The 49,641-nt window shown below is 68.3% G+C and carries 48 protein-coding genes and 7 pseudogenes (1 of these 55 only partly in view); 28 read left to right on the top strand and 27 right to left on the bottom strand.

The window, feature by feature from the left end:
• Positions 1–132 precede the first annotated feature (132 nt).
• A complete protein-coding gene (locus ACIPWY_RS32065; protein WP_393705986.1) occupies positions 133–465 on the bottom strand; it encodes a hypothetical protein in 333 nt (110 codons plus the stop codon).
• Positions 466–936: 471 nt separating this feature from the next.
• Between ACIPWY_RS32065 and ACIPWY_RS32060 the strand changes: the two genes are divergently transcribed.
• Positions 937–1,767: a transporter substrate-binding domain-containing protein gene (locus tag ACIPWY_RS32060; protein WP_401536135.1), complete on the top strand. Its 831-nt coding sequence runs from the start codon at positions 937–939 to the stop codon at positions 1,765–1,767.
• 90 nt (positions 1,768–1,857) lie between these two features.
• Here ACIPWY_RS32060 and ACIPWY_RS32055 read toward each other — a convergent pair whose 3' ends face one another.
• A complete protein-coding gene (locus ACIPWY_RS32055) occupies positions 1,858–2,328 on the bottom strand; it encodes a hypothetical protein (protein WP_401536133.1) in 471 nt (156 codons plus the stop codon).
• Between the two features lie 70 nt (positions 2,329–2,398).
• On the opposite strand from ACIPWY_RS32055, the gene ACIPWY_RS32050 reads away from it, so the two are divergent.
• Positions 2,399–2,662 (top strand): hypothetical protein, encoded by a 264-nt coding sequence (locus ACIPWY_RS32050; RefSeq protein WP_401536131.1) that lies wholly within the window; start codon positions 2,399–2,401, stop codon positions 2,660–2,662.
• Between the two features lie 295 nt (positions 2,663–2,957).
• Here the strand turns inward: ACIPWY_RS32050 and ACIPWY_RS32045 are convergent, their stop codons facing one another.
• Positions 2,958–3,476 carry a hypothetical protein gene (locus tag ACIPWY_RS32045; protein WP_401536129.1) on the bottom strand — a complete coding sequence of 173 codons (519 nt, stop codon included), beginning with the start codon at positions 3,474–3,476 and terminating at the stop codon, positions 2,958–2,960.
• 124 nt (positions 3,477–3,600) lie between these two features.
• On the opposite strand from ACIPWY_RS32045, the gene ACIPWY_RS32040 reads away from it, so the two are divergent.
• Entirely contained in the window at positions 3,601–3,777 is a 177-nt protein-coding gene (locus ACIPWY_RS32040) for a replication initiator (protein WP_401536127.1), read from the top strand.
• Between the two features lie 158 nt (positions 3,778–3,935).
• Here the strand turns inward: ACIPWY_RS32040 and ACIPWY_RS32035 are convergent, their stop codons facing one another.
• The gene (locus ACIPWY_RS32035; RefSeq protein WP_362909145.1) at positions 3,936–4,121 is read right to left on the bottom strand and encodes a hypothetical protein; all 186 of its coding nucleotides are present in this window, start codon (positions 4,119–4,121) and stop codon (positions 3,936–3,938) included.
• A gap of 421 nt (positions 4,122–4,542) precedes the next feature.
• Here ACIPWY_RS32035 and ACIPWY_RS32030 point away from each other — a divergent pair.
• A pseudogene (locus ACIPWY_RS32030) lies at positions 4,543–4,923 on the top strand (IS200/IS605 family accessory protein TnpB-related protein); the annotation flags it as partial.
• A 343-nt stretch (positions 4,924–5,266) separates the two neighbouring features.
• Here the strand turns inward: ACIPWY_RS32030 and ACIPWY_RS32025 are convergent.
• A complete protein-coding gene (locus tag ACIPWY_RS32025; RefSeq protein ID WP_401536125.1) occupies positions 5,267–5,641 on the bottom strand; it encodes a hypothetical protein in 375 nt (124 codons plus the stop codon).
• Positions 5,642–6,045: 404 nt separating this feature from the next.
• Between ACIPWY_RS32025 and ACIPWY_RS32020 the strand changes: the two are divergent.
• The 3 genes and pseudogenes from ACIPWY_RS32020 to ACIPWY_RS32010 all read left to right on the top strand — a co-directional run.
• Positions 6,046–6,625, top strand: a pseudogene (locus ACIPWY_RS32020) (transposase); the annotation flags it as partial.
• A gap of 75 nt (positions 6,626–6,700) precedes the next feature.
• Complete coding sequence (locus ACIPWY_RS32015; RefSeq protein WP_393705990.1) at positions 6,701–9,499, top strand: amino acid permease; 2,799 nt, start codon at positions 6,701–6,703, stop codon at positions 9,497–9,499.
• A gap of 63 nt (positions 9,500–9,562) precedes the next feature.
• Positions 9,563–10,174: pseudogene (locus ACIPWY_RS32010) on the top strand (integrase core domain-containing protein); the annotation flags it as partial.
• 594 nt (positions 10,175–10,768) lie between these two features.
• On the opposite strand, the gene ACIPWY_RS32005 reads toward ACIPWY_RS32010, so the two are convergent.
• The 3 genes from ACIPWY_RS32005 to ACIPWY_RS31995 all read right to left on the bottom strand — a co-directional run bounded on the left by ACIPWY_RS32005 (position 10,769) and on the right by ACIPWY_RS31995 (position 12,653).
• Positions 10,769–10,972, bottom strand: coding sequence for a cold-shock protein (locus ACIPWY_RS32005; RefSeq protein WP_393705979.1), 204 nt, complete (start codon positions 10,970–10,972; stop codon positions 10,769–10,771).
• Positions 10,973–11,427: 455 nt separating this feature from the next.
• Complete coding sequence (locus ACIPWY_RS32000; protein WP_362909141.1) at positions 11,428–11,763, bottom strand: MerR family transcriptional regulator; 336 nt, start codon at positions 11,761–11,763, stop codon at positions 11,428–11,430.
• A gap of 701 nt (positions 11,764–12,464) precedes the next feature.
• A complete protein-coding gene (locus ACIPWY_RS31995; RefSeq protein ID WP_401536122.1) occupies positions 12,465–12,653 on the bottom strand; it encodes a hypothetical protein in 189 nt (62 codons plus the stop codon).
• A gap of 868 nt (positions 12,654–13,521) precedes the next feature.
• On the opposite strand from ACIPWY_RS31995, the gene ACIPWY_RS31990 reads away from it, so the two are divergent.
• The 3 genes from ACIPWY_RS31990 (at position 13,522) to ACIPWY_RS31980 (ending at position 15,697) form a co-directional block, all read left to right on the top strand.
• Positions 13,522–13,722 carry a hypothetical protein gene (locus ACIPWY_RS31990; protein ID WP_362909139.1) on the top strand — a complete coding sequence of 67 codons (201 nt, stop codon included), beginning with the start codon at positions 13,522–13,524 and terminating at the stop codon, positions 13,720–13,722.
• A gap of 23 nt (positions 13,723–13,745) precedes the next feature.
• Entirely contained in the window at positions 13,746–15,248 is a 1,503-nt protein-coding gene (locus ACIPWY_RS31985) for a glycosyltransferase (RefSeq protein ID WP_401536120.1), read from the top strand.
• A gap of 212 nt (positions 15,249–15,460) precedes the next feature.
• Positions 15,461–15,697: a hypothetical protein gene (locus tag ACIPWY_RS31980; protein ID WP_401536118.1), complete on the top strand. Its 237-nt coding sequence runs from the start codon at positions 15,461–15,463 to the stop codon at positions 15,695–15,697.
• Positions 15,698–16,097: 400 nt separating this feature from the next.
• Here the strand turns inward: ACIPWY_RS31980 and ACIPWY_RS31975 are convergent, their stop codons facing one another.
• Entirely contained in the window at positions 16,098–16,382 is a 285-nt protein-coding gene (locus ACIPWY_RS31975) for a hypothetical protein (RefSeq protein ID WP_393705976.1), read from the bottom strand.
• 454 nt (positions 16,383–16,836) lie between these two features.
• On the opposite strand from ACIPWY_RS31975, the gene ACIPWY_RS31970 reads away from it, so the two are divergent.
• From ACIPWY_RS31970 to ACIPWY_RS31960, 3 genes are all read left to right on the top strand, one after another.
• Positions 16,837–17,112 carry a hypothetical protein gene (locus ACIPWY_RS31970; RefSeq protein WP_393705975.1) on the top strand — a complete coding sequence of 92 codons (276 nt, stop codon included), beginning with the start codon at positions 16,837–16,839 and terminating at the stop codon, positions 17,110–17,112.
• A 138-nt stretch (positions 17,113–17,250) separates the two neighbouring features.
• A complete protein-coding gene (locus tag ACIPWY_RS31965) occupies positions 17,251–17,478 on the top strand; it encodes a hypothetical protein (RefSeq protein ID WP_393705974.1) in 228 nt (75 codons plus the stop codon).
• Between the two features lie 262 nt (positions 17,479–17,740).
• Positions 17,741–18,277, top strand: a complete 537-nt coding sequence (locus tag ACIPWY_RS31960; protein ID WP_401536115.1) for a DUF3558 family protein — start codon at positions 17,741–17,743, stop codon at positions 18,275–18,277.
• A gap of 406 nt (positions 18,278–18,683) precedes the next feature.
• Here the strand turns inward: ACIPWY_RS31960 and ACIPWY_RS31955 are convergent, their stop codons facing one another.
• Entirely contained in the window at positions 18,684–19,004 is a 321-nt protein-coding gene (locus ACIPWY_RS31955) for a hypothetical protein (RefSeq protein WP_362909127.1), read from the bottom strand.
• 723 nt (positions 19,005–19,727) lie between these two features.
• On the opposite strand from ACIPWY_RS31955, the gene ACIPWY_RS31950 reads away from it, so the two are divergent.
• Both ACIPWY_RS31950 and ACIPWY_RS31945 read left to right on the top strand, forming a co-directional pair.
• The gene (locus ACIPWY_RS31950) at positions 19,728–20,765 is read left to right on the top strand and encodes an acetate/propionate family kinase (protein ID WP_393705972.1); all 1,038 of its coding nucleotides are present in this window, start codon (positions 19,728–19,730) and stop codon (positions 20,763–20,765) included.
• A 109-nt stretch (positions 20,766–20,874) separates the two neighbouring features.
• Entirely contained in the window at positions 20,875–21,357 is a 483-nt protein-coding gene (locus tag ACIPWY_RS31945) for a phosphate-starvation-inducible PsiE family protein (RefSeq protein WP_393705971.1), read from the top strand.
• A gap of 9 nt (positions 21,358–21,366) precedes the next feature.
• On the opposite strand, the gene ACIPWY_RS31940 is transcribed toward ACIPWY_RS31945, so the two are convergent.
• The 10 genes from ACIPWY_RS31940 to ACIPWY_RS31895 all read right to left on the bottom strand — a co-directional run bounded on the left by ACIPWY_RS31940 (position 21,367) and on the right by ACIPWY_RS31895 (position 33,437).
• Entirely contained in the window at positions 21,367–23,538 is a 2,172-nt protein-coding gene (locus ACIPWY_RS31940; RefSeq protein WP_401536112.1) for an FUSC family protein, read from the bottom strand.
• Between the two features lie 498 nt (positions 23,539–24,036).
• A complete protein-coding gene (locus tag ACIPWY_RS31935) occupies positions 24,037–25,791 on the bottom strand; it encodes an FAD-dependent oxidoreductase (protein WP_362909121.1) in 1,755 nt (584 codons plus the stop codon).
• On the bottom strand, positions 25,791–26,054 hold the full coding sequence (locus tag ACIPWY_RS31930; RefSeq protein WP_362909119.1) for a UBP-type zinc finger domain-containing protein: 264 nt from the start codon (positions 26,052–26,054) through the stop codon (positions 25,791–25,793). Before ACIPWY_RS31930 ends, ACIPWY_RS31935 begins: the two co-directional genes overlap by 1 nt.
• A gap of 29 nt (positions 26,055–26,083) precedes the next feature.
• A complete protein-coding gene (trxA, locus tag ACIPWY_RS31925; protein WP_362909117.1) occupies positions 26,084–26,545 on the bottom strand; it encodes a thioredoxin in 462 nt (153 codons plus the stop codon).
• A complete protein-coding gene (gene clpB / locus ACIPWY_RS31920; RefSeq protein ID WP_362909115.1) occupies positions 26,542–29,181 on the bottom strand; it encodes an ATP-dependent chaperone ClpB in 2,640 nt (879 codons plus the stop codon). Before clpB ends, trxA begins: the two co-directional genes overlap by 4 nt.
• Positions 29,172–29,579, bottom strand: a complete 408-nt coding sequence (locus ACIPWY_RS31915; RefSeq protein WP_393705968.1) for a chaperone modulator CbpM — start codon at positions 29,577–29,579, stop codon at positions 29,172–29,174. Before ACIPWY_RS31915 ends, clpB begins: the two co-directional genes overlap by 10 nt.
• The gene (locus ACIPWY_RS31910; RefSeq protein ID WP_362909111.1) at positions 29,576–30,529 is read right to left on the bottom strand and encodes a J domain-containing protein; all 954 of its coding nucleotides are present in this window, start codon (positions 30,527–30,529) and stop codon (positions 29,576–29,578) included. Before ACIPWY_RS31910 ends, ACIPWY_RS31915 begins: the two co-directional genes overlap by 4 nt.
• A gap of 6 nt (positions 30,530–30,535) precedes the next feature.
• The gene (locus ACIPWY_RS31905; RefSeq protein WP_401536108.1) at positions 30,536–31,147 is read right to left on the bottom strand and encodes a nucleotide exchange factor GrpE; all 612 of its coding nucleotides are present in this window, start codon (positions 31,145–31,147) and stop codon (positions 30,536–30,538) included.
• 8 nt (positions 31,148–31,155) lie between these two features.
• A complete protein-coding gene (gene dnaK, locus ACIPWY_RS31900; RefSeq protein WP_362909107.1) occupies positions 31,156–33,054 on the bottom strand; it encodes a molecular chaperone DnaK in 1,899 nt (632 codons plus the stop codon).
• 155 nt (positions 33,055–33,209) lie between these two features.
• Positions 33,210–33,437 (bottom strand): hypothetical protein, encoded by a 228-nt coding sequence (locus ACIPWY_RS31895; protein WP_401536105.1) that lies wholly within the window; start codon positions 33,435–33,437, stop codon positions 33,210–33,212.
• Between the two features lie 526 nt (positions 33,438–33,963).
• On the opposite strand from ACIPWY_RS31895, the gene ACIPWY_RS31890 reads away from it, so the two are divergent.
• Positions 33,964–35,592: a PucR family transcriptional regulator gene (locus tag ACIPWY_RS31890; protein ID WP_393705989.1), complete on the top strand. Its 1,629-nt coding sequence runs from the start codon at positions 33,964–33,966 to the stop codon at positions 35,590–35,592.
• A gap of 144 nt (positions 35,593–35,736) precedes the next feature.
• On the opposite strand, the gene ACIPWY_RS31885 is transcribed toward ACIPWY_RS31890, so the two are convergent.
• Complete coding sequence (locus tag ACIPWY_RS31885; protein ID WP_393705967.1) at positions 35,737–36,627, bottom strand: LysR family transcriptional regulator; 891 nt, start codon at positions 36,625–36,627, stop codon at positions 35,737–35,739.
• 260 nt (positions 36,628–36,887) lie between these two features.
• On the opposite strand from ACIPWY_RS31885, the gene ACIPWY_RS31880 reads away from it, so the two are divergent.
• From ACIPWY_RS31880 to ACIPWY_RS31860, 5 genes and pseudogenes are all read left to right on the top strand, one after another.
• Positions 36,888–38,081 (top strand): MFS transporter, encoded by a 1,194-nt coding sequence (locus ACIPWY_RS31880; RefSeq protein ID WP_401536103.1) that lies wholly within the window; start codon positions 36,888–36,890, stop codon positions 38,079–38,081.
• Positions 38,082–38,112: 31 nt separating this feature from the next.
• Positions 38,113–38,355 carry a hypothetical protein gene (locus ACIPWY_RS31875; RefSeq protein WP_393705965.1) on the top strand — a complete coding sequence of 81 codons (243 nt, stop codon included), beginning with the start codon at positions 38,113–38,115 and terminating at the stop codon, positions 38,353–38,355.
• A gap of 471 nt (positions 38,356–38,826) precedes the next feature.
• Positions 38,827–39,654 carry an LLM class F420-dependent oxidoreductase gene (locus tag ACIPWY_RS31870; protein WP_326715573.1) on the top strand — a complete coding sequence of 276 codons (828 nt, stop codon included), beginning with the start codon at positions 38,827–38,829 and terminating at the stop codon, positions 39,652–39,654.
• Positions 39,655–39,687: 33 nt separating this feature from the next.
• Positions 39,688–40,122 carry a TIGR03668 family PPOX class F420-dependent oxidoreductase gene (locus ACIPWY_RS31865; RefSeq protein ID WP_362909093.1) on the top strand — a complete coding sequence of 145 codons (435 nt, stop codon included), beginning with the start codon at positions 39,688–39,690 and terminating at the stop codon, positions 40,120–40,122.
• A gap of 818 nt (positions 40,123–40,940) precedes the next feature.
• Positions 40,941–41,264, top strand: a pseudogene (locus ACIPWY_RS31860) (polysaccharide deacetylase family protein); the annotation flags it as partial.
• A 78-nt stretch (positions 41,265–41,342) separates the two neighbouring features.
• Here the strand turns inward: ACIPWY_RS31860 and ACIPWY_RS31855 are convergent.
• On the bottom strand, positions 41,343–41,531 hold the full coding sequence (locus ACIPWY_RS31855) for a DUF6381 family protein (RefSeq protein WP_393705964.1): 189 nt from the start codon (positions 41,529–41,531) through the stop codon (positions 41,343–41,345).
• Positions 41,532–41,871: 340 nt separating this feature from the next.
• Between ACIPWY_RS31855 and ACIPWY_RS31850 the strand changes: the two genes are divergently transcribed.
• The 4 genes from ACIPWY_RS31850 to ACIPWY_RS31835 all read left to right on the top strand — a co-directional run bounded on the left by ACIPWY_RS31850 (position 41,872) and on the right by ACIPWY_RS31835 (position 43,350).
• Complete coding sequence (locus tag ACIPWY_RS31850; RefSeq protein ID WP_362909090.1) at positions 41,872–42,042, top strand: hypothetical protein; 171 nt, start codon at positions 41,872–41,874, stop codon at positions 42,040–42,042.
• 146 nt (positions 42,043–42,188) lie between these two features.
• Entirely contained in the window at positions 42,189–42,686 is a 498-nt protein-coding gene (locus ACIPWY_RS31845; RefSeq protein ID WP_393705988.1) for a DinB family protein, read from the top strand.
• The gene (locus ACIPWY_RS31840) at positions 42,683–43,024 is read left to right on the top strand and encodes a hypothetical protein (RefSeq protein WP_401536100.1); all 342 of its coding nucleotides are present in this window, start codon (positions 42,683–42,685) and stop codon (positions 43,022–43,024) included. Before ACIPWY_RS31845 ends, ACIPWY_RS31840 begins: the two co-directional genes overlap by 4 nt.
• 110 nt (positions 43,025–43,134) lie before the next feature.
• The gene (locus ACIPWY_RS31835) at positions 43,135–43,350 is read left to right on the top strand and encodes a winged helix-turn-helix transcriptional regulator (protein ID WP_393705962.1); all 216 of its coding nucleotides are present in this window, start codon (positions 43,135–43,137) and stop codon (positions 43,348–43,350) included.
• A 132-nt stretch (positions 43,351–43,482) separates the two neighbouring features.
• Here ACIPWY_RS31835 and ACIPWY_RS31830 read toward each other — a convergent pair.
• A pseudogene (locus ACIPWY_RS31830) lies at positions 43,483–43,662 on the bottom strand (YrhB domain-containing protein); the annotation flags it as partial.
• Here ACIPWY_RS31830 and ACIPWY_RS31825 point away from each other — a divergent pair.
• Positions 43,653–43,997 (top strand): Imm53 family immunity protein, encoded by a 345-nt coding sequence (locus ACIPWY_RS31825; protein WP_393705987.1) that lies wholly within the window; start codon positions 43,653–43,655, stop codon positions 43,995–43,997. The pseudogene ACIPWY_RS31830 and the gene ACIPWY_RS31825 sit on opposite strands and share 10 nt — an antisense overlap.
• On the opposite strand, the pseudogene ACIPWY_RS31820 reads toward ACIPWY_RS31825, so the two are convergent.
• A pseudogene (locus tag ACIPWY_RS31820) lies at positions 43,884–44,447 on the bottom strand (transposase); the annotation flags it as partial. The gene ACIPWY_RS31825 and the pseudogene ACIPWY_RS31820 sit on opposite strands and share 114 nt — an antisense overlap.
• A 409-nt stretch (positions 44,448–44,856) precedes the next feature.
• Between ACIPWY_RS31820 and ACIPWY_RS31815 the strand changes: the two are divergent.
• A complete protein-coding gene (locus ACIPWY_RS31815; protein WP_393705961.1) occupies positions 44,857–46,365 on the top strand; it encodes a DUF4246 domain-containing protein in 1,509 nt (502 codons plus the stop codon).
• 10 nt (positions 46,366–46,375) lie between these two features.
• Here ACIPWY_RS31815 and ACIPWY_RS31810 read toward each other — a convergent pair.
• From ACIPWY_RS31810 to ACIPWY_RS31800, 3 genes and pseudogenes are all read right to left on the bottom strand, one after another.
• Positions 46,376–46,543 (bottom strand): annotated as a pseudogene (locus tag ACIPWY_RS31810) (IS5/IS1182 family transposase); the annotation flags it as partial.
• A complete protein-coding gene (locus ACIPWY_RS31805) occupies positions 46,512–46,718 on the bottom strand; it encodes a hypothetical protein (RefSeq protein WP_393705991.1) in 207 nt (68 codons plus the stop codon). The gene ACIPWY_RS31805 and the pseudogene ACIPWY_RS31810, both read right to left, overlap by 32 nt.
• Before the next feature lie 461 nt (positions 46,719–47,179).
• Entirely contained in the window at positions 47,180–48,376 is a 1,197-nt protein-coding gene (locus ACIPWY_RS31800) for a serine hydrolase domain-containing protein (RefSeq protein ID WP_393705960.1), read from the bottom strand.
• 1,260 nt (positions 48,377–49,636) lie between these two features.
• On the opposite strand from ACIPWY_RS31800, the gene ACIPWY_RS31795 reads away from it, so the two are divergent.
• Positions 49,637–49,641: the start of an FAD-dependent oxidoreductase gene (locus ACIPWY_RS31795; RefSeq protein ID WP_393705959.1), read on the top strand. 547 nt of this gene lie beyond the right edge of the window; 5 of the gene's 552 nt are visible here — the first part of the coding sequence; the start codon lies at positions 49,637–49,639; its stop codon lies beyond the right edge, outside the window.

Here is a 49,641-nt window from a genome sequence, read left to right as displayed (position 1 = left end):
CGGCATGCCCACCGACGAGGCATCGGTCAATGTCACCCGCGCCCGCCTCGGACGTCTCCTCCGCCAAGGCTTCCTCACCCAGCCCGGACGAGGCCACTACCAGAAACGGACTTAACGCCCTCTGAGAACGCATCAGCCCTGGCCTTCCCCGCCGTGCATGTCGATCTCCCCGCCGCAAGCGCACCGTTGGGCCAGCGTGCGCGTCTGTGCGGCGATGCCGAGGGCCCGCTCCACGCGCCCGGCCGCGCCCTCGGCTGTCGTCCCGACGTGCGCTGCCTCCTGTCCCGTCAGGGCACGGAACGGCCCCGGCCGTGCCTCGACACGGGCGAGGAGCCACAGCGCGGTGTACGGGGCCGGGCGGCGGCCGGTCCACCGCCAGCGGCGCGGGTCTGCGGCGTCGGCACGTGCCAGCTGGTTGCGGCGTTCCCGGGCTGCGGCTGGCCAGTTGCTCGGGGCGAACGCCATGGGAGTGCGTTGGAGCGGTGTCGTAGAGGGCGGCTTCGATGGCGCGCAGGTGTCGAGGATGTGGAGGCTCACGGGGATGGGCTGGTCCCCGAGCTGGATCGGGTCACGCTCCAGGCTGCGGAGGTGTGCGGCCTGTCGACGGTCGCACTCGGCCTGCTCGGCGGCGAGTTGGTCGAGCCGAGCGAGGTAGCTGCGGAGCCCGAGGTCGAACGCGCCGACGGTGACGGATTGGCTGGCGGCGTCGTGGAGGTCGATCCAGTGGCGGTAGGGCGGTTGGGGGTCAGCGGCGAACTCTGCACTGGGTGTGCCTCACGTACCGGGCGCCTCCATGCGCGTCATGCTTCACCGTCCCAGGCAGAACGCGTCCCGCACGGCTCAGCCTTCCCGCCCCGTGGACACCATCTTCACCTACGTGAACTCTTCTGCCAGGGTGATCACTTCATCCTGCAACTATTGTGCCGAGGAGTCGCGATGAGCCGCCGCGCATCCAGACAACGTGCTGCCACCCTGTCCGCCATGGTCTGCCTGCTGGCCCTGACCGCCGCCGCGCCCGCCGCACCTTCGGCGGCGGACCGCCCCGCGAAGAAGCAGCAGGAGAGCCTGCTGGACGCCGTGCCGAAGTCCAAGGTGCTGCGCGTGTGCACCACGGGCGACTACCGCCCGTTCACGTACAAGGACCCGAAGGACGGTACGTACAGCGGCATCGACATCGACATGGCCCAGGACCTCGCGAGGAGTCTGGACGCCAAGGCCCGTTTCGTGGACACCACATGGGCGAATCTCACGAAGGACCTGGTGGGCGGGAAATGCGAAATCGGCGTGGGGGGCGTCTCGATCACGCTTCCCCGCGCCCGCCAGGTGTACTTCAGCGAGCCAACCCGCGAGGACGGCAAGACGCCGATCGTGCGCTGCGTGGACAAGGACAAGTACCAGACGCTCGAGGACATCGACCAGGCCGGGACGACCGTGGTCGTCAACCCGGGAGGCACGAACGAGCAGTTCGCCCGCGCGAACATCAAGCAGGCCACCATCAAGGTCCACCCGGACAACACCACGATTTTCGACGAGATCGTGGCGGGCCGGGCGGACGTGATGATGACCGACGCGAGCGAGGCGCTCTACCAGGCGAAGCTCCACCCCGAACTGTGCTCGGTCCACCCCGACAAGCCGTTCACGTTCGCCGAGAAGGCGTACGCGACGCCGCGCGGCGACCGCGACTTCCAGGAGTACGTGACCCAGTTCGTGCATCTGGCGACGCACGACGGGACGTACGCCAAGTACGAGGCAGCATGGATGAGTTGAGCCGAGCCGCGCTGTGTATGGCACCATCACGGTCACCCGGCTCGACCGGCTCTTCTAGTGCGCCAGAACCTCGTTGTCGTGGGCATCGAACTACGAGGACGCGGTATCCGCATCCAGGCCGTCGAGCAGAGGGAACCTAGTGAGGGCCGGCCGGGACCTCGTAAACGATCTCGCTCCACCCCTCCTCTGGATGGCACGCGGCCATCCCCCTTCTGCCCCGGAGAGACCGTGACGACGGACGGTGGACGGGAGTGTTGGGAGTTGCTGCCAGCGGTCGGCGTGGGGCCGTTGCGGTTCGGGATGAGTCCGACCGACGTCGCGCTCGCGCTCCAGGCTTCCGCTCCGCATGAACAGGTGGGCTGCCCGTACGAGCAGGAGAACTCCGCCGACGGGGTCGAGGTCTTTTATGACGAAGGCAAACTTGCGTGCGTGTCGCTGGATGCGCTCGTCGGCCCTCAGGTCTTCCTTCGAGGGGGGTTGGCGCTGGCTGGCCGCGATCCCGAACAGGCGTACCAGTTTCTCCTGGACCACTGCCGAGCACGGACACTGCTTGCTGTACACGCCCGATGGCTCCCTCGCCTTGACTGATCTCGGGCTGCTTCTGCGGGTCCAGCGGATCGGGGAGGTGCCTTTGTCGCGCCCGCTCTTCGTGATCGAGGAACGGTTGGAATCGGAGTTCTACCGCGACCATCTCCCGCCGATCTACTCCCACCGGTATCTCCTGGCGGACCCAGACCGCACAGGCATGCCCGTGTTGTCGATGTATCAGACGGACATCATTTACTACGGCACCGACCTGGTCGACTACTTCCATCACGAGTTCGGTCGCCCGGTGCCAACACCGCAAGACCACGAGTACGCCGAGATCCCGTTCTGGTCCTACTTCCTGGAGTGAACAGCCCCAGGAAGGGCCAGCGGCTGGCATCCGTCTCTGACATCAGATGGCGGACAGCAGCAGCGGCAGGCGCACCCACGTGGCAACTTTCTGCTCTGCCGATCAGTCCTGCTCTGACAGGGCCGAGCCCCTGATCGGACCCCCGGACGCGGTGCTCACGCACAAGCGCCCTCCCGGGCCGTCCTGGGGCCGTGGAAGGGCGCTCGTTGGTGACCGACGATGACAACTGCCGACAGCTCAGCAGCACGTCAGGGCGTTGATCGGTCAGGCGGCCGCAGGTCACGGCCGCCGGTGGTCAGTTGTGGCTGTGCAGTGCGTGGTAGCGGCGTTCGAACCCAGACGCGAGATGCTCGCCGCACTGCAGATCGTCGAGGGTCAGCTGCCGGTTGCCCGACTTGATCCCGTCGTGGGCGAGCCGAGCCAGTAGCGCCTCGTAGGTAGGTGGCTCGCCCAGGCGCTCGTATTCGTCGACCCACCGGCGGTAGATGCGCTGCTCCAGTGCGTACCGGCGCAGGGTGCTGGGGCTGACCGGCAGTCCCTTGTCGCCCAGGACACCGGACGCAGCAAGCTGTTGGGACACTTCCTCCCAGGCTGCTCTACCCTTGGGCTCCATGGCGTGGGTGTCCACGTATCGCTGGTAGGCGAGGTAGTACCGGTCGGGATTCGTGAGCCGCTCGAGCTCCCCCCTCTCCTCCTCTCCGTCGTCAACCGTCGCGGAAGAGTCGAGGGCTACGTCGATCTGCGCGCGGTCCCGCTGTGAGGGAACCGGCCCCGAGCCGTCCTGATTGGCCCGCTGGTTGGAACAGGTAGCCATCACGGCGGATGCCCGCACCCTGTCCCTCTCCCGACGAGGACACGGGACGCGGTGACCGGGGAGATCCCGCATCACTGCGACGCCCGCCACGAGCTGCGCGAGCGGCCTTCTGTCCGCTGCTGAAATGGACGCGCGGCCTCTGCGTCCGGTGCTCCCGACTCCACGCGGGGACACCTTCCACCTCGTCCTCGCCGGCCTCATGGGCGGTATGAATGTCCCCTCGATGGTCGGCGACCGGTCCCGGTTCTTCGTCACCCTGACCGCGCCCTTCTTCGGTCCTGTCCACCGATCGGGCGGATGATGCTGCCCGCCGCGAAGCAGCCAACGGCGGACACAGAGGGCCTCTCAGCTGCGGCTGCGTGCACGACCCCGTCGAAAGGCGCAGCTACTGCGGGTGTGGAGCGGCGGGTGTGTTCGAGGTGGCGCACTCGGGCGCACCCGCCGGAAATGGAGATGGGGTCAGTCGGTTCCGGTCTGGGAATTCCTACGCCGCCTCGCTTCGGCTTCGGCCTTCGCCAGGGCTTTGCACCAGCGGCAGTCGCCTGGGTTGTGCCCGTCGCGCTCGGGGGCGTCGAGCCAGTAGCTTCCGTTGAGTTCGGCACGGACGCCGCTGACGTATTCGTCGTGTTCACGTCGGTCGCTCATGATCAACCCAACGCAACACCCCGCCATGAGCAGCGGGCACGCATGAGACCCCGACACCCCTGCAACACACTCAGGGCATCCATACGAGTTTGTCCCGTTTTACACACAGTCCGGTGTCTCGGCCCTCCAGCAACGGAGTTTCTGGCAGAGATCGCGAGAGCGGTCCGTTCCGCGCTCACAGGCGCACGGCCCGAACGTCACGCCCCAGAACGCGGGAACACCCCGCGCTGGCGGATACGGGGTGGCGAGCTGATGGGCTTCGAGCGTGCTCTACCGCGCAGGGAGTGAGTGTGGGTGTGTGGAGTGTCCAGTGGGAACGCGGAATCCTGTGTCGAATGAGTGACCTCGGTCGGGTGGGGCCCGTTGGCGGGTGGACTGATGACCGGATCGCGTCAGTGGCTGGCCGGAGGGAGCGGATGGGGTGGCGGGGAAGGCATTGCGGGTGTTGGCGCCTCCGTTCGCGGCTCCGTCCCCGAGCGGGGTAGCGGTGCGGGACCCGTCTCAAGGGCCTGTCCCCAATCGATACCGAGGTGCTCGGTGTGGTGGGGCGGCATTTGGGGTCGTTGGCCGGACCGATCTGAAGGTCCGCAGCAGGGCTGGGCTGGGCTGGGCTGGGCTCAGTCACGATGCCGGTCAATGGGCGGTGCGTAAGCGGGATGTGAGTGCCTTCTCATCGGCGCGGTGGGCGGGGTCGGTTACCAAGGCCTCGCATGACCAGTGGGTGCTGGCTCGGCGGTGCCTGGCCGCGCATGTCCGGGAGTTGGAGGCGGGCATCACCTGTATTCGCCAGCGCCTCGCGCTTGGCTTGTTCACGGGTTTCGGTTCTGGCTCAACTTTTGTGGAGCTGTGCTGTGCGCGTTCGTGACCGCACCGGACGAATACTCCGACCTGTTGGTTCCCTGCATGCGCCGGCCTGATCTACCGAGCGTCCGTGCGGCACCAGAGAGGTTGAGCCAGAGCCCGGGTTTCGACAGCAGTTGTTCACCATCTCGGGAGGCAGCCGAATCCGCCCCGGGGCTATGTGCACGAGAACGGGAGGCACCCAGCGCGGTCTGCCAGATATGGCGTCGCCGTGATCCCTGCATGGCTCCGATGAAGCCCGCCAACGCTGACGTTGACGGGCCCGGGCGACAAGGTGCGCTCATTTACGGGGCGGTGACCACGTCCACGTTGGAGACCTTGGCGCAGATGGCGTATGCCCTGAGCTTGCCGGGGGCGTTGGGGTCCATGTTGGTGGCGTAGGCCCACCACTGCTGGTTGCCGTTCGGGAGGCTGGAGGCGAGCTGGTAGTTCTGGGTGTAGGAGTTCCCGGCTGTCACGTTCGCTCCGCCGCCCGTGAGCGTTTCCCCGGCGGGGCAGGTGGCGGTGGCCGCGGCGTTTCCGGCGAAGCTTCCGGTGGCCGGGGGAATCGTGACCTCGGCCCCCTGCACGATGTGCAGGTCCGAGTTGGCCTGCGCCAGCCCGGCCGTTCCGAACACCATCGCGACGGCCGCAGCGGCCACGAGAGACTTCTTGAGCACAGGGTCCTACTTTCGCTTGCTCCGGTGGGAAAGCTCGCGCCATATGCGTGAACTTGCCAGAGGAATATCAAGACTCTTCGGGAAACCTGGCCCGCCTCGCGACGGGGATCAACCGTTCGCCGTAGATGTTTTCGACCAACCGGCCGTGGTGTCCTCGCAGGGTGATCCTGGGAGCAAGTCCGACCAAACAGAGCTCCCAGCACCTGCCGCAATCGGCCCGTCTCGAACGCCGGTGCTGTCGAAACTCAGGTTCTGGCTCAACTTTTGTGGAGCTGTGCCGTGCACGCTCGTGACCGCATCGGACGAACACTCTGACCTGCTGGTTCCCTGCATGCGCCGACCTGATCCACCGAGCGTCCGGGCGGCACCACAGAGGTTGAGCCAGAACCGAAACTCACGCCGCGCTGGAGGCCGAAGTTGACACCTGCATAGCCGAGTTGGCCGACGAGAAAGACGGGCGCGGGCGGCGGCTCGTGGTCCGCACCGGACACCACCAGCCCCGGAACGTGACCACCGCGGCCGGGACGGTCGAGGTCAAAGCTCCGCGCGTCAACGACAAGCGCATCGACGAGATGACGGGCGAGCGCAAGCGGTTCCCCTCGCGATCCTGCCGCCCTGGGCCAGGAAGTCCCCGAAGGTCAGCGAGGTGTGCCGCTTCTCTACCTGCACGGCCTGTCCTCGGGTGATTTCGTGCCCGCGCTCGAGCAGTTCCTCGGCTCCTCCGCCGGCCTTTCCCCGGCCACCGTGACCCGGCTGACCACCCAGTGGCAGGTCGACCACAAGGCGTTCGGCGAGCGCGACCTGTCCGCCACGGACTACGTCTACGTCTGGGCGGACGGCATCCACCTGCGCATACGCCTGGAGGAGGCCAAGGCCGCGGTCCTGGTTGTGATGGGCGTGCGCGCGGACGGCACCAAAGAACTAATCGCCATGGCCGACGGCTACCGGGAATCCGCGGAGTCCTGGGCGAGCCTGCAGCGAACCCGACCGGCTCACCCACCTCGAGGTCCATCGACGCGATCGCCTCGGCGGCATCCTGCACGAGTACCAACATGCGGCATGACCAGCCCGGACGTGGTTCTTGGCACCTACAGCGCCCCGGAAAGCCGCGCACCGAGGAAGCCGACGGAGAATCATCCGGCCGATTTCCCCTGGCAGGCCCCGGTCACATACGGGGACAATGCGGTCACGAAGCTTGCGATGAGGAGTTGCATCGGTGTGAGGATCCGCGGTAGCCGTGCCACGTCCGACGCACCGCTCGCACTCGATTCGGGCGCGGGAAGGAAAGGGCTCAAGACCGGTGCCCTGGGGATGGTTTCCTCCGTAGCCATCGGCTTGGCCTCCACCGCCCCGGCCTACAGCCTCGCGGCCACGCTCGGCCTCATCGTGGCCGCCGTCGGCCTTCAGGCCCCGGTAGTCACGGTGCTGGCCTTCATCCCCATGCTGCTGATCGCGTACGCCTACAAGGAACTCAACGCGAGCAACGCCGACTGTGGGACCACCTTCACCTGGGCGACCCGCGCCTTCGGCCCGCGCACCGGCTGGATGGGCGGCTGGGGCATCATCGTCGCCGACATCCTCGTCATGACGAACCTCGCCGAGATCGCCGGCATCTACAGCTTCCGGCTCCTGGGTTACCACTCACTCGCGAACGACAGGCTGTGGACCACCGTCGCGGGCATCGTCTGGATCATCGTGATGACCGCGATCTGCTTCGTCGGCATCGAGGTCTCGGCCGCCGTCCAGCGCTGGATGTTGTTCATCGAGATGGCCGTACTGGTCCTGTTCGCCGTCACCGCTCTGGTGAAGGTCTACACGGGCAACCCCAAGACGGCGATCCACCTCTCACCCTCCTGGTTCAACCCACTCCACGTGCCCTCGGCCGAAGCGCTGACCGCGGGCCTCCTCGCCGCCGTCTTCATCTATTGGGGCTGGGACACCGCCGTCACGGTCAACGAGGAGACCGCCGACAGCACGCGCATCCCCGGGCGAGCCGCAGTCATCTCTACCGTGCTGCTGCTGATCACCTACGCCCTCGTCGCCACCTCGGCGCAGGCATTCGCCGGAGTCGACAGCACGGGAATCGGACTGGGCAACAGGGACAACGCGGGCGATGTGCTCTCCGGACTGGGCAGCGCCGTCTTCGGCAGCCACGGCCCGGGGCTCTTCCTCTCCAAGCTGCTGATCCTCATGGTGCTGACCTCCGCGGCCGCATCCGCCCAGACCACCATCCTGCCCATGGCCCGGACCGTCTTCTCCATGGCCGCGCACAAGGCCCTCCCCTCACGATTCGCCCGCGTGCACCGCAGATTTCTCACCCCGACCTGGTCGACCGTCGGCATGGGCCTGGCCTCCATTGCGCTATTCGTCCTGCTCGCGGCGATCAGTCGCGACGTCCTGGCCGACTCCATCGAGTCAGTCGGCCTCGCGATCGCGTTCTACTACGGCCTCACCGGCTTCGCCTGCGTCTGGTACTACCGCAAGGTGCTCACCCGCAGCTCCGGGGACTTCCTGTTCAAGGGCCTGCTGCCGGGGCTGGGCGGGCTGCTGATGCTCTTCCTCTTCTGCTACGCCGCGTTCGACGTCTACGCGGACCCCCGCTACGGCGCGACCTCCATCGACCTGCCGCTCATCGGACGGACGGGCGGGGTGACCGTCGTGGGCCTGGGAGCCCTGTTGCTCGGCGTCGTGCTGATGCTGGTCGTCACACGCGAGCACACCGCGGCCCTCAGACTCCAGCGAAGCCTGCTGCCCCACAAGCTGGCGCCGCAGACCGCCGTCGAGCCGGCGAGCCGTTACGTACCAGCGGACAGCCGGTCCGGGGTGGGCGGCGACTGGTTCGACGTCATCCCGCTGTCGGGCACGCGCGTCGGCCTGGTGGTCGGGGAGGTGATCGGCCACGGACTGCTCGCCGCCGCCACCATGGGACGCCTGCGCACCGGCGTACGCGTCCTCGCCCGGCTGGACCTCGCTCCGGACGAGCTCCTCGCACGCCTGGACGACCTGGTCGGACAGACCGCCAAAGAGCGCGCGGCCGCTCACGGCCCGGGCGGCGCGAGGCCCCAAGGGGACGAAGCCCTGGGGGTGGCCTGCCTGTACGCGGTGTACGACCCGGTGTCCGGACGGTGCAGGATGGCGCGCGCCGGCCACTCGCTGGCCGCGGTCCTCGAGCCGGACAGCGGCGTCGCCGACTACCCGGAGCTCCCACCGGGCCCGCCCCTGGGAGTGGGCGGTCTGCCGTACCAGAGCATGGATCTCCAGCTGGCCCCGGACAGCCTCATCGCCCTCTTCACCGACGGCCTCGTCCAGGCCACCGGAGACCTCGACGCCGGGCTCCGTCTGCTCGCCGAAACCCTCGTCCAGTACCGGCGGCGCCCCCTGGAAGAGCTCTGCGACCGCGCCGTCGCGACGCTGCTGCCGGGGCCGGCAAACGACGACGCGGCCCTGCTGCTCGTACGCACCCGGATGCTCGGCGAGCACCAGGTGGCCGTGTGGGAGTGGCCCGCGGACCCGGCGCAGGTCGGCGACGCCCGCACCGCGGCCACGGGGCAACTCGGCGCATGGGGACTGGACGACCTGGCGTTCACCACCGAACTCGTCGTCAGCGAACTCGTCACCAACGCCATCCGCCATGCCGGCGGGCCGGTCAAGGTGCGGCTCATCCGCGAGCAAACCCTCATCTGCGAGGTCTCCGACACCGGACACACCTCGCCCCATCTGCGGCACGCCGCCCTCGACGAGGAGGGCGGCCGCGGTCTCTTCATCATCGCTCAGTTGGCCCAGCAGTGGGGAACGCGCTACACGCCCACCGGCAAGACCATCTGGGTCGAGCAGGCCCTGCCGACCGGGGAGGTCTGACGAAGCGTCCGTGGAGACCTGCCCCCGGACGAGCGCTGACAAGGTCGAGTTGCGGGACTGCGTCGACGGATCCAGGGCGAACTCACCCGCCTCAGCTGCCCGATCGCCCCGTCCACAGTCTGGGAGATCCTCCACGCAGCCGGTATCGACCCCGCCTTGCAACGCTCCGGCCCCACCTGACGCAGTTCCCGACCACCCAGGCCCACGGCATCATCACCGCCGACTTCCTGCACCTGGACACCATCTCGCTCAAGCCCTTGTACACCCTGATCTTCATCGAACACGGCACCCGCCGCGTCCACCTCACCGGCGTCACCGCCCACCCCACCACCGCATGGACCGGTAAGCAGGCCAGGAACCTCGCCATGACGCAGGGGCGCCGCTTGGAGTCGCTGCGCTTCCTCGTCCGGGACCGGGACAGCAAATACACCCGTTCCTATGACGCCGTCTACAAGGGCCGACGACGTGGACATCCTGCTCAGCCCGCCGCAGGCGCCCAAAGCGAACGCGATCTGCGAGAGAGTCGTGGGCACCCTCCGCCGCGAGCTCCTCGACCGCATGCTGATCTACAACGAGGCCCACGCTCGCGTAGTCCTGGCCGAATGCCTCCGGCACTACAACGGGCACCGTCCCCACCAGTCCCGGCAGCAACTGCCCCCGGACAGCGCCGAACCAGCCACCGGGCGGACATGGACCGTTTCCTCATCGCGCTGCCTTCGTTGCCTCGAGCATGGAACCGGACGAAGACGCGGGCGGCATTCTGAGAACTACCGTTCCTGCCGCCCTGCTGGATGCGTACTGGATGATGGCCGACTCGCCCGCTCGAGCAGACCAGCAGCGCCGGCCAGTGCGGACAATCGATGCGCCGTGGACAGCGGGGACAGCACTTTCCGCAGGCCACGGCAGGGAATGTCCGCGCCCTTCCGCCGTGGCGCGCGGGCGATGGGCCGTGCGGGTCCTGATACTGGCGGTGGCCACCGGCGCGATCGTCGCTGCGGCCTGGGCTACGGCCCTTGCTGGTGGCTGACGTTCCCAGTCGCCTCCGCGTGGGACCGCAGCCTGTCTCGCGGGCTTCCTCGGCGCACATTCCGCAAGGCAGCCCCCACCCGAACCTCGCAAGAAGGCGGGGACGCACACGACATCCCTGGCAAGGACTCGCAGCGACTGACGGCAGGTCCGCCGCTGCGGCACCAACTCCGCGATGATGGACTCGGGTGGGGAGGGTCAGGTCAGGTCAGGTCAGGTCAGGTCAGGTCAGGTCAGGTCAGGTCAGGTCAGGTTAATGTTCTCCGCCTGGGGGCCCTTCTGGCCCTGGGTGACGTCGAACGTCACCATCTGGCCCTCCTGGAGCTCACGAAAGCCCGTGGAGTTGATCGCCGAGTAATGGGCGAAGACGTCCGGCCCGCCGGCGTCCTGGGCGATGAAACCGAAGCCCTTCTCCGCGTTGAACCACTTCACAGTTCCCGTAGCCATGTCTCATGCCTTCCAGTCACGAACGCCTCCCACACCATGCGGAAGGCGGAGGTGGTCGTCCCGGTTCCTGCGGCACTGCACAGCAAAACGCCCACACCGAAACGCAGGCAAAAGGGAACATCCGAACCACGACATCTGACCCAAACGCTACACGCCCTCACATCCCGTCACCATCGGGAACGCGCCCATGCACCCCACGTCCGGCAGAGGTGCAGGGGCCCCGCGTGTTTGTAAGCGGCCCCGGCCTACCAGGTCCCTTTGGCTCCGACAGGCGTTCGGCTTCCGGGCCTGTCATGGGCTGCTGCACAGGCGCAGCCAGCAGAAGAGACCGTCAGTACCGCCTCAGGTGAACGGTCGTCCGTCGGTTCGAGGGTGGGTCACGAGAACTTGGAACCGCGGTCCCAACGGAAGCGCGTACAGACAGGCCGCGCGGGCGCCCGATGCCCGTTGCCGCCTCAGCTCGCAGGCGGTGAACCCGACTCGGCGGCGCGGCGGTATTCGGCGTTGATGCGCTGGGCTTCTTCGAGCTGGTCCTCGAGGATGATGATGCGGCAGGCGGCCTCGATGGCGGTGCCCTGGTCGACGAGTTCCCGGGCGCGGGCGGCGATGCGCAGCTGGTAGCGGGAGTAGCGGCGGTGGCCGCCCTCGGAGCGCAGCGGGGTGATGAGGCGGGCTTCGCCGATGGCACGGAGGAAGCCCTGGGTGGTGCCGAGCATCTCGGCGGCCCGGCCCATCGTGTAGGCGGGGTAGTCGTCGTCCTCGAGACGGTCGAACGAGTCGTCTGCTGTCATTTGCACCTCTCTGTGGAACACGCTCGAGGGGTCCTGGTGCCATATGGCACCAGGACCCCGAAGGAACATCTACACCATCTGCCGGCCCTGGAACTGCGCCGGCCTTCTGTGTCCGCCACCCCGACCTGGAAGTCGTCGGGGATGCGGGGATCGCGGTTGCTTGACCGGAGACCACCTCACTATCGATGTCCTGCGGTACCCGGGCTCAACACTCCGCCCGGGCGATCCTGATGGCGCTCGTTCCTCCGTTCTTCCCTCGGTGATCAACTACTACCAAAAGGGGGACTTCATACTGCCGGCACTGCTCTACTGCGTACTGCTGGTGATGCAAACTGCTCAGTGGCCTGCGGTAGCGCCACTCTTCGGCAGCCAGCCCCGTCGCCCATCGTGCGTCTGCTCTGGCTTAGAACCCCACTGCCGAACCTCCCGGTGCGCGCGCCCGCAGCCGACGCCTTCACCGAGGTACCGCTCACTGACTTCACTGCTGGGTACTGCGTACTGCACTGACGGGTACCGCCACCATTGGCCGCTGTCCCGCCGGCGGCCCCTGATCACTGCGGGCCACCCGGTCCGGTCGTCAGCCCCGTTGCCGTCGTGCAACTGCTCTGGCTTCGGAACTCCACCACCGCACCGTCCTACGCACTGCAACTTCCGTACCACTGCCCTGCAGTTCATCCCTGCCGGGCCCTGCTTGATCTCGGTTACGAGAGAAACCATAACCACACCACCACCCAATGTCTACTCCAGCCAACACAGATTTCCGCGTGTTCGACGGTGAGGTAATCAGGATCGAACGGTGACGACCAGCCCCAGGGGCCTTCATCTCCGCTGGCGCCGTACTGCCGCAAGGCTCCGACGTGGGCCTGGTCGGCTTCGGCAACCTCGGCCACAGCCTGCACCGGCTCCTTGCCGCCTTCCGGCCACCATCCGCGTGTACGTCCCCTAGCTACCGCCCGGCGTCCTGCGTGAACACGGCGCGCTTCCAGCCTCGCTGGACGAGACGCTCTCCCACAGCCGCTTCGCGTTCATGCTGGCCACCGTCACGGGCTAAAGCCGCTACCTGATCGGGAAGCGCGAACTCGAGCTCCCGCCAGACGGAACCTGCCTCCTCCTCGTCAGCCGCACCCCGGTCGTCGACCACCCGGCACTGCTTGTCCGCGCCACGTGGCGCGGACACTCGGTCCACAGCGGGCAGCCGTGCGGCCGGGCAGGCGGTCCGATGTGTCAGTCAGGTGTGGCGTGGCGGCTCTGCCGTCGGGGGCACAAGTGGACCTTCCATCCCTTCTTACCCGACCAGTGCGCTAATGCAGGGCCTGCGCATTGCTGGCGTGAACCTTTCGACTCCATGGCTTGAACACGATCGCAGGCCGCGTTTGCTTGTGGCCTGCGCCATCCAAGTGGTGCGCTACGGCTTCGGTTTTATATTCCGCTTCTTCATTGAATTTAATTGACCGTTGGCCATAGATCGGGGCAGTCATTGGCCAACGGTTGCAGGGTGGACGGCGCGTGACGGTGTGACAGGTGTGGCGTGAGGGGCTACTAGGCGCGGATGCCGGAGATCGAATGTCGCAGTTGTGTCACGGGATTCGATCATGCTTATGAGTCACTGACCTGGAATTACTCTCTGTTGCCATACCGGAAGGCGCCCCTCCGGTGGACATAGAAAGCTCTTTCAAACTTCAAGGACTGCACAGAACCTCCATAACTGCTCCTATCATTCTTTCTATCCAACGGCCGTTCCCATGGGGGGATATACGTATGTCTGGACACGCTCAGCTTGCGCAGACTGGGGCTCCGGTTCTGGTGATCGGTGGCATCAGCTATCCGGTCGGCGGCTGGATGCTCGCCACCGCGGCGGGCCTGCTCTGCTTAGGTCTGCTGTGCATTCGTTTCGGGTTCCGCCGCAAGCTCGCCGCCAGCGAGGCCACGTCCACGACGTCAGCGCAGCACCGCAAGTGAGTCGCCGTCAGCGCAGTGCGCCGGTGCTGAGCGCCCATCAGCACCGGTCCGCGACCGTCGTCATGGGCATCATCGTTCTTCTGCTGGCCGCCGCATGGACCACGCACCATGCAGTGGTCGCCTTCGCCACCGATGCCGAGACCCGCAGCCGTCTCACCGTGGTCTGGATCAGCCTGTTCCTGGTGTTCCTGCTGCAGACCTTCATGTACCACCTCGAGCGGGTACCGCACCTGACCGACCGCGCCCGCCGTCAGCTGGACGCGCTGCACGTCTCGATCCTGGTACCCGTCTACAACGAGGACCCCGGCTACCTGCGGCTCGGCCTGGAGAGTTTCCTGCGCCAGACCCGCATGCCCGACTCGGTCCACATCGTCGACGACGGCTCCACCAGCGGCGACTACGGCGACGTGCGCCGGTGGTGGGAGCAGGCGGCGGCCCACGCGGGCGTGGCCACCTCCTGGCAGGTGGTGGCCAATGGCGGCAAGCGGCACGCCCAGGCCCACGCGGTACGGGTGAGTTCCGAGGCCGACATCTATCTCACCTGCGACTCGGACTCCTGCTTCGCGCCGAACGCCGTCGAGGAGATCCTGGTGCCGTTTGCCCGGCCGCGGGTGATGTCGGTCGCGGGCATCGTGATCGCCACCAACAACCGGGCGAACTGGCTGGTGCGGGTGACCGACCTGTGGTTCGTGGTGTGCCAGCTGGTGGACCGCTCCGGACAGTCCGCGGTCGGCGCCGTCATGGTCAACTCCGGCCCGATCGCCGCCTACCGGGCCGCCGTCATCCGCGACAACCTCGGCTCCTACCTCAACGAGACGTTCATGGCCCGCACCGTGATGTTCTCCGATGACAGCCTCCTCACCCTCTACGCCCAGCAGCGCGGCCTGACCGTGCAGCAGCCACGAGCGATCTGCTTCACCGCCATGCCCGAGAAATGGAGCCACTTCTCGCGCATGTACCTGCGGTGGATGCGGGGCTCCACGATCCGGTCGGTGTGGCGGATGCGCTACCTCTCCCCCGCCCGGCCCGCCTACTGGCTGCACGCCATGCGCTGGCTGCAGATGATCCTCACCCAGATGGTCACCGTCTGGCTGCTCATCGTCGAACCGTTCGTCTTCCACGAACTGCCGCCGCGCAGCATGCTCGTCATCCCGTTCCTCATCGGCTATGCCATGGGCCTGCGCTACCTGAGCATCATCCGCTCCGACGAACGCATCCGGCAGCGCGCCGTGACCTGGCTCGCCATGCCCCTGGCCATCGTGCTCGCCTGGACCCTGCTGCGGTTCCTGCGCTGGTACGGCATCCTCACCTGCGCCAAGACCGGATGGGGAACCCGCCACAACGGCGCCGAGGTATCCCTGGATACCCGCGTCAGCGAAATCCGGCAGCCTGAACCCGCACCGGTCCTGGCCGGGCATCCCGCACCGCCCCGTGCTGACACCGCTCAGTTCGGCATGCAGAAGCCGCGCTACTACCCGGCCAGCGACCCCTGGGCCGAGCAGCGCCAATCAACCGACACCTGGTAGAACCCGCGCTACGGCACCGTGCCCGGCACCACCCGCTGGGCGCGCCCCGCGAGCCCGTTCCACCGGCAGGTACGCAACCCCGCTGTCTCTGTTGCAGGTTGACCAGTCTGCCGTCGGCGCGTACCGCCCGACCCCGGTATGACACAGGGTTCGCCGGCGCGGGCGCCCGCTCCTTCTTAGCCTTTTCACGACCGTCTTCAGGGGGAACACTCATGGACCGATTGGCATCCACGCAACGCGTCGCCGTGTTCGGTGCCAGCTACATCGGCCTGGTCGCCGGTGCCTGCTTCGCCGAGCTCGGCCACCAGGTCACCATCCGCGACATCCAGCCCGAGCGCATCCGACTGCTCAACGCCGGAGACGTCCCGATCTACGAGCCGGGCCTGGGCGACATGCCCGCCCGCAACAAGGAACGTCTCACTACACCCTGGACGCCACGGCGGCCGTAGCTTACGCCGACATTGCCTACATCTGCGTCGACACCCCGCCGACCCCGTCCGGGGACGCCGACCGAGTGGAGGGCGATGGTGCGGAGGTGGGTGGCGGTGGTGGTCATCGTGAGCTCCTGTGGCGCGTGGGGCGGTACGGTGATCTCACCGGTGGGGGGGGCGTCCTGGTCTGGGGAGACTTGGAGGGCGCCCCTTCGTTGTGGTTCGCAGTTGTCGGGGTATCCGGTCCGAATGAACCTCACGAAGAGAACACGGGATGTCCTGATCGTCGTGGCGCTCTACGTGGTCGCCGTAATGGCACTGCGTTTCTCGGGCGACGGCGTCAGTTGGTGGATGGCGCTGCTGCTGGGGCTTGTTGTGACCCCGTTGGCGCTCTGGATGGGATGGCTGCGCCGACGCTTCACCGAGCGGGCGGCGGAGTACGGCCGTCGTCACGGCGCCTACCCGTGGCCGGAGGATCGCCGGCGCTGAGTGCGGCGATCCTGGCGTACTTCTCCTCGGTGGTGTGACCGTCCCACTGCGCGCGCGGGTCGTCGGCGGGGACGTGCTCGACGTCGGCGAACAGCCCGGCGTCGCGATGGCTGATGCGCCACGAGGCTTGGTGGCCACCGAGGTTGAGGTACACGATCTGCCATCCGGGCTCGTCGACGTCCGGGGCCGGGGCGATGACGGCGCCGGGAGTCATGGCGGCGAGGAGGGCGACGAGGTGCGCGCGCTCGCGGTACGCGCCGTCGCGTTCGGCCTCGGTCTGCTCGGCGCCCGCGTTGAGGGCGTCGTATTGTCAGTCAGCATGGCCAGTGCGCTGCCCACTTCGAACTTGGAGTGTCCCCCGCCACCTCGAGCCGGGCCCCTCGCGACGCCCACATCCAGCTCATAGGGCAGTACCGAACCTCGCCAGCGCACGGGCTTCCTCCCCGCCTCCCTCGACGGTGGTGGTGAAGCGTGGTCTCTCGGCGCAGTGCGGTCCGCTGGAAGCGGCCTCTGCAACGAAGTCTCGCCGACCGCTGCGAACTGTGGCTCACGGGGAACAGGCGGAGCCAGTCAGCTCCAGAACGCGGTCGATGTCCAAGCTCGCCATCAGCACCCCCTCCGGCTCCCCCACCCGTAGATAGCGCCAACCCACACGAGACACAGGCCGCATGCATCACCGCGAACTTCACCGCGTCCCGATGCTTGATGCGCTGATCCGGACGGACATCGATCCCGACGCCAGTCCCATCCACGAAGCGGGCGAAGAAGTACGGCGTCAAGCCGCCGCCCAGCGGGCCAGCGGCGTCCGAGAAGTTCTGGACACTCTCCGGCACAAGCTCACCGAGAGCGAAGCTCGTGCCGTCGACCGCTTCGCCCGTCTGGCCGACGAGCACTCAACGTGGGCATGGAACAGAGTTCACGAAGAATCTAGTAACGACCAGTGACGTGGATGCCTGCACACCCGCATCGGACCTCGGTCCAAGCGGCGCACCTCGGCCGTCGGCGAGCAGGTCCTTGTAGTGGTGGCCGCCCGCGCTGTGCTTGCTCCAGGTGTCCACTACCTCGTCCGCCACGCTCACTCCGTGCCGCCCTTCACCGCGGCCGCGTTGTCGAGCCAGGCGGCGCGGGCGTTCGTGGCGGCCGCCTCGCCAGGCCGACCCGGCCGCCACAACGCGCGCGCCGCCGTCGACAGGGGCGCCGGTGCGAGCGAGAGCTGCGAGCAGCGCGGCCCGGGCACCCGGGTCGACGTAGTGGCCCGACTGGTCGGCAAGGGCGCGAGCCAGCCACCGTCGATCGCTCCGACACGATAGTCGTCGCGGTCGTCCAGGAGCTCGCGCGTGGCTTCGTCGCCCGCCTGGCTCGCCACTGTCCGGTCGAGTCGGCCGGCCCCGGCGAGGGCCCCAGTTCGTCGGTCCGGACGGCTACCCACTGCTGCTCTCGCAAGGGGGCTACGCTGCGCAAGCGGTTCCCGCATGAGGGCGCGAAACGACAGGATCTTGTGACATTCTCGGCCCGTGCAGACGCACAAACGACAAGTGGCCGCGACCGCGGCGATGGTGATCGTGTTGGATCGTGTTGGCGGCGACTGCAGCGTGTAGCGGGAGTTCGGGCAAGTCTTCGGGATCCACCACATCGGCGTCCAAATCAGCAGGTCTTCCCGGAAGCACGTCCGCTCCCAACACGGGTCCCGCGGACGGAAGCGATTCGACCACGCCAACGCTGAAGGGACTCGACTACTGCAGCCTGCTGGATCCGGCAGCCCTGGCCGCGGCCGGAATCCAGGATTCGAAGGGGCAGCTCCCGGCCGACTACCCGAACGTCCGCGGCTGCTGGTGGATGCAGGACCAGACCATCGTCAGCCTCACCGTCAGCTTGGGCGTTCAGGTCAACGGCCTGGAAAAGGGAGAGAAGCAGGACTTCTCGGGCTTCGAGGGCGCGTCGCGGTACAACGAGATCACGTCCGAGTGCTTCGTCGACGTCAACGTCGGCCTCGACCAGTTCCGGGTCGACATCGCCGACCCCAGCGGGGAGAACAAGGCGCTCACCGGCAAGAAGTGCGACGTGGGGGTCCAGTTGGCACGCCAGGTGGTGGCCAAGATCAAGAAGTAGGACGGCGCCCGTTCCCGACACGGCAACCTTGCGGATCTTGAAGCGTAGAGAACTCCATGATCCACAGGAACCGTGCTCGTCCTACGTCAGCCCCCTCACCAGCTCGAACCCGGACGAGTCCGGCGAACTCCGGGGCCCTGCCCGATAGTGCAGTTCGGCGGGCCGGGCCAACTGAGCCGAAGCACGATAGGTGTCACCTGCGGCACCGGCCGACCTGCGGCTTCGACCGGGCGAAGCAAGATGGTTGCCACCGAGGCGGCGCGCTGTCCGTCACCAGCAGCGCGCAACGCAAGATCGGTGTCACCGGCTCCGGCGCTCCGTCAATCGCCTGAGCTGCCCAGCCGCCCCGGCGGACAGAGGCTGTGTCAGAACCCGTGCACCAGGCCATGACGGACGCTTCAACCGGTCACAGACCGGCGACGTCCCCGGCCCTCTTGAGTACGGAGTCGAGCGTGTCCACCACGGCGTTGTGCCGCCTTGCGCGCGCCGCCCGGTCTGCCGGCACCAGCCGCGCGGCGGCCTGCACGGCGTAGGCGTCCGGGTCGCCGAAGGCAGTCCTCGGGTGCTCTGCCGTATCCGCGCAGTGGGCCGTGACATCCTTGACCGCCTGGAGCACCACTGCCCGGTCCACGCCCGGCTGCATGGCCAGCCGCACCTGGAAACGCGCCATCCACTTTTCGCGGTCCTTCTCCCCCGCCGCGTCCATCCTCTGATCCTTCTTCGTCACGTGCTCTCCCGGGTGATCGGCAGCCGTCCGTCATGGAGTTGGACGGTGGATCATCCAAGTGGGTTGCGGAAGCAAGCATCTGATAAGTCTCAAGTGACTGCCGGGGAGCCGCACTAACGGGACAGCGCTCTACCGACCGGTCCACTGCTACGCCCGCCCTCGGCTCCCGACGTCTGCGGCGCCGGGTGCGGCAGGCGGTGGCCGACGTCGTCAGGCAACAGACCGCGCAGGACGAAGAGCCTCTGGTTCCCCCGTCGTCGGCCGTCCAGCACCCGGGGAGGAAGCCAGACACGAGCGCTACGCGGTGCCAGGGCTGCGCACGTCCGACTGGTCCTGGACATGGTGCGCGCCAACCGCCCCTGGGGGGTGTACCCCGGGACCCTGCACGCGCGTCTTCGCCACCGCGGCTGTCGGGTTCACCAACGCCACGACCTGGCAGATCGTCACCACTGAGTCCTTGGACGTCCGCAACCTGCCGAGTTCTTACCGTTCCGCGAGCAACAGCGAAGACCGTGCGTTGCCGGAGTGGCGCGAAGCGATGGCGGGGAACCTGTACGGGGCCCGTTGCTACGTGGCGGCGCACCGTGCCCGAGGACTCGAGTGCACTGGAGGTGTGTGATGAGTGCTGACCGCTCCCACGAGAGCCGTGATGGTCACGTACTGGTCCTCGATGCTGGCTCTTCGAGCCTTCACATCGCCCTGTTCGCTTCGGACGGTGAACGGGTGGCGGATCGAGACTCCTCGGAGCCCCCGGGGCCCGCTGCGGCGGCGGAACTGCGAAACTTCCTCAGCGAGGTGCCCGCTCCTACGGCAGTTGGTCACCGCATCGTCCACAGCGGTCCGCACCTGACTGGTCATACGCTGATCGACGCACGCGTACGGGCTCTGCTGGCGGACGTCGCCGATCTGACGCCGCTGCATGTGACCCCTGCCCTGCCTGTGGTCGATGCCGCACGAGAACTCCTGCCCGACGTTCCTCATGTCGCCTGCTTCGACACTGTCTTTCACAAAGATCTGCCGGCGCAGGCGCGCACGTATGCCGTGCCGGAGCGATGGCGAGCCGAATACGGGCTGCGCCGGTACGGCTTCCACGGGCTTTCCTACTCGTGGGCACTGCAGAGGACGGCGCAGGCCCTGGACCGACCCGTCGACAACCTCCAGGTCGTGCTCGTCCACCTGGGCGGCGGCTGCTCGGCCTGCGCCGTCCGGAACGGACGCAGCGTGGACACCACCATGGGCCTCACTCCGCTGGACGGCCTGGTGATGAGCCGGCGAAGCGGCAGCATCGACCCCGGCGCGCTGGTGTGGCTGCAGCGGCGGCACGGTCTGAGCACGGACGAATTGGATGACGCACTCCACCGGCATTCCGGTCTGCTCGGCCTCTCCGGTACCTCGGGAGACACCCGGGACCTGGTGCGCGCCCGCGCGGAGGGTGATGCCGCGGCCGCGTTGGCGCTGGCGACGTTCACACTCAGCTGCCGCAGGGGCATCGCCTCGATGGCCGCCTCGCTGGACCGGCTGGACGCGCTGGTCTTCACCGGCGAGATCGGCGAAGACCAACCCGAGGTGCGCGAGGAGATCTGCTCCGCCCTGACTGTCCTCGGTGTACGAGGCGGGCTGCTCGTCCCCGAACTGGAGGATTTGATGCGGGAAGGCCTCCGACGCATTGATCAGGCGGAGAGAAGTGTCCCGGTCCTCGTGGTCGCAACCGGCGAGACACAGCAGATCGCTGCCGAGACCCGACGGGTGCTCGGCATGTGACTGGCCAAAGCAACTGCCGGCACACTGCCATCACAGAGAGGGATCCGCTCGTCCACCCGTTCGGCAGCACACCGCGCCTGTGGGCCGGAGAACCCCTAGCATGCTGACTGTGCGACCCACTCTCCCGAAGTTCGAGGGCGGCCGGGTGCAGGGCCTCTTGCAGCTCATCGAGGACGGCATCCACCTCGTCGTCGCGGCGCTCCTAGTACTGCTCGCGGGGCTCCTGACCGTCGGGGTCGTCCACGATGTCATCAGGTCAATCCAGGGGCCGTACAGCGAGGAGACGGTCGTTCTCTCCGCCCTGGACAACGGCCTTGTGCTGTTCATCGTGGCCGAGCTGCTCCACACCGTCCGCCTCACCATCAGGAACCAGACCCTCGACGCGGAGCCGTTCCTCGTCGTCGGCCTGATCGCCGGCATCCGCAAGGTGCTCATCGTGACGGCCGAGGCGGAGAAGTCCTTCCGGTGGAACGTCGAGGGCGTCGAACTGCTCATCCTGGCGGCGCTGATCCTCGTGATGGCGACAGCGGTGTACGTGTGGCGGCGCTCGACGCGGCCGGGAGACTACTTCCCGCTCCCGGAGGCCCCGTAGCCTGCGCCGTCACCCATCCCGGTGTGCGGGTCCTGATCCATCACCTTCCGCCTCCACGGCCGCCCGCACCCGCTGCTCCTCGCGAGCAGAGCCGATGTCCCGTTCCAGGGGTGTGCGGCTCACCGCCGTCGCGAGGTCTTCCAAGGCCCGCTTCTGCAGTTCCGCCCCACGCCGCACCACCGGGCTCCGGTCCCCGTCGGTGGCGTCCTCCCACGCGTGGAGCGCCTCCTCCACACGCCCCCAGTCCGGATTCCTGTGCTCGCGCACGTCCACTGCCGCCTGCGCGGTGTCCGCCTCCAGGGCCTCGGCGAACCGCTCCGCCTCTGGGACGAAACGACTGTCGGCCCGCGTGACGTCGCTCTCCATGAGCATCGCCGCCCGACCGAAACCCTTGAGCGCCTTCTGCGCCTCCTCCGCCTCGCGCGACGTCAGGCCCCTGGGGCGGACCGGCTCCTGCTTTGCCCGCTCGTAGGCCTCCTGCCAGGCGGCACGTGCTTCCCTGCTCGCCAGCAGTGCCTTGCGCATGTCGGCGCGATGCTCCGGGGTCGGACCGGCGTAGCTGCGGAGGACCGCGGCCGCGTAGCGGCCGTTGGCGGCGAGCCAGTCCGCAAGCCGGCCGGGCAGTCGGGGCGTCTCCCATGCAGGGAACACCACGTACGCCAGCATGGCCAGTGCCCCGCCGAGCAGGGTGAGCACCACCCGCTCCGGGACCGTCTGCTCCCACGCCTGGCCGCCCATACCAAGCAGGAAGACGACGTACGCGGCAGTGAAGCACTGGGAGTAGGCGTAGCCGGTACGGCTCAGCGTGTACGACAGGCCCGCCGAGACAACCACCAGCGCGCCGAACACATGGGCGTCCGGGCCCAGGGCCCGGACCATCCCGGTGGCGAGTGCGACCCCGGCCAGGGTCCCGGCGAGACGGGCCACCGCACGCGCGTACGTCCGGTGAAAGTCCGGCCGCATCACCATCACCGACGCGATGGGCGCCCAGTAGCCGTGGCCCAGGGGTAGCTGGGCGGCGATCAGATAGCCGAGCGTGGCCACCGCCGCCAGGCGGACGGCGTGCCGGAACACGGGCGAGTCCCCACGGAGCTCACGGCGGACCGCCCGCACGACGACCGGGACAAGCCGGAACATGGTCGGGCGTACCAGGAACTGAGAGCCCGCTGGGCCGGGCTGCGTGGGCCTCTTCCCGCCGCCGCTCCCGGCGATCTCCAACGCCTCGCCGAGCAGCTCCACGAGCCGCTCGGCGGCCTGCCGCGCGGGCCCCTCCAGCACCTCGTGCTCCTCATCGATGCGCAGGACGTCCGCGCTCCTGGGCGGCACCTCGGCGGGAATGCCGCGGCGGATCGAACGGGCGGCCATGTCCAGGACGTCGGCGGCCGCGTCGAGCAACTCCCGCGCGCGGTCCCGCCCGGGACCCTCCGCCGGGGCGCCGACGTTCGGGTCGGCGAGCACGGCGACGACCGGCCGAATGCGTTCGGCGAGGCCCCGGGGACCGTGGAGGACGGGGGGACGGGTTCGGGCCTGTGACGGCGTGACGGCGGCCGCGTCCCGGGCCGTCATCAACGGCTCCGGGTCGAACGGGGCAGTCGGGTCGTGCCGCAGTCGGCGGGCGTAGTCCGCCACGGCGGCCAGGGCGTCGGCGAGCGCGTCACGATGCGCCCCCCAACGCCGGATCGGGAACAGCAAGATCAGAATGGCCTGCACCACGCCTCCGAGCGCGATGACCCCGGCGTGCTCCAGGGCTCGCCCGACGCTCGTGGGCAACGTGACGGTCACCAGCATGCTGCCGACCGTCGTCGCTGCGACGATCCCAGCGGTCGATCCGACGGCCCACGCCATCCCCGCGACAAAGCCCCATACGGCCAGCAGGGGGAGGAACGTCACGAGTCGCCCCGCCGCCAGGTAGCCCACGAAGGTGCTGAGCGCCAGACCCGCGCCCGCGCTGAGAGCGATCACCTTGCGTGGACGCCAGGTGCGCTGGAAAGTGGCCCCACCTGCGGAGTAGGCACCGAGGGCGGCGGACGCGGCGTACGCAGGAGAGATCAGCCACAGCGCCGGTCCGATGACGATCGCCACCCCGGTAGCCGAGCGCAGCGCGAGCAGGGGCTCCAGCCGCGTCTCCTCGATCGTGAGCCCGGATCGCACGACCTCCCCGAAGGCCCGCAGCCAGGTCATGGGAGTGAGCCTAGCCGGAACGCCCTGCCGGGTCGCGCCACCACCCAACGCGCTTCGGTGTCCGGCCCGGGAATTACGGCTCGACCCGCGCCCACTGCGCGCCGGTCCGCAACGCACCCGGACCAATGATTCGATGATCCAAACAAAACGGCCTCTCGGCGTGATGGGAGCGCTGATCCCGGAGTCCGGCAACGCCCTGACACCCGGGAGGATCCAGAACACCTGCGAGGCACAGCACTACGTCCTGGCCGCCATCCGCGGGCGGTTGCGGCTGCCGGCGGGACGGTCCGCGTCAGCCGTCCCTGGCTGCTGTCCACCGGCCTCTCCCGTACACCGAGGTTGCGCCCGGCCGTCATGGCACCAGCCCGATGCCGGGCACACCTCTCCCTCGCTCCGGTCACCCCGTCCATGGGAACCGTCGGCGGTGCGCTGGGCGCCCGCTGGGAGTACGACCGTGCGGTGGGTCGGGCCGCCTCCGGGGTCCGTCAGGGGGGAGGGTCAGCGCCCGGACACGGACTGACCCCGCACCGGCCGAGGCCCCTCGGGGCCCGCGGTGCGGACCAGGTTGCCCGTCTTTTCCCGGTGCTCGTGCACGAGGCGGATCGCAATGGCGCCCTCACCGGTCGCCGAGGCCACCCGTTTGACCGAACCGCTCCTGACGTCGCCGGCGGCGAAGACCCCGGGAAGGGTGGTCTCCAGCAGCAACGGACCACGGCCCAGCGACTCCCACCGGGTCGCGTCGGCCGCCGCCTGCGCGTCGGCTCCGGTGAGGACGAAGCCCTTCTCATCCAGGGCCAGCACGCCCCTGAGCCAATCCGTGTGCGGCCGGGCCCCGATGAACACGAACAGCGCCGCGGCCCGCAGCTCGCGGCGCTCACGGCTTGCGTTGTCCTCCACCGTCAGCGTCTCCAGCTTTTCCTCCCCGGAGATGCCCTGGACTTCGGTGTGGAGCAGCACCTCGATTTTCGGGTGCCGTTCTACCTGGTCCACCAGGTAGCGCGACATGTCGGCGTTGAGGTCACGGCCCCGGACGAGGAGATGGACCCTGGACGCGTGGTTAGCGAGGAACAGCGCCGCCTGCCCGGCGGAGTTCCCGCCACCGACCACTGCGACGGGATCCGCCTGGCAGAGACTCGCCTCGTGGACCGTCGCCGCGTAGTAGACGCTGATGCCCTCCAGGCGCTCGATGCCGGGTACCTCGAGCCTGCGGTACCACACGCCCGAGGCGAGCACCACGGCGCCCGCCCGCGCCTGGGACCCGTCTGTGAAGGTGACGACGTACTCGTCGTCCTGCGAGGTGAGCCCGCTGACCTGGGCCGGCACCATGAGGCGGGCACCGAACTTGTGGGCCTGGACCACCGCGCGTTCGATAAGCTCGCCCCCGGAGATGCCCGACGGGAAGCCAAGGTAGTTCTCGATGCGGGACGAGGTACCAGCCTGGCCTCCGGTGGCCACGGCGTCGACGGTCACCGTGGTGAGGCCGTCAGAGGCACCGTACACGGCGGCGGCGAGTCCCGCGGGGCCCGCACCGACCACCATCACGTCGCAGCGCCCGGCCTCCGGCGAGGAGGCGGGCAGCCCGATGAGCCGGGCGAGTTCGGCGTTGCTCGGATTGCGCAGCACCCGCTCGCTCTTCCAGATGACCACCGGGGTCTCCTCGGGACGGATGGAGAACCGGCGCAGCAGCGCCTCTGCCTCCTTGTCCTTCTCCAGATCCAACCAGCGGTGGGGCAGCCGGTTGCGGGCGGCGAACTCACGCAGCCGCAGCGTGTCCGGTGAATAGCACGACCCCAGGATCCGGAAGCCGGCGCCGAGGCCGATGAGCAGATACCGGCGGCCCAGGTAGGCGCGGAGGATCAGGTCGCCGAGGACGGGGTCGCGGCCGACCAGGGCGCGTTGCCGCTCCACCGGCACGGCCAGGACCTCGCCCGCCTCGCGCATCACGGCGGTGTCGAACGCCGCCTGGCCCTCCAGCAACCCGAGTTCACCCAGGAATCTGCCGGGTCCGTGCACCGCCACCGTGCGCTCGTCGGGCCCGCCGAAGTCGTGGAGTATCTCGACGGTCCCGCTGAGGATCGCGAGGAACTCCCGGAACGGCTCGCCCTCGCAGTACAGCACCTCGCCCTCGGCGGTCCTTCGGCGCTCACCGTGCGCGGTCAGGTCCTCGAACTGCTCCGGTGTCAGGCGCGGGAACGCCCCGTATCGGTCCGGTGTCTCGCGGACCGCACCATGCTTGTGCTCGGCCGCGCTCATCAGACCGGGGCCTCGTGGACGTAGCACCAGCGCCAGTCCTCTCCCGGTTGGAAGGACTGCACGATGGGGTGGCCGGCGCTGCCTGCGTGCCGCCTGGCGTGCTTGAGGGGCGAGGAGTCACAGCAGCCGACGTGCCCGCAAGTGAGGCAGAGCCGCAGGTGCACCCACGGGGAACCCTCCACGAGGCACTCCTCGCAGCCCTCCGGGGTACGCGGCGTCACTGGGCGCACCATCGCCAGGTGCGGGTCGTGAATCGTGGCCATTGGAATTCTCCTTCCGTGGATGGGATTGCTCAGCCGCGGCCCGCGGCGGTTTGCCGACCCGCCATGGCCTGTTCGACCCACTCACGCAGGACGTGCGCGGGTGCCGCGCCGGCCTGCCGGGCGACCGTCTCGCCCTGGTCCATGACGAGCAGGGTCGGCACCGCCTGTACCTCGAACCGCCGGCTGACCCGTGGGTTCTTGTCGACGTCGACCTTGACGAGCTTGATCCGTCCGGCGAGGTCGCGGGCGACTTGTTCGAGGGCGGGGCTGACCGTGCGGCAGGGGCCGCACCAGGTGGCCCAGAGGTCGACGACGACAGGCGTGGTGGCGTTGTCGGCGATCTCGGCGAAGTCGTCGTCGTCCGCGTCGACGATCCAGGGCAGGGCGTACTTGCAGTGGCCGCATTTGGGGCGGCCCTCGGCGGCCACGGGAATCCGGTTGTCGCGCCCGCAGTTCGGGCAGGTCACCGTCGTCGTGCGGGTGGTGTTCACGCCGCCCTCGCTTCCCGGGCCCCCTCCTGCTGGTCGTAGGTGACCACCAGCTCTCCGTGTTCGGCGTCGACGCGGACCGTCGCGCCGTCCTGCACGTCGCCGCGCAGCAGGGCGCGCCCGACCAGTGTCTCTACCTCGTGGGAGATGTAGCGGCGCAGTGGCCGGGCCCCGTACACCGGGTCGTAGCCTTGGTGGGCGATCACTTCTCGGGCTGCGTCGGTGAGTTCGACGGTGATGCGCCGTTCGGCGACCCGCTGCCGCAGTTCGTCGAACTGCAGCTCCACGATCCGCTCGATCTGCCGCTCACCGAGCGGCTTGAACAGCACGATGTCGTCGACGCGGTTGAGGAACTCCGGGCGGAAGTGCCCGCGCAGCTCGCCCATCACCAGGGCGCGGGCGTCCGGCTTGATCTCGCCCTCGGCGGTGGCGCCGTCGAGGAGGTGCTCGGAACCGATGTTGGACGTCATGATGATCACGGTGTTGCGGAAGTCGACGGTGCGGCCCTGGGCGTCGGTGATGCGGCCGTCGTCGAGGATCTGCAGCAGGGTGTTGAAGACATCGGTGTGCGCTTTCTCGATCTCGTCGAACAGCACGACCGAGTACGGCTTGCGGCGTACGGCCTCGGTGAGCTGGCCGCCTTCCTCGTAGCCGACGTATCCGGGCGGTGCCCCCATCAGTCGGCTGACGGTGTGCCGCTCCTGGTACTCGCTCATGTCGAGGCGGACCATGTTCTCCTCGGAGTCGAACAGGGTCCGGGCGAGGGTCTTGGCCAACTCGGTCTTCCCGACGCCGGTGGGGCCGAGGAAGATGAACGAGCCGATGGGGCGGCGAGGGTCGCGGATGCCGGAGCGGGCGCGGATGATGGCGTCGGCGACGAGCTTGACGGCCTCGTCCTGGCCGATGACGCGCTCACGCAGGATCTCGTCGAGGCGCAGCAGTTTCTCGCGTTCGCCCTCCTGGAGCCGGGCGACGGGGATGCCGGTCCAGGCGGCGACGATCTCGGCGATCTCCTCCTCGGTGACGACCTCGCGCAGCAGCCGGTTCTGCCCTTGTTTCGCGGCCAGTTGCTCCTCCTCCGCGGCAAGTCGGCGCTCCAGGTCCTGGAGTCGGCCGTAGCGGAGTTCGGCGGCGCGGTTGAGGTCGTAGGCGCGTTCGGCCTCCTCCGCGTCGTGGCGGACCTGCTCCAGTTCCTGGCGCAGCTCCTGCACGCGGCGGATCGCCTGCCGTTCGGCCTCCCATTGGGCGTGTTTGGCGTCGGCCTCGCCGCGCAGGTCGGCCAGTTCCCTGCGCAGCTCCTCCAGGCGGGTCTTGCTGGCGGGGTCGGTCTCCTTGGACAGAGCCGCGTCCTCGATCTCCAGGCGGGTGACGCGGCGGGTGATCTCGTCGAGTTCGGCGGGCATCGAGTCGATCTCGGTACGCAGCCGGGCGCACGCCTCGTCGACGAGGTCGATGGCCTTGTCGGGCAGGAACCGGTCGGTGATGTAACGGTGGCTGAGGGTGGCCGCGGAGACCAGCGCGGTGTCCTGGATCTTCACGCCGTGGAAGATCTCCAGGCGTTCGCGCAGTCCGCGCAGGATGGAGATGGTGTCCTCCACACTCGGCTCGTCGACCAGTACCTGCTGGAAGCGGCGTTCGAGGGCGGCATCCTTCTCGATGTGCTTGCGGTACTCGTCGAGGGTGGTGGCGCCGATCATGTGGAGTTCGCCGCGGGCCAGCATCGGCTTGAGCATGTTGCCCGCGTCCATGGCCCCTTCGGCGGCGCCCGCGCCGACGACGGTGTGCAGTTCGTCGACGAAGAGCAGGATGCGCCCCTGGGCGGCCGTGACCTCGCTGAGCACAGCCTTGAGGCGTTCCTCGAACTCCCCGCGATACTTGGCGCCGGCGACCAGGGAACCCATGTCCAGGGCGAACACCGTCTTCTCGCGCAGGCCCTCGGGGACGTCGCCGCGGACGATGCGCTGGGCGAGGCCCTCGACGATGGCGGTCTTGCCGACGCCGGGGTCGCCGATGAGGACGGGGTTGTTCTTGGTCTTGCGGCTGAGGATCTGAGTGACTCGGCGGATCTCTGCGTCCCGGCCGATGACCGGGTCGAGCCTGCCGTCCCTGGCCTCGGCGACGAGATCGCGGCCGTACTTCTCCAGAGCCTCGTAGGCCACTTCGGGGTTGGCGGAGGTGACGCGCTGGTTGCCCCGGACCTGGGTGAGCGCGCTCAGGAACGAGTCCCTGGTGATGCCGGCCTGGTTGAGCAGTCGCCCGGCGGCGGTCGCCGAGCCCTCCTCAGCCAGGGCGAGCAGGAGATGTTCCACGGACACATACTCGTCCTTGAGGCGTTTGGCCTCCCGCTCGGCGGCATCGAGCAGTCGGGCGAGGCGCTGAGTGACGAAGACCTGGCCGGGTGCCGCGCCGGGGCCGGTGACCTTCGGGCGGCGGGAGAGCTCCTCGCGCACGGCCTCGCGAAGTTCCTTCGGCTCGGTGCCGGCCTGTTGCAGCAACCGTGGGATCAGACCGTCCTGCTGATCGAGAAGTGCGAGCAGCAGGTGTTCCCCGTCGACCTCGGTGTGCCCCATGCGGACGGCCGCGGTCTGGGCCTCCTGGAGGGCTTCCTGGGACTTTTGGGTGAGACGGTTCATGTCCATGGGGGTGTTTCACTCCTCGTGCCTCGGTCGCGCAGGGCGGCTTCGAGCAGGCTGATGCGGTCGAGCAGGTCGAGCACCAGGCCGATGGATGCGTAGTTGAGGCAGAGTCCGGTGCGCAGCCGCTGGATGCGGGCGAGGACCGCCGGTGCCGTGGGGTCGAACACCAGATGCCCCGCGGCGTCGCGTTCGGCGTCGACGAGGCCGAGGGCGACGAACCGGCGGATCAGGTCGGGGTGGAGTCCCGAGCGACGGGCCACGGCGTCCAGGGAGAGCCTGGGGGCGGGCACGAGCGCGTACCGGACGGCCGTCGAGGCAGTGACATCGGTGCCCGTCCGTACCGGACGGTCGCCCACGCCGGCCCGGCCGATGCCTGCCGCTCCCGCGGGTCGGTCGTTCATCGCGTCCTCCTGGGGTCGAACGAGGAGGTGGCAGCGAGCTCCTCGAACAGTTCGCGCTCCCGCTCGCCGAGGGTGGGCGGCACCATGATGCGGAGTTCGGCGTACAGGTCGCCGTTCGCGCCGCGCGGGTTCGGCATGCCCTCGCCGCGCAGCCGCAGGCGCCGGCCGCTGGACGACCCCGCGGGCACCGTGACCTTGGCCGTGCCACCGCCGGGGGTGGGCACCGGCACGGTCGCACCCAGGGCCGCCTCCCAGGGGGCTACCGGGACCTGGACGTGCACGTCGCGGCCGTCCAGCCGGAACCGGGGGTGGGACTGGATACGCACCCGCAGGTACAGGTCGCCCGCGGGGGCGTCACCACTGCCGCGGCCTCCCTCGCCCGCCAGGCGGATGCGTTGCCCGTCAGTGACGCCGGGTGGCACGTCGACCTCGTAGCGCCGCGGCTGCCCGGTGGGACCGGCGAGCGTGACGGTGCGACGGCCGCCCTTGTACGCCTCCTCGACGGTGAGCAGCAGTTCGGCCTCCTGGTCGGCTCCTGGTACGCCGGCGGGTGCGGCGCCTGCTCCGAAGAGCGAGCCGAGCAGGTCCTCGATGTCGACACCCTCCGTTGCGAAGTCGTCGCCGAAGCCGGTGGTGTACCGGACACGGGGGCCGCCCGCGCCCGCGGTCCTCCGAGCGCGGAAGCCGCCGCCCGCTCCGGCCGCGACCCGTTCGTCGAAGTCCTCGGGGATCTTGCGGAAGTCCTCGCCGAAGCGGTCGTAACGGGCCCGGGTCTTCGGGTCCGACAGGACGCTGTAAGCCTCGTTGAGGTCCTTGAAGCGTTCCTCCGCCTCCGGGTCCTTGTTGACGTCGGGGTGGTACTTGCGTGCGAGTTTGCGATATTCCTGCTGTATCTCGTCCTGGCTCGCGGTCCGCGACACGCCCAGTACCTCGTAGAAGTCCCGTGCCATGACCGGTCACTCCCGCTTCGCGACAGTCACGGCGGCGGGCCTGAGCTGCCGCTCGCCGTCCCCGTATCCGGGGCGCAGCACCTCGACGACCGTGCCTGGTGGGGCGTCGGGGTCCTGGACGACGCCGACCACCTCGTGCCGGGCCGGATCGAAGGCGACGCCTGTCTCCGCGTGGCGCGGGTAGCCGAGCAGTTCGAGGACGTTCACCGCCTGGTCGCGTACGGCCTGGATGCCCTCCACGATCGCGCCCGGATCGGCCCCGGCGTGGGTCAGGGCGAGTTCGAGGTTGTCGAGGACGGGCAGGAATGCGGCCGCGGTGCGGGACCGCTCGACTGCCCGTTCGCGCTCCAGTTCCCTGGCGTGGCGCTTGCGAAGGTTGTCGAGGTCGGCGAGCGCGCGCCGCCAGCGGTCCTCCAGTTCTTGGATCGCGGTCGTGTACTCGTCCTCGGCTAGCGCGGGGCCGGCGGCGTCGGGTCCCGGTTCGCCGTTCGCCGCTTCCGGCCGGGTCGGGGGGGCCGGTTGGGGCAGATCCCCGCGGGGAGGGCGTACGGCGCCTTCCGGGGTCGGTTCGATCGGATCCGACGCGGCCCGGTCGGGTTCCTGGGGGTGGCTGGGCATGGCGCGCCTCAGTCCTTGTCGAATTCGGCGTCGATGACATCGTCGCCACCTTCACCGCCGCTCGTGGGACCGCTGGTGGCGGCGTCCTGGCCGGGGCCGTCCGTGGTGGCGGCGCCCTGATGGGCCGTCAGCCCGGCAAGCACCTGCTGGAGTTCGGAGGTCAGGGGCCGTACGCGCTCCACGCCCGCCTCTTCCTTGACCGCCGCCCGGGCGTCGGACACGAGCATCTCGGCGCGTGCCTTCTCGTGTGCGGGCGCTGCGTCGCCCAGTTCGGCGAGGCGCTTGTCGACCTGGTATGCGACGGCGTCGAGCTCGTTACGGGCGTCAACGGCCTCGCGGAGTGCCTGGTCCTGGCCCTGGTTGTGCTCGGCCTCCTGGACCATGCGTTCGACCTCACTGCGGTCCAGGTTGGAGCTCTCGCTGATGGTGATGCCCTGTTCCTTGCCCGTGTCCCGGTCGCGGGCCTTGACGTTGAGGATGCCGTTTGCGTCGATGTCGAAGGTGACCTCGATCTGTGGTTCGCCCCGCGGCGCCGGCCGGATGTCGGTGAGCTGGAACCTGCCCAGTACCCGGTTGTCGGCGGCCCGCTCGCGCTCGCCCTGGAGGACCACCACATCGACGGCCGGCTGGTTGTCCTCGGCGGTGGAGAAGGTCTCGCTGCGGCGCACCGGGATGGTGGTGTTCCGCTCAATGATCTTCGTCATCACTCCGCCGCGCGTCTCGACGCCCAGCGACAAGGGGGTGACGTCGAGCAGCAGGACGTCCTTGACCTCGCCCTTGAGCACCCCGGCCTGGATCGCGGCACCCAGGGCCACGACCTCATCGGGATTGACGCTCATGTTGGGTTCCTTGCCTCCGGTCAGTCGGCGGACCAGAGCCTGGACAGCGGGGATGCGGGTGGAACCGCCGACGAGGATGACCTCGTCGATGTCGCTCTCGCCGACCTTGGCGTCGGCCATCGCCTGCTGGACCGGTCCCAGGCAACGCTCCACCAGGTCGCCGGTGATCTGCTCGAACGTGGACCGCATGATCGAGTCCGTGAGGTGCTTGGGGCCCGAGGCGTCGGCGGTGATGAACGGCAGGCTGACCTGCGTCTGCGTCACCGAACTGAGCTCGGTCTTGGCCTTCTCCGCCGCCTCGAACAGTCGTTGCAGCGCCTGCGGGTCCTGGCGCAGGTCGATGCCGTTCTCCTTCTGGAAGTCGTCCGCGAGGTAATCCACCAGACGCCGGTCGAAGTCGTCACCGCCCAGGTGGCTGTCGCCGGCGGTGGAGCGCACCTCCACCACGCCATCGCCGACGTCGAGAATGCTCACGTCGAAGGTGCCGCCGCCCAGGTCGAAGACGAGGACAGTCTCGTGCTCCTTCTTGTCCATGCCGTACGCGAGGGCAGCCGCCGTCGGCTCGTTGATGATCCGCAGCACCTCCAGTCCCGCGATCCGTCCGGCGTCCTTGGTGGCGGTGCGCTGAGCGTCGTTGAAGTAGGCGGGCACCGTGATGACCGCCTCCGTGACCCGCTCCCCCAGCTGCTTGGAGGCGTCGTCGGCGAGTTTGCGCAGCACCTGCGCGCTGATCTCCTCCGGCGCGTACAGCTTGTCGCGCACCTTGAAGCGGGCCGCCCCGCCGTCGCCCTCGACGATGTCGTACGCCACCGCCCTGGCCTCGTCAGAGATCTCGTCGAAGTGCCGGCCGATGAACCGCTTGGCCGAATAGATGGTGCCCTTGGGGTTGAGGATCGCCTGGCGCCGGGCCAGCTGGCCCACCAGGCGCTCGCCGGTATCGGTGAAGGCGACCACGGATGGTGTCGTGCGGTTGCCCTCGCTGTTGGGCACGACGGACGGCTCGCCGCCCTCCCACGCGGCGATCACCGAGTTGGTGGTGCCCAGATCGATGCCCACTGCCTTGGCCATGAGGAACTCCTCCCGGTGCGGCGGCCTGCGCCGACTCTCCGGATCACGTTCGTTCAGGTACGGATGGGACCTCCGCCGGTGGTCCGCAGCCCGCCGATCAGCCGCACGGCCTTGTCGGCGACCGCCTCGTGCACGACGACCTCGTACTTGCTCGGCTACATCGAGCGGAGCGAGGCGAAATCCCGGCGCACGCCCTGCAGGGCGTGCAGCAGCATGCCGAACAGCGCGCCGACGACTGCTCCGAAGATCAGCCCGTACAGGGTGAGGAGCAGGGCGGAGATGACGTGGTCGAGCCGGTCGTCCAGGCCGAAGGGCCAGGCGATCAGCGCACCGGGAAGGGGCCCGCTCACCGCTCCGTACAGGACGGCCGTGCCGTAGTCCATGCGGCCGATGCCCTGCTCGACGAGGCGGACGTCTGGCCGACGACGGCCACCCTCGGCGCGGGAGACCCCGAGTCCGAAAGGTGGTCGACTGCGCGTTCGGCTTCCTGGTACGTCTCGTCCGTGGCAACCGGCCTACAAGGCTGCTCGGTCATCGCCCAGTCCTTCCTGACTGTGTGCACGACGGCCCCCAGCAGTTCCCAGACTCGCAGACCAAGCAGCTCTACGCCTGCACCCGGCAGGTCAAAGAGCAGCGGAGCCTGTCGCCCTGCGAGCACGAGACGAAGTCTCCCGACAGCACGGGTAAATTGGGAGGGGAGGCGCACAGGAAGGATCGCTGCCACCTCTCTGAGGGCTCAGGAAAGGGAGGGTTCCGATGGCTGGCAGCCGGGCGCACAACCTGCACCGCCGCCGTCCGACCCGGAGAGCAGCCTTCCGCTGGGCAGCGCCGGGCGGCAGTCGACGGCCACGGGGAGAGGGCCTCGCCCACCTCGTTCCAACCCCGGCCGATCACGCCCTCCACGAACTGATGGTGCTCTTCAGCGCCCTGTCCGGAACCCGTGACGAAGGCGAGATCCTGCGCCTGGCCATGGACCACGTAGCCGCCGCAGGGCCATACCGCGCAGAGGCCGGATACCTCAAGGTGGGCGGCGACCTGGTCCCCAACCCGAGGGACGGGCAGATCCATACCTCGGCCGTGGGCCGGAGGGTGCGGGAGCTGGCCGGGCAGGACGGCTCTGTGACCGTACCCGGCCGACCCTGGGGCCGGGCTCTGGGGCTACGCGGACTTGAGGGACTCCATGGCTACCTTGTGGTGACGTCCCGCTCCCGACCCACCGAGGCCGAGCGCTCCCTGCTCGCCACGCTCGTCCGGCACACCGCTGCCGCCCTGTCAGCCGCCTTCACACACCGCCGCCAACGCGAGGACGCGCTGGAGCTGCACCGACTGAGGGAGGAACGGACGGCCCTCCAGCGGCAGCTGATCTCCGTCGTCGCTGAGCTGAGATGCCAGTGGGCCATTCACGCGCTCATGGCCGACGTCGCTGCCTCGGGCGGCGGCGAGGAAGCCATCACCCGCGCACTGCACGAACTCACGGGACTCCCCGCGCTGGTCGAAGACCGCTTCGGTCGGCTGAGGTCCTGGACCGGCCCCAGCCGCCCCGATCCCTATCCGGAGCCGGACCCCGTGCACCAGGACGAAATGCTGCATGCGGCTGCCCGGGAGGTCGGGCCGGTGCGGATAAGGGACCGGCTGACAACTCTGATCCGCCCGCACGGCGAGGTCCTGGGCGTGCTGGCCCTGGTCGATGCCCGGGGCGAGGCCGACGAACACACCGTGCTCGCGCTGGAACACGCCGCCACGTCGCTCGCCCCGGAGCTCGCGCACCTGCGTAATCTGGCCGAAGTGGAGCTGAAGCTGCACCGCGAGCTGGTCGACGACCTCCTGGCAGGGACGGACGAGGCGAGCGCCTACGCCCGGTCCGAGGCAGTCGGACACGACCTCCACCGCAGCCAGTACATCGTCGTGGTGCAGTGGTCGAACCGGACTGCGGACGATTCCTTCGCGCAGACCGTGGGCCGAGCGGCCTCTGCCGTGGGCATGCGCTCGCTGCTGACGAGACGTACCGACCACGTGGTCCTGGTCGCCGACGACAGGCCGCACGCCCGCGCGCTGTACGAGGCGCTCGCCCGGGAGACCGGGACACGGTCCGGGACGATCGGGGTGAGCGCCCTGTGCGACTCCCTGGACGACATCCCCCACCGCTACCAGGAGGCGCAGCGCGCCCTGGAAGTACGCCGCCACTCCCACGAGCGCTACGGCACGACATTCTTCGACGAGCTCGGCCTCTACCGCGTACTGGGGCCTGGCAACGATTACCGGGAACTAGAGACATTCGTCCACGAGTGGCTCGGGCAGCTCATCGACTACGACTCCCGGCACCATACGGCCATGGTGGAGACCCTGTCCCGGTACTTCGACTGCGGCGGCAACTACGACGTGACCGCCGAATCCCTCGCGATCCACCGCAGCACGCTGCGCTATCGGCTCCAGCGCATCCGCGACATCAGCGGCAACGACCTCGCGAACGTCGAGGACCGCCTCAACCTCCAGGTGGCGACCCGAGTGTGGACGATCGTGCTGGGCGGACCTGGCTGATGCCCCGCTGGAACCGGCGCCCGCCTGTGGACGAAGGCAGCCTGAGCGTCAGCGGATGCTGCGGCAGATGTCGCCGCCGGAGCGAAGCGAGCGTAAGGGGGCCGGACACCATCGCCCTGTGACGCGCGAGCCGCGGCCCGCGCGTCACAGGGCGATGACGTGGAGGTCGACCAGGTCGAGCAGCGCCCGCAGGGCCGAGCTGGGCCGCCGGGTCGACGACGTGCCGAGATGCATGCTCCAGCGGAGCATGGTGCCGTGGACGTCCAGGACTTGCAGGCCGGGGGTGCGGGCAACGGCGAACGCGGGCAGGAAGGCGATGCCCAGACCGTGCCGGACCAGTGCCGCCCCCATGTCGATGTCGGGCACTTCCAGTGCCACCCGGCGTACGACGCCCGCCACCGCGAACGCCCGGTCGACCACCTCGCGGTTGCCGTAGCCCGGTGGAAAGTCCACGAAGGGCTCCCCCGCGAGGTCCGCAAGTGCCACCTCCCCCCGCTGCGCGAGCGGATGGGCGGCGCTCACCACCAGGACGAGCGGCACGGTGGCCAGCTCCCGTGCGTCGATCCCGGCGGGTTTGTGCTCGGGCAGCGACAGGAAAGCCACGTCCAGGTCCCCGCTGAGCAGTGCGTGCGCCAGTCCCGCCGATCCGGTCGTCGCCAGCCGCAGCCGGACGTCGATCGCCGGATGCCGCGCGTGCAGCTGCCCGAGGAGCGCAGGCAGGTCCACCACCTCGACCGAGGCCATGGCGCCCACATTCACCGTGCCGCGCAGCGTGTCCTGTGCGGCGCGCACGGCGTCCTGGGCCGCCTGGGCGGCGTGCAGGGTGGCCCGCGCCTCCGGCAGCAGCGCCGCGCCCGCCCCGGTGAGCCGGACCTGCTGCGATGTGCGCTCGAACAGCGCGCAACCGAGCTCGCGTTCCAGGGAGCGGATCGCGGCGGACACCCCGGACTGCACCACGTGCAGCCGTCGGGCGGCACGCGTGAAACTCAACTCCTCGGCGACCGCGATGAACTGTTCCAGCTGACGTAGCTCCACACGAGAAGTATCACTCGCAGTGCTCGAGCCCAGCAAAAACATTCGTTGGCACTGATCCCGGCTGGTGAGGAGACTGGAAAGCGCCATCCACTTCCGCCCGAGGAGGGGTACCCCTGCCTGCCGTTCCGACGCCGCTGAGCCGTCCCACAGCTGACGCTCCCGACGACCCGACCCATCCGATCCCAGCACCCGCTCCCGCCGACCTGCCGCCCCGCGCCCCCGCCCGGCGTCGTGCCTCGCACACGACCGGCTTTTGGTTCGTGGCGGTGGCCTTCACCGTACTTATGGCCTTCGGTACCGCGCCGACCCCGCTGTGGCCGCTGTACGAGGCCCGGGACCACTTCGGCGCGACCACGGTCACGGTGGCGTACGCCTCGATGGTCGTGGGCGCAGCGGCCGCCTTCCTCGGACTGGGACACCTGTCGGACCGGCTCGGCCGACGGCGCGTCATCGTCCCTGCGCTGCTGGTTGGCATCGTCGCCTCGGTCGTACTGATCACGTGGCAGGACCTGCCGGGGCTGATCACGGGCAGGATCCTGAACGGTGTCGGACTGGGGTTGATGGCCTCGACCGCGACGACGTACCTGCACGACCTCCACCACGAGGCCCGTCCGGAACAGACGGGTTCGGTGCTGCCCGGCATCGTGGCCACCGCCGCCAACCTCGGCGGCCTGGCCTCAGGGCCCCTGGTCGCCGGAGCCGCCGCCGAGTGGCTTCCCACGCCCCTGATCACCGTCCAGGCGATCTTCACGCTCGCCATGGCGGTGTGCCTGGCGCTGGTGCTGTCCACCCCGGAGACCGTGGACCTGGAGCTGCCCGCGGCCGAACCGCCCAGCAGGTTCGTCCTGCGCCCCGGCGGCGGGCGGACGTTCGGCGCGGCCGGCGCGCTGGGCGCCTTCGCCTTCGCGATCCTCGGCCTGATCTCCTCCCTCGGGGCGAGCGTGCTCCATGGCACCCTGCACACCGACTCGCACCTCGTGGTCGGCTTGTCGGCCTTCCTCATGTTCGGTTCCGCGGCGGCCGCCCAGCTGGTGCTGGGCCGCCTCCCACTGCCCCGGGTCCTGACCGTGGGGGCAGTGGTATTCCCGGTCGGCCTGGTCCTGTGCGCCGTCGCCCTCTACCACCCGGCGCTCTGGCTCTACCTGGTCGCCGTGTCCCTGTCGGGAGCCGGCTCCGGGCTGCTGTTCAAGGGAGGCGTCGAACGTGCCGTTTCAGTGGCCGAGCCCGCCTCACGCGCGGGGGTCCTCGCCGTGTTCTTCGTCATCGCGTACCTGGGCATGGGCCTGCCCTCCGTCCTGTTCAGCATCGCCCTGCGGCATTTCGCCGTGCAGACCGCGATGATCGGCTTCGCGGTGGTCCTCTCCTGCGGCGCCGTTGTGTCGGTCGCCGTCGCGTTGCGCGAACGCGCACCCGGTCCCGGCGCGCTCTCGGCGCAGTCCGCTCGCCGCTCCTGACCTTTGAAGTCATCGTCGAGCGCGGAGGTGGGTGAAGAAGGCGCTGGTTGCCCGCTTCGACGGCGTCCCGCTCAAACGGCAGTGCCCAGCGGTAATGGCCGACCGAGAGCCGTTGAAACCCAACCGCATCGGCACCACCGAGTTGGTGAAGCGGCTCCTCGCGGACTGCTGCGAGATATGCGGATCAACGAGCCGGATTGAGGTCCCTCACATCCGGAAACTCGCCGATCTCAAGCAACAGGGCCGAGCCGAGCGCCCCATGTGGGTGAAGTGATGGCAATGAGACGACGTAGGACCGACGGGTACGGGGTCCCGGACATCGACCGGCTGGTCCCCGAGGACGCGGACGCCTGCCCTGATGACGGTCGACGGGCAGCGCAGCGTGTTCGGAGGCCGGCTCGATGAGGAACTGCGCAATGTCGAGGACCTGGTGGCCGCCACCGGCCGCGCCCGGGCCACCATCCAGCTGGTACTGGGGCAGGTGCCACACGGTCGCGAGGGCCGGGCGCGGATGCTCGACATCGTCTGCGGGCTCCGTGACGACCCACGTGCAATCGCCGGCGTTCTCGCCTCACCACTGCGGCGCTGCGCGAGGTGGCCCTGCAGCGGCCGGCGGACGCGTGGGTCGGGCAGTGACAGTGGGCATAGGGTCCGGACGCCACGCCGCGGGAGGTCATGCCCGACGAGGAGCGACCGACCGCGTCACACTGACAGCAGGTGTGCCGACGAGACGGGGTGGTCGCGAATGAAGTTCGGAGTATCGACATTTGTCACCGATGAGGGCATCGGCCCCAAGGCGTTGGGACCCGCCCTGGAGGAGCGTGGGTTCGACTCCCTGCTGCTGGCCGAGCACTCGCATATTCCGGTCAAGCGGGAGTCCCCGTACCCGGGGGGCGGTGAGCTGCCGCGGATCTACTACCGGACGCTCGACCCGTTCGTGGCGCTCGCCGCGGCCGCCTCGGTGACCCGGGACCTGCTCCTGGGCACCGGCATCGCTCTGGTGATCCAGCGCGATCCGATCCACACCGCGAAGGAGGTCGCCTCCCTCGATCTGATCTCCGGCGGCCGGGCCGTGTTCGGGGTCGGCGCGGGCTGGAACCGCGAGGAGATGCGCAACCACGGGACGGATCCGGCCGTCCGCGGGCGGCTCATGGACGAACGCATCCGCGCGATGATCGAGCTGTGGACCAAGGAGGAGGCCGAGTTCCATGGCGACTTCGTCGACTTCGATCCCGTCTACGCCTGGCCCAAGCCGGTCCAGAAGCCCCATCCGCCCATCTGGGTCGGGGGCGACAGCGAGCGCGCTTTCGAACGCGTCGCCGCGTACGGTGCGGCGTGGATGCCGAGCGCTCTGCCGCTCGAGAAGCTGGGTGAACGCATCGCGCGTATGCGGCGGACGGCCGGTGACCGCCCGTCCGTCGTGGTGTACGCGGGCCGGCACGACCGCAAGGCGCTCGACACCTATGCCGAACTCGGCGTCGAACGCGTCCTGTTGTATCTGCCGACCCTGCCGGAGAACGAGACGCTGCGCACCCTGGACGAACTGGCCGAGGCCACGTCCGGCCACCGGTGACAGCCCGCGGCTGCCGCTGAATAGGAGGTGACCGTGCCGGACATGGCCGGGGACGAGGCGCGCCGCCGGTTCATGACCGCGCGGGTGGCGCGCCTGGCGACGGTGGACGCGGGCCTGCGCCCGCATCTGGTGCCGGTCGTCTTCGCGGCCCACGGCGAGGAGATCGTCACCGCCGTCGACTGGAAGCCGAAGAGGTCACAGCAGCTGAAACGCTTGGACAACATCGCGGCCCACCCGGCTGTCTGCCTGCTCGTCGACGCGTACGACGAGGACTGGGAGCGGCTGTGGTGGGTCCGCGCGGACGGTGACGCCCGCGAGCTGCCGCCCGGCACCCAGGGCGAGTACCCGGCGGCCGTCGCCCTGTTGCGGGAGAAGTACGCGCCGTACCGGCAGCGACCGCCGACCGGTCCGGCGCTCGTGATCGCCGTCCGCCGGTGGCACGGCTGGCGTGCCGCGTCGGGGGGTTGACCGTAGGGCAGGAGACAGGCCGCCCCCGGCACCATCACGGCTCGTCGTCGCCGCTATTCGGCTACCCGACACCGCCGTTGCCCCGGAGAAGCTGCGTGTCCATCCGCTCGCCGTCCCGACACCGCTCGTCTCCCCCGGCGCGCGGCGAACGCCGCAGCTCAGCCAGGCCCGCTCGTGCTGCTCCGTCTCACCTACCTGACCGCTGCTCACCTCTTCGCCGCTCTGGGCCTGCCGCACACGAGTGACCACGCCAAGGCCACAGAAATCCTCGCCCTACGCACCAGCTCTCTCTCCTCGAGCGCCAACTCGACTCGCAGAAAGTAGAGTTCAGCCCCCGTAGACCGGGCGGCCGTCCTCGCAGCGCTCCTGGCCCCGCTCCCCCCGTGCGGTGCTGCGCGGCTACTGCTACTCGTCCCTCCGGCCACCATCTTGCGACGGCATCACGACCTTGCCCTTGCCGAATACCTCATCCATCCAGGTGGAGCGGATTTCGGCGCTAGCCGAGGCCGCTCAAGTCACCGCTATCGCTTGACAGCGGTGGGCGCGGCATGATGATCAGTCGTGCTGCTGAGACTGGCGTACCTGGGGGTGACGAACACGTTCGCGATACTGCGACTGTTACCGATGAGCGACCGTGAGAATTTCCGAGCGGCACAGGGCGCCTCGCCATAGTTCTCACCGTCGTAGGCGGTGCGGACGTCGGAGATCACGTCCTTGGAGCGGTCAGGCGTGTCAGCACACGCAGCTGCGACAGTCTCCACCCGCGAGACCAGCTTGAGGATGTTGGCGCTTGTGTTGGTCCCGAATTCGGTGCTCGTGCAGCGGTTGGCGTACGGCCGATGTACTACCGGGCACCCGGTGGAGCCTTCACCCCCTACAGCCGCAAGCTCGCCGCTTCCCGGGGCACGCGCCCGCTGGGCTGGAACGTGGACAGCAAGGACTTCGAGCGCCCCGGTACGGACACCATCGTCGCCACCGTCGAGCGGGAGCTGCCCAACGGACCGACGATCCTCTTCCACGACGCGGGCGGCGACCGCGCCCAGACCGTCGAAGCCCATGAGGATATCGGCAGGGGCAGGGTGCGCGGATTGCTGCGGCCCGGCGGCGCGTGGGCGCAGGCGACTGAGCGGAGGCAGCAGTGACCGGCCGGGGGCCTCTCGCGTGCCAGAAGGTCACGGAGGCCGGCCACCGGCCGGTGTCTGTGCCAGGAACTACCGGGACTACATCGTCGGGTCGATGTCCGGCTTGCCCGTACCGCCTGCATGCTCACTCTGCTCCTTGAGCTGGCGGGCCTTGTCCTTCAGACGCTGACGCTCCTGCGGGTCAGAGGCGCGTTCCGCGGCCTGTTCCAGGTCCTGAGCCTTAGCACGCATCTGCTGGGCACGACCGGACTCGCCTGCAGCGCTCATGATCACTCCTTGGGTGATGAGGAAGAGCGGGCCGCACCAGCGAAACAGGCCCCGACACCCTCTGCATCTTCAGCGGTCACCCACTGCTACCTGTGCAGGTGGAACAGCCCTCGCAGTTCGGCAACAGCGTGTGGCGAGGCGGTACCTCTGTCCAGTCCTGGGAACCTCTGTGCGTGGTCTGCTGCAGAGATGCCGGCGAATTCCAGTACCACCGGGGATCGGCTGAGCTGCGCGTCCGGCAGCTTCGTTGGCTTGGGACGCGAGATGCAGTGCTGGCTGGTCTCGCCCCGCTGGGGTCGACGGAGGAGCATAGGAAATGAGCGACCGAGGGAGGCCCGCCATGAAGTCCGAAGCCTCGGATTACGACACCTGGCTGTACTCTCACACACCCTCCCAAGCTGAGGGCGAGCGCGACGAGCCGGCTGAGCGTGCAGCCCAGCACCCGGACGTCCCCAGGACCGAGCCGTCCCAGGCGGAGGGCGAGCGCGTGGACGACATCAAGACCACGTGACCGCAACGAGCTGGGCGTTGCCGGGCCCGGCTCACTACTGCTCGGCCCGGAAGGCCGTCCCGAAGGCGTCGCCTGTCGCGACGACTTCGACTGCGGCGCTCGTTCTCTCGCTGTTCACCGGACTCCCAGGCCCTGTCCGGCGGATCATGCCGGGCTGCCCACCGGCGCTGAACACCGCCCGCGCCAAGTGCGAGGGCGTCTCCGCGGAGAACGCCCGCAAGGCGCTCCTGCCGGGCTCACCACTGATGACCATGAGCGGAGTGATCAACCACCTCCGCTGGGTCGAGTACTACTGGTTCCAGGTGGTCTTCCTCGGCGAGGAGGACCGGGCCCCCTGGACCGAGGAGGACCCCGACCGCGAGATGCGTATCGCCGTCGACTTCCCGCTCACGCAGCTGCTCGACGAATACGCGGAACAGAGCGCCCACTACCGCGAACTGATCGCCGGGAACGGCCTGGACAAGCAGGCCCAGCGAACCATCCGCAACGGCCTCCACGTCGACCTGCGCAGGATCCTCCTCCACCTCACAGAGGAGACAGCCCGCCACAACGGCCACCTGGACATCCTGCGCGAGCCGCTCGTCCGTGCGGGAGCCCGGTTCGAGAGCAGCGTCCTGGTCGAGCGGTCCGAGGCGGCCGCGTGAAGGACATGTCCGCTGCACTCGAAGCTCTGACTGACCGCGATCCGGGCCGGCGGGACGTCTCCGCCGCCTCGCTCGGGGATCTCCTACGCGCCACCACTCTCGACGCCGATACGGCTCGCCTCATCGTGAGGCGTCTGGTCAGTCTGACCGTCAACGAACCCGTCACCCGGGTTCGGGAGTCCGCTCTGAACGCGGTCAGTGAGGCGTTGAACCACCGCCGCCTGCCCCTTGACCTCGTCAAGCCGCTGGCCGCCGCCATGCCGACGATGGAGACAGAGATCCTTGGTCACACGATCTACATCCTCGGTGCCACGCACCCCCCAAGGCGCTGCCGATGATCGAGCCCTTCCTCAACCACCCCGACCAGGACGTGCGCGAGGAAGCCCGCCTCGCCGCAGCCGAGATCACCGCGTCGAATCCAGAAGACACCCTCCGCACCGCTTGACGATTGCTCGTCCGACACACGGTCTTGGGAACGCGGAGCGCCGGCGGTCGGTGCTCGCTCATCGCCGACCGCAGTGAGGCCCCCACGGTGCGAGAGATCGCAGCGGCCGTCGGCCTGGCCAGCCCTTCGTCGGCGCTGTACCAGCTGCGCCGCCTTGAGGAGGCCGGGATCGTTCGGCGCGCTCGGGGCGCCGGCTCGCGGGACTACCGGCTCAGTTGACGTCCGACGATGCCCGCCCCATTGACACGTTCCCCTCACGACGGCAGCTTCGCGTATCTCATCGTGTAGATCGTCCACAGAGGTACGCATGGCCAGCCCACGGATGCGAACGCGGTAGTCAGCCTCCCAGGCTCCTTCTACCTCGGAGACGGCTCCAATTCGGTACAGCCCTCCGTCGATTCGGTCGACCAGGTAGGGGCCATGGCCGATCAACATGGCGGCGGGATTCCGGGTGCGCACGCATTCCTCGGACTGCCAGTAGACCTTCCAGACCAGCTCGTGTTCCTCTACATGCAGCGCCGTTGTGCGCACCGGGTCCACGCCCAGAGCCGCCCACTTCTGGTTCTCGTAGTCCAGTTGAGCAACACGAATACCCCCGCCAGGACGTCAACCGCAGCGCTCACGACTGGGTCTGGGCATGGACTTCCGAGAAGACCTTTCACGCCAGATGCGGCCCCGGCAATCTCGCCGAAGCCCTCGCCTTGTTCCGCTCCTGGGCGACCGCCAGGACGTCGCGGTGGCGGGCGTTGGAGGTCCATAACGTGCTCGATACGGTCCAGCTTCGCCTCACGGTCGGGGTCCGGGGACTCCTTCCAGGTCTTGGTGCGCTGGAAGGTGACGCCGCGGCGGGCGAGCGGGGACCGTAATGCCTCGCGGCCGATGCGGATCACCCGGCCGTGCACTCTGCGCAGGTAGGCGACCAGCTTGCGCAGCGACCAGCGGGTGATGGCTGACCGAGCTTGACCGGGCGGGTGGTAACCGTCGCGATGACGAAGTCCTCGTCGTCATCGCTGAGTTGGCGGGGACGACCTCAAGCCCACTGAGGGTCCAGGCAGGCCAGGCCGATCTCGTTGAAGCGGTGGATCACGTCCCGGACGGTGTCCTCGTCGGCCTGGACCAGCTGGGCGATCACCGGCACCCAGTTCCCGCCGGCCGAGGCCAGCAGCATCATCGCGCGCCGGTAACGCACCGAACTGGTGCTGCCCCGGCGCACGCTCTGCTGCAGCTTCTGCCCCTCCTGGGAGGTCAGTTCTGCGCACCCTGACGGGCTCGGGGCCATCGCGCCTCCAGCGGTCGGATCGGACGTCAGCGCACATCCAACCGCTACAACCGCCGCCCCGGCGAACCTATGCGGTCACAGCACTAGCTGCGTAGAGAACAGTCATGATCACCCATGGTGCGGGCTTCCTGCGTCCAGGACCCGACTCACCCTCCTCTCAATATCTGTGACGGTGTGGCAGGTCGACTACAGCCAGACCCGCTCAAGTTCCAACCCTCGCCATCGGGCCCTTCGCACAGCTGGAGTGAAGACGTCACGGCCGGCCTGCGCCGCAACGCCTGCACCCCCCTCTCACTCCTCGGCCTCGAATGAGCGCGAACCGGACATCATGCGACTACGTCGAAGCCCCTGCTCCCGGAACAGCGATGACAGGACCACGGCTGCGGTGTCAGTCTGCTGAAGTATCCTTCCCGCCACCGCACACCGACTGGGGAGGACCAAGAGAATTGACTGGCCTGTCTGCTTTCCCGCTGCCCTTTCATGCTTCCCGTTCCATATCGTTCGCGCCGCCCCGAACGCTGCGGGAACTTCAGATGATGCAGTGCAGCTCACTCATTCGGGCGAAGCCAGGGTGGTTCGACAAGATGAACGATGCCGACATCGTCGCCAGGTGGACGCAAGAAGCGGTCGCTCAGGGCCTCACCGAAGCGCAGGTTCGTTACGTGCTTGCCGAACTCCTGCATTACGCCGCGCTACGAGACGGACGAACCGGCGTCGAGGTGTCCGCCGTCGATGGGGTGTGGCAGTCGGACACACTGGTCGACGACAAGCTCAGATCCCGGCTGCGCAAAGCGGTTCGGGTTCTGGAGCAGGTCCCCGAAGCAGAACAGGACTGGCATCCCGGATCCAACGGCCAGGTACGGGATCTGGTTCATCCCTCACTGTTCTGCCTGGTGAGAGAGGTGGGCGGTGCGCCCGAGAGGGCTTGGCAGAACCCGACAGACCGCTACTCGAGGTACGAATTCTCGGAGAAATTCCAGTGGCTACCCACGGACGTCGATGTCAGTGACGACGGCGATGTCGCCTTCCGTTCGTACGTCAACAACGTCCACCCCAAGAATCATCGCGAACTAGCCTCCGTCCTGCCAGACTTGTTCGCGCGCTTGCGCCCGCTGCTGGAGAATGTGCTCACCGATTTGCGCCATCCGCGGCCCCTGCGGATCGAGGCCGATCCTTATGGGTGGTACGACTCGGAGCCGGAGTATCCGCCCAAATCCTCCTACAGTGATGATGAGGCCTACGCAGAAGCCCTCCGTACATGGGAAGAGGCCCAGGACGACTGGTGGGAAAACCGCCGCCCGGCCATCCCGGACGCCCCGGCCTTCACCCCGCCCGAGTTGCCCGATGAATCCGCCCGAGTCGACCTGCGCGGCCGCCGTCTCCAGGTCATCGTCAAGCTCGCCACCATTCATCTCACCCCGGACAAGCCCGAATACCCCGGCGGTTCCTGGCATGTCGAGGGGATGATGAACGAGCGGATCGTCTCGACCGGAATCTACTACTGGGACAGCGAAAACATCACCGAAAGCCAGCTGAGTTTCCGGGCGGCACTCGACGACCCAAACTACGAACAGAACGACGACAACGGCCTGCGTGAGGTCTACGGCCTGGAGAACGAAGACGAACTGAACCAGATGCTGGGATCAACGTCGACCCCAGCGGGCCGCTGCCTGGCGTTCCCGAATATCCTGCAACATCGCGTCGGCTCATTCCGCCTCACAGACCCCGCCCGCCCGGGATATCGCAAAATTCTCGCGTTCTTCCTGGTCGACCCGTCGGAAAAGATCGTCTCGACATCCGATATGCCACCGCAACAACCATGGTCCGACACCTCGACCATGACGCTTGAACAGGCTAAGAACTACCGTGAACAACTCATGCAGGAACGCAAGTTCTTCGTCGACGAACACAACGAGCAGCTCTACGAACGAGAATTCTCCCTCTGCGAGCACTGAACCTCTTCCATCCTGAATACAAGTAGGTCAGGAGGGTGTGGACGATGATGCCGATGCGGCGGGTGGGGCATCTGGCCCGCCGGGGCAGTCGCCAGGATTTCAGCTACGCGAAGGCACGTTCTCCAGGAGCCCGCAGCCATGCGCGATCACGGTTGAAGTCCTGGTAGCGCTTGGGCTGTTAGCGGTGGGTGCTCTCCCGTATCCGCGCAGTGGGCCGCGACATCCTTGACCGCCTGGAGCACGACTGCCCGGTCCACGCCCGGCTGCATGGCCAGCCGCACCTGGAAACGCGCCATCCACTTTTCACGGTCCTCCTCCCCCGCCGCGTCCATCCTCTGATCCTTCTTCGTCACGTGCTCTCCCGGGTGATCGGCAGCCGTCCGTCATGGAGTTGGACGCTGGATCATCCAAGTGGGTTGCGGAAGCAAGCACCTGATGAGTCTCAAGTGACTGCCGGGGAGCCGCACTAACGGGACAGCGCTCTACCGACCGGTCCACTGCTACAGAAGGTTACAGATCACGGGTTCGGGCACAGCTTCCAGCCTCGCGTGCCCTGTCTGGAAGTCCTGGTGACAAGAGTCTGCCTTGGTGATAGCTATCGCGCTTCGGCTCAACTCCGGTTTTACAGCAGTCTCGAATTGCGCACTGTTAAAACGAGATATCGAGTCATTCCACGTCCGCGAATTCCACCTGTAGGCTCGCGCGCCCGCCGTCTTGACGGAAATAGGCGGCAGGGCTGGTGTGGTCCCACACCAGCCAGCTGGACAATTCTTGTGCCGCCTTACGCGCTGCCCGGACGGGCCACCATCGGCTCTCACGGGGTTCCGCCGCCGCGAGAAGAGCACAGCGCATGGTCCACGAGAGCTGTGACGTCCCCGATCTGCCGCCCGGCAGTTCCCTCATCGCCAGGTCGGCTATGCAAGGAGACAGTGACGGCGCTCCGCCCGTCCGAAATCGTGGCAGGCCATACCAAGTAGCCGAATCCATCGCCACTGTGCCCCCAGTACCCGCCGCCACAGGACAATGGCGTCCAGTCCAGTCCGAGCCCGTCGCGCGTGCCCGGCAAAGCACCGTGGTCGGCAGGCACCTCGACCGTGCGCTGCATCTCAGCCAGCTGGGCAGAGGCCAGAATCTCACCTCGCACCAGCGCTCTGAAGAACTTGTTGGTGTCCGCTGTCGTACTGATCATGGCTCCGTCGGCGTCGCCGTCGAAGGGCAGATACGCGATCGTGGTGTCAGCCATGACTCCGCCCGGCTCGAACTGCTGGTAATCACGGGCATGGGGATCTGGCAGGATCGGCCAGTTGCCGGGTACGACAGTGTGCGTGAGCCGTAACGGACGCAGAATCCTGGCTCGAACCTCGTGCTCCCAGGAATGGCCTGTGGCGGCCTTGATCACCATCCCGATGAGGACGTAGTTGGTGTTCGAGTACTCCCAGTCGCTGCCAGGCATAAAGGACGGCGGGTGCTGCATCGCGAAGGCAACCCGCTGCTCGGAGGTGTAGGTGGTCCAGCGATTCTTGCGATACCCGGCCGCGCTGAGATCTGGGACCACGTCACCGATGTAGTCGGGCAGCCCGCTGGTGTGCTGAAGCAGTTGACGCAGGGTGACCCGGCGCCCGTCATTCCCGTGGCCTCGCACCACGCCCGGCAGCCACTGGTCAACCGTGTCGTCCAGCAACAGTCGGCCTTCACCTACCAACTGCAGCAGAACGGTCGCGACGAACGTCTTCGTAGTACTGCCGATCCTCACATACCCGTTCTGAGGCATCGGCTCTGTGGTGCTGAGATCGCCGACCCCACTGCGAGCGGTCCGCACTCCCCGAGGTGTCTCCAGCCTGACCGATACGCCTGTTACTCCGTCGTCACGCAACGCGTCGGCATCCCGCTGCAGTTGGGACAAGGGGGTAGAGGCCGCCGCTCCGGCCTCCGCTGGGACGAGTACCGCCAGAAGGGCAACAGCGAGGACGATCGCTGTCCGACGACTGATCCGACTCCGCGTGATCGACATAGCCCAACGCTAGGAACGGCACACCGGGCGAACCATCCGGCCAGCCAGAGGTCTCATAGTCGGGTTCTCCCCAGACCACTTCCTGGTGACAGCCAGACCGACGCCGGTGCGGACTGGTCAAGGCGAACGTGAAACTCACCAGCCAGACGAAGTATTCTCCCAGCCGCCAACTCATGGGCTCACTCGCCAAATGAAGCACTCAGTCACAAAATGCCGGGGCCAGGTGTTGGGTCAGGGCGGCCTACAGCTCGATGTCGAGCCGTGATCGCGCCCGTCCCCGCGCTGCACGCGCGGGGCCCTGACCCGCCCTCGCGGGGCGCACACGCCGCCGCCGAAGAAGGAGCGGCAGCGCATCGCCGCTCTCCCGCCGCAACGCAAGGTCGTGCAGAAGACAAGCGGTCTTCCCGTGAGAGTAGAACAGAGCCTCAAAGGCCAGTGTCCCGTTCCATGTCCCGTCGCATGGCGTCACGCGCGGCGTTGAGTGCGTGGTCATACTCCATCGCGATCCGGTCGCCTTCGGGGGTGCCGATCACTATCCCGTCTGCGACGGCGTTGCGTAGTGCCCGTATGCATCCGAATAGGGTCACCGCAGGGACGACAACAGATCTTGGCGCGAGGATCTCCAGTTCATATCTCGGGCCGTAGCAAGCACTGACCGCGGCGCGGGCCGCACGAGAACGCTCAGGGAGCAGACCATCTCGGTCAAGCAAGAGAGCGATCAGCTCATCGCGAGCCGTAGCGATGGCCGCCAAGTAGGTGCCGTACAACGACCTGCGCGTCGTTCTCCACTCGACAGTCCGTTCCCGACGGCGCTTCTGGTGGTCAACGACCAGTGCGGAACCCAGGGCGATTGCCGCTCCACTGACGGTGGGTAACAAGGTCGTCCAGTTCATTGCATCGGCATTAGCCGCGACCTTTCGTGACGGTGTGTCGGTTCCTCCGGCGGTCCGTTTCGGCTTGTCCTGGTGGTGATGGGCAGGCAGGCGGCCCGACACCCGCACGCGCGGATATGGCCCGCTGAGACCTCAAGCGGCGGCTGCCAAACGGCGCGCCGCTGCTTCAGCGAGCAGACGGGTGTCGGCAGTAAAGGTTCTAGCCGGTGCCCCGAAGCTGAGAAACACGTGCGGGCTCGTGATCCGATGCCGAACCTCGATCACCAGCTCGACTGCGACGCACGCGTCGAACCGAGGCCGCTGCAGCAGCGGGTCGGCGGACAGCGGCGCGGTCGTCACAGGCTGGCCAGGCGAGTACCCCGTCCCTGTGGC

The sequence above is a fragment of the Streptomyces sp. NPDC090032 genome (genome assembly GCF_044748025.1).
Lineage (GTDB): Bacteria > Actinomycetota > Actinomycetes > Streptomycetales > Streptomycetaceae > Streptomyces.
Note: the sequence above shows the minus strand (reverse complement) of the source record. Positions and strands in the feature narration are given on the sequence as shown.

Bases quoted from the DNA above. Each gene is read 5' to 3' on its own strand.
- ACIPWY_RS32065 (WP_393705986.1), bottom strand. From the start codon at position 465: ATGGCGTTCGCCCCGAGCAACTGGCCAGCCGCAGCCCGGGAACGCCGC.
- ACIPWY_RS32060 (WP_401536135.1), top strand. From the start codon at position 937: ATGAGCCGCCGCGCATCCAGACAACGTGCTGCCACCCTGTCCGCCATG.
- ACIPWY_RS32045 (WP_401536129.1), bottom strand. From the start codon at position 3,476: ATGGCTACCTGTTCCAACCAGCGGGCCAATCAGGACGGCTCGGGGCCG.
- ACIPWY_RS32040 (WP_401536127.1), top strand. From the start codon at position 3,601: ATGGACGCGCGGCCTCTGCGTCCGGTGCTCCCGACTCCACGCGGGGAC.
- ACIPWY_RS32035 (WP_362909145.1), bottom strand. From the start codon at position 4,121: ATGAGCGACCGACGTGAACACGACGAATACGTCAGCGGCGTCCGTGCC.
- ACIPWY_RS32015 (WP_393705990.1), top strand. From the start codon at position 6,701: ATGACCAGCCCGGACGTGGTTCTTGGCACCTACAGCGCCCCGGAAAGC.
- ACIPWY_RS32005 (WP_393705979.1), bottom strand. From the start codon at position 10,972: ATGGCTACGGGAACTGTGAAGTGGTTCAACGCGGAGAAGGGCTTCGGT.
- ACIPWY_RS32000 (WP_362909141.1), bottom strand. From the start codon at position 11,763: ATGACAGCAGACGACTCGTTCGACCGTCTCGAGGACGACGACTACCCC.
- ACIPWY_RS31990 (WP_362909139.1), top strand. From the start codon at position 13,522: ATGTCTGGACACGCTCAGCTTGCGCAGACTGGGGCTCCGGTTCTGGTG.
- ACIPWY_RS31980 (WP_401536118.1), top strand. From the start codon at position 15,461: ATGGACCGATTGGCATCCACGCAACGCGTCGCCGTGTTCGGTGCCAGC.
- ACIPWY_RS31975 (WP_393705976.1), bottom strand. From the start codon at position 16,382: ATGACTCCCGGCGCCGTCATCGCCCCGGCCCCGGACGTCGACGAGCCC.
- ACIPWY_RS31970 (WP_393705975.1), top strand. From the start codon at position 16,837: ATGCATCACCGCGAACTTCACCGCGTCCCGATGCTTGATGCGCTGATC.
- ACIPWY_RS31940 (WP_401536112.1), bottom strand. From the start codon at position 23,538: ATGACCTGGCTGCGGGCCTTCGGGGAGGTCGTGCGATCCGGGCTCACG.
- ACIPWY_RS31935 (WP_362909121.1), bottom strand. From the start codon at position 25,791: ATGAGCGCGGCCGAGCACAAGCATGGTGCGGTCCGCGAGACACCGGAC.
- ACIPWY_RS31930 (WP_362909119.1), bottom strand. From the start codon at position 26,054: ATGGCCACGATTCACGACCCGCACCTGGCGATGGTGCGCCCAGTGACG.
- clpB (WP_362909115.1), bottom strand. From the start codon at position 29,181: ATGGACATGAACCGTCTCACCCAAAAGTCCCAGGAAGCCCTCCAGGAG.
- ACIPWY_RS31915 (WP_393705968.1), bottom strand. From the start codon at position 29,579: ATGAACGACCGACCCGCGGGAGCGGCAGGCATCGGCCGGGCCGGCGTG.
- ACIPWY_RS31910 (WP_362909111.1), bottom strand. From the start codon at position 30,529: ATGGCACGGGACTTCTACGAGGTACTGGGCGTGTCGCGGACCGCGAGC.
- ACIPWY_RS31905 (WP_401536108.1), bottom strand. From the start codon at position 31,147: ATGCCCAGCCACCCCCAGGAACCCGACCGGGCCGCGTCGGATCCGATC.
- dnaK (WP_362909107.1), bottom strand. From the start codon at position 33,054: ATGGCCAAGGCAGTGGGCATCGATCTGGGCACCACCAACTCGGTGATC.
- ACIPWY_RS31895 (WP_401536105.1), bottom strand. From the start codon at position 33,437: ATGGACTACGGCACGGCCGTCCTGTACGGAGCGGTGAGCGGGCCCCTT.
- ACIPWY_RS31890 (WP_393705989.1), top strand. From the start codon at position 33,964: ATGGTGCTCTTCAGCGCCCTGTCCGGAACCCGTGACGAAGGCGAGATC.
- ACIPWY_RS31870 (WP_326715573.1), top strand. From the start codon at position 38,827: ATGAAGTTCGGAGTATCGACATTTGTCACCGATGAGGGCATCGGCCCC.
- ACIPWY_RS31855 (WP_393705964.1), bottom strand. From the start codon at position 41,531: ATGAGCGCTGCAGGCGAGTCCGGTCGTGCCCAGCAGATGCGTGCTAAG.
- ACIPWY_RS31850 (WP_362909090.1), top strand. From the start codon at position 41,872: ATGAAGTCCGAAGCCTCGGATTACGACACCTGGCTGTACTCTCACACA.
- ACIPWY_RS31845 (WP_393705988.1), top strand. From the start codon at position 42,189: ATGCCGGGCTGCCCACCGGCGCTGAACACCGCCCGCGCCAAGTGCGAG.
- ACIPWY_RS31800 (WP_393705960.1), bottom strand. From the start codon at position 48,376: ATGTCGATCACGCGGAGTCGGATCAGTCGTCGGACAGCGATCGTCCTC.